At 49.1% G+C, this 57,671-nt stretch carries 58 protein-coding genes and 1 other annotated feature (2 of these 59 cut by a window edge); of the genes, 17 read left to right on the top strand and 41 right to left on the bottom strand.

Annotation, left to right across the window (positions count from 1 at the left end):
- The 4 genes from J2T14_RS27065 to J2T14_RS27050 form a co-directional block, all read right to left on the bottom strand.
- Positions 1–738: the 5' portion of an ABC transporter substrate-binding protein gene (locus J2T14_RS27065; RefSeq protein WP_307206242.1), read on the bottom strand. Its footprint begins 300 nt before the window's first position; 738 of the gene's 1,038 nt are visible here — the first part of the coding sequence; its start codon is at positions 736–738; the stop codon falls past the left edge of the window.
- A 105-nt stretch (positions 739–843) separates the two neighbouring features.
- A complete protein-coding gene (locus tag J2T14_RS27060) occupies positions 844–1,674 on the bottom strand; it encodes a helix-turn-helix transcriptional regulator (RefSeq protein WP_307475955.1) in 831 nt (276 codons plus the stop codon).
- A 142-nt stretch (positions 1,675–1,816) separates the two neighbouring features.
- A complete protein-coding gene (locus J2T14_RS27055; RefSeq protein ID WP_307475954.1) occupies positions 1,817–2,812 on the bottom strand; it encodes a cell wall hydrolase in 996 nt (331 codons plus the stop codon).
- A gap of 270 nt (positions 2,813–3,082) precedes the next feature.
- A complete protein-coding gene (locus J2T14_RS27050) occupies positions 3,083–3,748 on the bottom strand; it encodes a FusB/FusC family EF-G-binding protein (protein WP_307475952.1) in 666 nt (221 codons plus the stop codon).
- A 369-nt stretch (positions 3,749–4,117) separates the two neighbouring features.
- On the opposite strand from J2T14_RS27050, the gene J2T14_RS27045 reads away from it, so the two are divergent.
- Entirely contained in the window at positions 4,118–5,167 is a 1,050-nt protein-coding gene (locus J2T14_RS27045; protein ID WP_307475951.1) for an NAD(P)/FAD-dependent oxidoreductase, read from the top strand.
- 111 nt (positions 5,168–5,278) lie between these two features.
- Here J2T14_RS27045 and J2T14_RS27040 read toward each other — a convergent pair whose 3' ends face one another.
- From J2T14_RS27040 to J2T14_RS26995, 10 genes are all read right to left on the bottom strand, one after another.
- Positions 5,279–5,998 carry an N-acetylmuramoyl-L-alanine amidase family protein gene (locus J2T14_RS27040; RefSeq protein ID WP_307475949.1) on the bottom strand — a complete coding sequence of 240 codons (720 nt, stop codon included), beginning with the start codon at positions 5,996–5,998 and terminating at the stop codon, positions 5,279–5,281.
- 79 nt (positions 5,999–6,077) lie between these two features.
- The gene (locus tag J2T14_RS27035) at positions 6,078–7,319 is read right to left on the bottom strand and encodes a CapA family protein (protein ID WP_307475947.1); all 1,242 of its coding nucleotides are present in this window, start codon (positions 7,317–7,319) and stop codon (positions 6,078–6,080) included.
- Entirely contained in the window at positions 7,316–8,095 is a 780-nt protein-coding gene (locus tag J2T14_RS27030; RefSeq protein ID WP_307475945.1) for a M15 family metallopeptidase, read from the bottom strand. The genes J2T14_RS27035 and J2T14_RS27030 overlap by 4 nt, the downstream gene beginning before the upstream one ends.
- Before the next feature lie 126 nt (positions 8,096–8,221).
- The gene (locus tag J2T14_RS27025; RefSeq protein ID WP_307475943.1) at positions 8,222–9,001 is read right to left on the bottom strand and encodes a hypothetical protein; all 780 of its coding nucleotides are present in this window, start codon (positions 8,999–9,001) and stop codon (positions 8,222–8,224) included.
- Positions 8,998–10,440 (bottom strand): sensor histidine kinase, encoded by a 1,443-nt coding sequence (locus J2T14_RS27020; RefSeq protein WP_307475941.1) that lies wholly within the window; start codon positions 10,438–10,440, stop codon positions 8,998–9,000. Before J2T14_RS27020 ends, J2T14_RS27025 begins: the two co-directional genes overlap by 4 nt.
- A 3-nt stretch (positions 10,441–10,443) precedes the next feature.
- The gene (locus tag J2T14_RS27015) at positions 10,444–11,100 is read right to left on the bottom strand and encodes a response regulator transcription factor (RefSeq protein ID WP_307475939.1); all 657 of its coding nucleotides are present in this window, start codon (positions 11,098–11,100) and stop codon (positions 10,444–10,446) included.
- Positions 11,101–11,254: 154 nt separating this feature from the next.
- On the bottom strand, positions 11,255–12,865 hold the full coding sequence (locus J2T14_RS27010) for a glycosyl hydrolase family 18 protein (RefSeq protein ID WP_307475936.1): 1,611 nt from the start codon (positions 12,863–12,865) through the stop codon (positions 11,255–11,257).
- 59 nt (positions 12,866–12,924) lie between these two features.
- The gene (locus tag J2T14_RS27005; protein WP_307475934.1) at positions 12,925–14,244 is read right to left on the bottom strand and encodes a DEAD/DEAH box helicase; all 1,320 of its coding nucleotides are present in this window, start codon (positions 14,242–14,244) and stop codon (positions 12,925–12,927) included.
- A gap of 217 nt (positions 14,245–14,461) precedes the next feature.
- Entirely contained in the window at positions 14,462–14,806 is a 345-nt protein-coding gene (locus J2T14_RS27000; protein ID WP_307206255.1) for a hypothetical protein, read from the bottom strand.
- A gap of 14 nt (positions 14,807–14,820) precedes the next feature.
- Entirely contained in the window at positions 14,821–15,240 is a 420-nt protein-coding gene (locus tag J2T14_RS26995; protein ID WP_307206256.1) for a hypothetical protein, read from the bottom strand.
- Between the two features lie 775 nt (positions 15,241–16,015).
- Here J2T14_RS26995 and J2T14_RS26990 point away from each other — a divergent pair.
- The 3 genes from J2T14_RS26990 (at position 16,016) to J2T14_RS26980 (ending at position 18,437) form a co-directional block, all read left to right on the top strand.
- Complete coding sequence (locus J2T14_RS26990; RefSeq protein WP_307475931.1) at positions 16,016–16,471, top strand: hypothetical protein; 456 nt, start codon at positions 16,016–16,018, stop codon at positions 16,469–16,471.
- 304 nt (positions 16,472–16,775) lie between these two features.
- The gene (locus J2T14_RS26985; protein ID WP_307475930.1) at positions 16,776–17,420 is read left to right on the top strand and encodes a hypothetical protein; all 645 of its coding nucleotides are present in this window, start codon (positions 16,776–16,778) and stop codon (positions 17,418–17,420) included.
- A gap of 600 nt (positions 17,421–18,020) precedes the next feature.
- Positions 18,021–18,437, top strand: a complete 417-nt coding sequence (locus tag J2T14_RS26980) for a VOC family protein (RefSeq protein ID WP_307475928.1) — start codon at positions 18,021–18,023, stop codon at positions 18,435–18,437.
- Between the two features lie 77 nt (positions 18,438–18,514).
- On the opposite strand, the gene J2T14_RS26975 is transcribed toward J2T14_RS26980, so the two are convergent.
- From J2T14_RS26975 to J2T14_RS26950, 6 genes are all read right to left on the bottom strand, one after another.
- Entirely contained in the window at positions 18,515–18,844 is a 330-nt protein-coding gene (locus J2T14_RS26975) for an SRPBCC domain-containing protein (RefSeq protein WP_307475926.1), read from the bottom strand.
- Positions 18,845–19,049: 205 nt separating this feature from the next.
- Positions 19,050–19,580: a DNA mismatch repair protein gene (locus tag J2T14_RS26970; protein WP_307475924.1), complete on the bottom strand. Its 531-nt coding sequence runs from the start codon at positions 19,578–19,580 to the stop codon at positions 19,050–19,052.
- A 195-nt stretch (positions 19,581–19,775) separates the two neighbouring features.
- Positions 19,776–20,252, bottom strand: coding sequence for a GCN5 family acetyltransferase (locus J2T14_RS26965; protein ID WP_307475922.1), 477 nt, complete (start codon positions 20,250–20,252; stop codon positions 19,776–19,778).
- A 141-nt stretch (positions 20,253–20,393) separates the two neighbouring features.
- Positions 20,394–20,624 carry a DUF2798 domain-containing protein gene (locus J2T14_RS26960; protein WP_307206261.1) on the bottom strand — a complete coding sequence of 77 codons (231 nt, stop codon included), beginning with the start codon at positions 20,622–20,624 and terminating at the stop codon, positions 20,394–20,396.
- Positions 20,611–21,495, bottom strand: coding sequence for a VOC family protein (locus J2T14_RS26955; RefSeq protein WP_307475920.1), 885 nt, complete (start codon positions 21,493–21,495; stop codon positions 20,611–20,613). The genes J2T14_RS26960 and J2T14_RS26955 overlap by 14 nt, the downstream gene beginning before the upstream one ends.
- A gap of 33 nt (positions 21,496–21,528) precedes the next feature.
- Positions 21,529–22,245: an SDR family oxidoreductase gene (locus J2T14_RS26950; protein ID WP_307475918.1), complete on the bottom strand. Its 717-nt coding sequence runs from the start codon at positions 22,243–22,245 to the stop codon at positions 21,529–21,531.
- A gap of 137 nt (positions 22,246–22,382) precedes the next feature.
- Between J2T14_RS26950 and J2T14_RS26945 the strand changes: the two genes are divergently transcribed.
- On the top strand, positions 22,383–22,727 hold the full coding sequence (locus J2T14_RS26945) for a winged helix-turn-helix transcriptional regulator (RefSeq protein WP_307206264.1): 345 nt from the start codon (positions 22,383–22,385) through the stop codon (positions 22,725–22,727).
- A 179-nt stretch (positions 22,728–22,906) separates the two neighbouring features.
- On the opposite strand, the gene J2T14_RS26940 is transcribed toward J2T14_RS26945, so the two are convergent.
- Positions 22,907–23,713, bottom strand: coding sequence for an AraC family transcriptional regulator (locus J2T14_RS26940; protein ID WP_307475916.1), 807 nt, complete (start codon positions 23,711–23,713; stop codon positions 22,907–22,909).
- A 227-nt stretch (positions 23,714–23,940) separates the two neighbouring features.
- On the opposite strand from J2T14_RS26940, the gene J2T14_RS26935 reads away from it, so the two are divergent.
- Entirely contained in the window at positions 23,941–26,481 is a 2,541-nt protein-coding gene (locus tag J2T14_RS26935) for an Ig-like domain-containing protein (protein ID WP_307475914.1), read from the top strand.
- Between the two features lie 75 nt (positions 26,482–26,556).
- Here the strand turns inward: J2T14_RS26935 and J2T14_RS26930 are convergent, their stop codons facing one another.
- From J2T14_RS26930 to J2T14_RS26905, 6 genes are all read right to left on the bottom strand, one after another.
- Positions 26,557–27,471 (bottom strand): ornithine carbamoyltransferase, encoded by a 915-nt coding sequence (locus J2T14_RS26930; protein ID WP_307475912.1) that lies wholly within the window; start codon positions 27,469–27,471, stop codon positions 26,557–26,559.
- A 199-nt stretch (positions 27,472–27,670) separates the two neighbouring features.
- Complete coding sequence (locus J2T14_RS26925; RefSeq protein WP_307475910.1) at positions 27,671–28,507, bottom strand: carbohydrate ABC transporter permease; 837 nt, start codon at positions 28,505–28,507, stop codon at positions 27,671–27,673.
- 13 nt (positions 28,508–28,520) lie between these two features.
- Positions 28,521–29,426 (bottom strand): carbohydrate ABC transporter permease, encoded by a 906-nt coding sequence (locus J2T14_RS26920; RefSeq protein ID WP_307475908.1) that lies wholly within the window; start codon positions 29,424–29,426, stop codon positions 28,521–28,523.
- Positions 29,427–29,454: 28 nt separating this feature from the next.
- The gene (locus tag J2T14_RS26915) at positions 29,455–30,819 is read right to left on the bottom strand and encodes an ABC transporter substrate-binding protein (RefSeq protein ID WP_307475906.1); all 1,365 of its coding nucleotides are present in this window, start codon (positions 30,817–30,819) and stop codon (positions 29,455–29,457) included.
- Between the two features lie 112 nt (positions 30,820–30,931).
- A complete protein-coding gene (locus J2T14_RS26910) occupies positions 30,932–32,734 on the bottom strand; it encodes a cache domain-containing sensor histidine kinase (protein ID WP_307475904.1) in 1,803 nt (600 codons plus the stop codon).
- A gap of 39 nt (positions 32,735–32,773) precedes the next feature.
- Complete coding sequence (locus tag J2T14_RS26905) at positions 32,774–34,408, bottom strand: response regulator (RefSeq protein WP_307475902.1); 1,635 nt, start codon at positions 34,406–34,408, stop codon at positions 32,774–32,776.
- A 191-nt stretch (positions 34,409–34,599) separates the two neighbouring features.
- On the opposite strand from J2T14_RS26905, the gene J2T14_RS26900 reads away from it, so the two are divergent.
- Positions 34,600–35,955, top strand: coding sequence for a dipeptidase (locus J2T14_RS26900; protein ID WP_307475900.1), 1,356 nt, complete (start codon positions 34,600–34,602; stop codon positions 35,953–35,955).
- A gap of 261 nt (positions 35,956–36,216) precedes the next feature.
- Here J2T14_RS26900 and J2T14_RS26895 read toward each other — a convergent pair whose 3' ends face one another.
- The 4 genes from J2T14_RS26895 to J2T14_RS26880 all read right to left on the bottom strand — a co-directional run bounded on the left by J2T14_RS26895 (position 36,217) and on the right by J2T14_RS26880 (position 40,750).
- Complete coding sequence (locus J2T14_RS26895; protein ID WP_307475898.1) at positions 36,217–38,133, bottom strand: ABC-F family ATP-binding cassette domain-containing protein; 1,917 nt, start codon at positions 38,131–38,133, stop codon at positions 36,217–36,219.
- Positions 38,134–38,235: 102 nt separating this feature from the next.
- Positions 38,236–38,379, bottom strand: coding sequence for a hypothetical protein (locus J2T14_RS26890; protein WP_307206274.1), 144 nt, complete (start codon positions 38,377–38,379; stop codon positions 38,236–38,238).
- Positions 38,380–38,471: 92 nt separating this feature from the next.
- On the bottom strand, positions 38,472–39,158 hold the full coding sequence (locus J2T14_RS26885; protein ID WP_307206275.1) for a response regulator: 687 nt from the start codon (positions 39,156–39,158) through the stop codon (positions 38,472–38,474).
- The gene (locus J2T14_RS26880) at positions 39,155–40,750 is read right to left on the bottom strand and encodes an ATP-binding protein (protein ID WP_307475896.1); all 1,596 of its coding nucleotides are present in this window, start codon (positions 40,748–40,750) and stop codon (positions 39,155–39,157) included. The genes J2T14_RS26885 and J2T14_RS26880 overlap by 4 nt, the downstream gene beginning before the upstream one ends.
- 262 nt (positions 40,751–41,012) lie before the next feature.
- On the opposite strand from J2T14_RS26880, the gene J2T14_RS26875 reads away from it, so the two are divergent.
- The 5 genes from J2T14_RS26875 to J2T14_RS26855 all read left to right on the top strand — a co-directional run bounded on the left by J2T14_RS26875 (position 41,013) and on the right by J2T14_RS26855 (position 45,838).
- A complete protein-coding gene (locus tag J2T14_RS26875) occupies positions 41,013–42,035 on the top strand; it encodes a Bug family tripartite tricarboxylate transporter substrate binding protein (RefSeq protein ID WP_307206277.1) in 1,023 nt (340 codons plus the stop codon).
- A gap of 65 nt (positions 42,036–42,100) precedes the next feature.
- The gene (locus J2T14_RS26870) at positions 42,101–42,556 is read left to right on the top strand and encodes a tripartite tricarboxylate transporter TctB family protein (RefSeq protein ID WP_307206278.1); all 456 of its coding nucleotides are present in this window, start codon (positions 42,101–42,103) and stop codon (positions 42,554–42,556) included.
- 18 nt (positions 42,557–42,574) lie between these two features.
- Positions 42,575–44,101, top strand: coding sequence for a tripartite tricarboxylate transporter permease (locus J2T14_RS26865; RefSeq protein ID WP_307475893.1), 1,527 nt, complete (start codon positions 42,575–42,577; stop codon positions 44,099–44,101).
- A gap of 37 nt (positions 44,102–44,138) precedes the next feature.
- Complete coding sequence (locus J2T14_RS26860; protein ID WP_307475891.1) at positions 44,139–45,560, top strand: NAD-dependent malic enzyme; 1,422 nt, start codon at positions 44,139–44,141, stop codon at positions 45,558–45,560.
- A 32-nt stretch (positions 45,561–45,592) separates the two neighbouring features.
- Positions 45,593–45,838 carry an HPr family phosphocarrier protein gene (locus J2T14_RS26855; RefSeq protein ID WP_307206281.1) on the top strand — a complete coding sequence of 82 codons (246 nt, stop codon included), beginning with the start codon at positions 45,593–45,595 and terminating at the stop codon, positions 45,836–45,838.
- A gap of 144 nt (positions 45,839–45,982) precedes the next feature.
- Here J2T14_RS26855 and J2T14_RS26850 read toward each other — a convergent pair whose 3' ends face one another.
- The 5 genes from J2T14_RS26850 to J2T14_RS26830 all read right to left on the bottom strand — a co-directional run bounded on the left by J2T14_RS26850 (position 45,983) and on the right by J2T14_RS26830 (position 51,785).
- Positions 45,983–47,077 (bottom strand): hypothetical protein, encoded by a 1,095-nt coding sequence (locus J2T14_RS26850; RefSeq protein ID WP_307475889.1) that lies wholly within the window; start codon positions 47,075–47,077, stop codon positions 45,983–45,985.
- 233 nt (positions 47,078–47,310) lie between these two features.
- Positions 47,311–48,978 (bottom strand): 2-isopropylmalate synthase, encoded by a 1,668-nt coding sequence (locus J2T14_RS26845; RefSeq protein ID WP_307475887.1) that lies wholly within the window; start codon positions 48,976–48,978, stop codon positions 47,311–47,313.
- Between the two features lie 93 nt (positions 48,979–49,071).
- Positions 49,072–49,337: a binding site (T-box leader), on the bottom strand.
- A gap of 90 nt (positions 49,338–49,427) precedes the next feature.
- Positions 49,428–50,336, bottom strand: a complete 909-nt coding sequence (locus tag J2T14_RS26840) for a copper amine oxidase N-terminal domain-containing protein (protein ID WP_307475885.1) — start codon at positions 50,334–50,336, stop codon at positions 49,428–49,430.
- An 89-nt stretch (positions 50,337–50,425) separates the two neighbouring features.
- The gene (locus J2T14_RS26835; protein ID WP_307476062.1) at positions 50,426–51,211 is read right to left on the bottom strand and encodes a TatD family hydrolase; all 786 of its coding nucleotides are present in this window, start codon (positions 51,209–51,211) and stop codon (positions 50,426–50,428) included.
- The gene (locus J2T14_RS26830; RefSeq protein WP_307475882.1) at positions 51,204–51,785 is read right to left on the bottom strand and encodes an RNA 2'-phosphotransferase; all 582 of its coding nucleotides are present in this window, start codon (positions 51,783–51,785) and stop codon (positions 51,204–51,206) included. The genes J2T14_RS26835 and J2T14_RS26830 overlap by 8 nt, the downstream gene beginning before the upstream one ends.
- 216 nt (positions 51,786–52,001) lie before the next feature.
- Here J2T14_RS26830 and J2T14_RS26825 point away from each other — a divergent pair, with 216 nt between their 5' ends.
- Both J2T14_RS26825 and J2T14_RS26820 read left to right on the top strand, forming a co-directional pair.
- Positions 52,002–52,436, top strand: coding sequence for a VOC family protein (locus tag J2T14_RS26825; RefSeq protein ID WP_307475880.1), 435 nt, complete (start codon positions 52,002–52,004; stop codon positions 52,434–52,436).
- Positions 52,437–52,590: 154 nt separating this feature from the next.
- Positions 52,591–53,430: a copper amine oxidase N-terminal domain-containing protein gene (locus J2T14_RS26820; RefSeq protein ID WP_307475878.1), complete on the top strand. Its 840-nt coding sequence runs from the start codon at positions 52,591–52,593 to the stop codon at positions 53,428–53,430.
- A gap of 55 nt (positions 53,431–53,485) precedes the next feature.
- Here J2T14_RS26820 and J2T14_RS26815 read toward each other — a convergent pair whose 3' ends face one another.
- Positions 53,486–54,193: a DNA alkylation repair protein gene (locus J2T14_RS26815; protein ID WP_307475876.1), complete on the bottom strand. Its 708-nt coding sequence runs from the start codon at positions 54,191–54,193 to the stop codon at positions 53,486–53,488.
- A gap of 283 nt (positions 54,194–54,476) precedes the next feature.
- On the opposite strand from J2T14_RS26815, the gene J2T14_RS26810 reads away from it, so the two are divergent.
- Positions 54,477–54,872: a hypothetical protein gene (locus J2T14_RS26810; RefSeq protein ID WP_307206291.1), complete on the top strand. Its 396-nt coding sequence runs from the start codon at positions 54,477–54,479 to the stop codon at positions 54,870–54,872.
- Positions 54,873–54,927: 55 nt separating this feature from the next.
- Here the strand turns inward: J2T14_RS26810 and J2T14_RS26805 are convergent, their stop codons facing one another.
- The 3 genes from J2T14_RS26805 to J2T14_RS26795 form a co-directional block, all read right to left on the bottom strand.
- Positions 54,928–55,083 (bottom strand): NADAR domain-containing protein, encoded by a 156-nt coding sequence (locus J2T14_RS26805; protein ID WP_373458214.1) that lies wholly within the window; start codon positions 55,081–55,083, stop codon positions 54,928–54,930.
- Positions 55,084–55,173: 90 nt separating this feature from the next.
- Positions 55,174–55,761, bottom strand: coding sequence for a methyltransferase family protein (locus J2T14_RS26800; protein WP_307475873.1), 588 nt, complete (start codon positions 55,759–55,761; stop codon positions 55,174–55,176).
- Positions 55,745–56,380 (bottom strand): N-acyl amino acid synthase FeeM domain-containing protein, encoded by a 636-nt coding sequence (locus J2T14_RS26795; RefSeq protein WP_307476059.1) that lies wholly within the window; start codon positions 56,378–56,380, stop codon positions 55,745–55,747. The genes J2T14_RS26800 and J2T14_RS26795 overlap by 17 nt, the downstream gene beginning before the upstream one ends.
- Before the next feature lie 111 nt (positions 56,381–56,491).
- On the opposite strand from J2T14_RS26795, the gene J2T14_RS26790 reads away from it, so the two are divergent.
- Together J2T14_RS26790 and J2T14_RS26785 are read left to right on the top strand one after the other, a co-directional pair.
- Positions 56,492–56,671, top strand: coding sequence for a hypothetical protein (locus J2T14_RS26790; protein WP_307475872.1), 180 nt, complete (start codon positions 56,492–56,494; stop codon positions 56,669–56,671).
- 217 nt (positions 56,672–56,888) lie between these two features.
- On the top strand, positions 56,889–57,425 hold the full coding sequence (locus tag J2T14_RS26785; protein ID WP_307475870.1) for an ABC transporter permease: 537 nt from the start codon (positions 56,889–56,891) through the stop codon (positions 57,423–57,425).
- 196 nt (positions 57,426–57,621) lie between these two features.
- Here the strand turns inward: J2T14_RS26785 and J2T14_RS26780 are convergent, their stop codons facing one another.
- Positions 57,622–57,671, bottom strand: partial view of a VOC family protein gene (locus tag J2T14_RS26780; RefSeq protein ID WP_307475868.1) — the final stretch only. 463 nt of this gene lie beyond the right edge of the window; only the last 50 of its 513 coding nucleotides appear in the window; the start codon falls outside the window, past its right edge — the gene reads right to left on this strand; it ends in the stop codon at positions 57,622–57,624.

Here is a 57,671-nt window from a genome sequence, read left to right as displayed (position 1 = left end):
GCCCGAATAAGCCGTGCCTTGCAGCCAGATCGACTTATCGCGTACTTGTAGATACGCAACCTTACCTTCTACGCCGCTCAATTGCTGCTTCGCCTGCTCGACTTGAGCGGAAGCCTCGTCAATCTTAGTCTTTACGTTATCCTCCAGACCGAAGATAGCGCCGAACTGCGTCATCACGCCCTGCCAATCGGTCCACACATTCGTCTGCTCTTCATCGATGAAGACCGTCGGAGCAATCTGCTTCAGTTGATCGGCGATGTCCTTATTCGTTGCGCTGCCGGCCAAGATCACATCCGGATCATATTGCAGCAACGCCTCCAGATTCACCTGCGTATTCTCGCCCACGACAACGACGTCATCGTATTGCGCGACATACGGCTTGTATACCTCGGTACCAAGGAACGACTGCTTCTCCGTGAAAGGCAGCGTAATCGCGATCGAGTCCAGATCGAAGTTCATCAGTTCCTGCGTCAAGCCCCAATGGACGAGCGCGACTCTCTTCGGCTGCGCATCGATCGTTACTTTCTCGCCGCCGGCGCTATCGACCGTTCTTGGAAAAGCAGCCTTGTCGGCGTTTCCCGTTCCCTCATTCGATGGGCTGTTCGTCGCTTCGCTCGGCGCATTCGTTGCATTGCCGCCTTCATTGTTCGAATCGGCTGCATTCGAGCATGCGCCGACTACCATCGCGATTAATAAAATCAAACACGCTGTCAGCAGCGGCAAATTTCGTTTCGTCATTTTCAATCTCCCTTTCGGATCTCATCTATCGTTGATAGCGATTCTCATTATCATCGTTAATAATATCATCCCGGTATCGCTTTTCAAATAGACGATTTCCCGAACCTAGGATGGATTATTTCTGCTCTCTTGACGTTTTACCTCCGTCGGAGAAAGACCGTAATGCTTCTTGAACAATCTGCTAAAGTAATAGGCATCGGCATAACCAACGCTTCGTGCTATATCGCGCACAGAGAACGGCTCATTCATCAGAAGCTCGTGGGCAACATTCATCCGGTACTTGATTAAATAATCGATCGGGCCAATGCCCGTGTATTTGCGAAACAGGTACGAGAAGTATTTGGCCTTAAGTCCTTGCTGGCCCGCCAGACTCTCTAACGTGATCGGTTCCATATAATGACGGCGGATATATTCGATCGTACCTTCCATCATCGGCTGGCTGTCGCTGTTTTGCTGGTATCGCTCGAACAGAAGCGCTTTGTTGACCAACCGATAGAAGAGCGTCTTCTTCTCCAGCAGCTCGATATTGCCAAGCCCCGTAGATAGCTTCCGCAGCTGCTCAATCATCTGCAACAGCGCAGCATCCATCTCGATATGAAGCTCGTTCACCTCGAACATCAAAGCTGGGACGGCATGTCCCGGAGCGGCTGGCATATAATGGACGAGAAAATATTCGAACTCCTGCGAATGCACGATAATCTCCATACGCCGATTATACCCGCCCAAGAACGCTTTGCCCGGATGAAGCATATAGCTTATGCCGTCATAAGCGAACTCCGCCTCGCCGCGAAGCGCGACAAGAAGAGCGCATTTCTTCGTAGGCTCGTGCTTATGGCCCCTGTGAGGTCCTTCGCCCAGCATCGTCCGGTATACACCGAACAGATCAATTGGCGTCTGCACGAAATAAGCGGCCAGATCTTCGTATTTGCTGTCCATACAAGCGCCCTCCCGCATCATGAATGATTATGATTCATTTTACTGTAGAACGGTGTATGACTCAACGTCGGTAGCGACTCTTCTACATACGAAAAAAGCCCGCCATGACTCACTCGTCATAACGGGCTTTCCTTCATCCGTATTATTTCGCGAAGCTATGGTGCGCAATCGTTACGACAACGTCGAGACTGGACCAGAACTCGCCCTTGGAAACCTTCGGATTAAAGAAGTATACCGCATTCTTAATGTTGTTCTTCCCGTTCAAGGCGTCCTTCGCTGCACGCAACGAGCTTGCATTAGGCTTGCTCTTGTCAAGCAGGCCATTGTGCGCCGGCGGGAATTGCTTGCCGGAATAGATAACGCCCTTAATCGTGTCCGGGAACCGGCTGTCCTTGACTCGGTTCAAAATAATGTTGGCGATGCCAAGCTGACCTTCATAAGGCTCATAGCCTGCTTCAACCATCGTAATCTTGGCCAGCAGCATCAAGTCCGCTTCCGTATACGGCTTAGCGGGAGTATCCAGAACCGAAGGCACGACCACCTTCAGCTTCGTTCCCGCCTGAAGAGCGGCTTTGGCATCCAGCCCATTGCGCTTCAACAGCTCCGCATTGGTGCCGCCGATTTCCTTGCTAATCTCATCAAGTCCGTACTCTTCCGTCGTGATGGCCGGCTGAACCGTAACCAAGTCCAGAATAGATTCTTCCGCATTCCAGTTCACCTTAGCGTGCATCAACTCGGCAGCATGGCGCAGCGGAACGTAAATTCTGCCTTCCGCCATGAACGGAGCGGCATCCATCAAGTAGCGGCCGCCATTGAAATAAACGACAGGTACGCCTATGCCGAATACGATTTTGTCCTTCAATACTGTATGTATCGTTGCTTCCTCGTTGTCATTGTCCCAGCTTACACTCGCGCCTAGCAAGCCAGCTACACGGGATACAGGAACATAAAGCCTTCCATCCTGCATTCGAACCGGATCGGTCAACTTCATAATCTCGCCATCCAGCTTAATCGTTACGCCTTCCACAACCGTACCAGCTTGCGCGGATACAGAGGATAGCGGCCCGATACAGAGCAGCAGCATCGTCAACACCATGACGACCGTCAGCCTGCTTATCGGCTTTCCTTCTTTGACCATGAGTACCTCCTGCATAATAAGATTTAGGTCGTATTCCGACTTACGTCTACTCGCAAGATTATAGCACGCTTACATGGCCCGTAGGATTAGGGTTTTCACAGAATTAAAATATTTAATTATTATTTTCCGCCTTTTTCTGCTCCTTTTTGGTCGTTTTCGGCGACTCGGAATCGTGAAGCAACGCTTGCCGACAGGGAATCGGATCGCTCCTTTGAACAAAAAGCTGACATGGATGAGCATCCACATCAGCTTTTTTCGTGTTGGAGCATGTTACGATCTATCTTCGCCTACTACGCCTCGGACAAATTTCTCCAGCGCCGCAGTATCCGTTATGCTCCTGTTGCATGCCTCGCTGCTCGCGCATAAATAGTTGCCAATCGCCTTATAGTAGTCTGCCGGAGCGTTAGCCGGCTTCGACTTCGTTACGGCCGTGAATAACGCCACTTCCTCATGCCGATTGCATAGGAAGCATACGCTCTTCTTGTTCGTCGGCGTGAATCTCCCTTCGACGCCAACAAGCTTGCCATCCAGCTCAGATACAAGGTACATACGATTCGAGGCAATATCCGTCCAGCCAAGATACGTCATACGGCGGCGATCGATGGCAGCCAGATCAGGCGCCTTCAGCTTCTTCACCTTCGGATACAGCTTCTTCATTTGCTGATCCGTTACTTGCGAGAAGCTCTCTACATAAGCCTCAAGCTCGTGCAAATAAGACTGGAATTGCTCCGTTCTCTGCATCGCCGACACGCTCTCCAGCATTTGCCGCTGTTGTTCCGTCGCCTCCGGAAACGCCTCGCTTATTTTCATAAGCGTGCCTTGTCTGACCGCTTCAATAACTTTCCGGTCGGCGATGGTAGTGCAGGCATGCTGAAGCTGGCCTACCAGCTTCTTAATCAAGTTATATTGATGGTTTCTAATGAATGGTGTTGTCATTGCTTCTCAGCCCCTTATTATGATTGGATAGCAAATAAGGTGCAAAGCCCATTATTAGAAACGATATAAGCAATCTCGGGCGATCTGTTCAAACGCTAGCGAATCACCCCATACAAAGTATCGCCCCTAAGTCAGGCTTTGCATGAGTCGCTACTTTTTCCGGCAAAGTGTTTTGCCATCTCTACCGACCTCCTTTGGTCAATCATTATTTATTATAATACGCCCCGCTTCCAGCTTCAATATGTGCCAATTTAGCGACGAATAACCGCTCATAGTTGACGATGATAATCGTTATCAATATAATGGAAATAGCTGCTTACTGCCTTTCAGTCGCCTAGGCGAATTATATACAGGAAGAGGGACTTACGAATGAGTGAACAATTGGAGCTATTCGATGTTACGATTATTGGCGGCGGGCCGGCCGGCCTGTATACCGCTTTCTATAGCGGGATGCGCGATTTGAAGACGAAATTGATCGAGGCCCGAGAGGAGCTTGGCGGCAGAATCCTGATCTATCCGGAGAAAATGATCTGGGACGTCGGCGGCATGACGCCTACCCTCGGCGAGAAGCTTATCGAGCAGCTCGTCCAACAAGCCAAAACATTCGACCCGACCATTGTGCTCGGTCAACCTATTACCTCCTTCGAACGCCAGGCGGACGGAACGATCGTTTTGATATCGGGGACTGGGGAGCGCCATTGGACGAAGACCGTTATTCTCGCTATCGGCTACGGTATCCTTCAGATGGCCAAGTTGGAGATTGAAGGCGCTGACCGCTTTGAAGTAAGCAATCTGCATTATACGGTGCAGGAGTTGGAGATTTTCCGCGGCAAGCGGGTGCTCATCTCCGGCGGCGGCGACTCCGCGGTAGACTGGGCGAACGCTATCGAGCCGATCGCAGCAAGCTTAACTGTCGTGCATCGCAGAGATAAGTTCGGCGGGCATGAGCGCAACGTAAGGCAGATGAAGTCTTCATCCGCCAACGTCCTTACGCCTTATGCGGTTGATTCCTTGCAAAGCTCCAATGGCAAAGACATCAACCAGGTCGTTATCAGTCATGTGGAGACAGGCCAGCAGCAACGTCTTGATGTCGATGCGGTTATCGTCAACCACGGACTGCGGTACAATTTTGGCCCCATTAAAGAATGGGGTCTCGATATGGGCGACTGGAACGTTAACGTGTCGAACCGCATGGAAACGAACATACCCGGCGTCTTCGCAGCGGGCGACTTCGTCAAACACGACAGCAAAGTTCATCTGATCGCCGGCACGTTCACCGATGCCGTCAACGCACTCAACAGCGCCAAAGTTTATATCGACCCGCAAGCCGATAAAGTCGCTTACGTCTCCTCGCACAATGCGAAGTTCAAGGAGAAGAACCGCCAGCTTGGCGTTCTGGTTGAAGATGACGAGCATTAATAATGACCTTTTTTTAAAAAAACAAACGGCCTCGCACTCAAAGCGCGAAGCCGTTTTTCTTGTATTTAAGAAATCCTATAATAACGATTGTCGAACCCTTGTCATTCATTTTCAAGGTATCTCGTCGCTGAGACCGTCACCCCTATTATTTTCGGAAAAGTACTCCTTCAACCCCTCCACGATCGCCCCAGCGACGCGGTCTTGCCAAGCTTCATCCAGCATTCGAGCTTCTTCCTCCGGATTGGTCATAAAGCCAAGCTCCATAAGGATCGCCGGACTCTCGTTTCCCTCAAGCACCTTCCATTGTTCCTGCTTGACTCCCCGATCGGGGAAGCCGGTTGCCCCGGCAAGTTTACGATGAATGCTGTTCGCAAGCGGAAAGCTGCTTGCTGCATCGTAGTACGTCTCCGTCCCCGAGACGCTCGAATCCTGAAACGTATTGCCGTGAATCGACAGAAAAGCATCTGCGCCTAACTCATTCGAGTATCCGGAGCGTTCCTCCAATTCGATGAACGTATCGTCCGTGCGCGTCATATACGGATTGTACAGCGGATCCTGTTCAAGCAGCGCGTACACCTTCCGTGCCAGGGACAGCGTAAAGTCCTTCTCCTCTTCGCCGCTCGCTCCGCCAGCTCCCGGATCTTTCCCGCCGTGACCGGCGTCAATCAGGATCGTGTAGCCCGGCAACCCATTGTCCGAAGCTTCGCCTGCGCTCCCGTTCCCCTCTGCATCCGCAGCTCCCGATAGAGCCGTATCGCCATACGTATGAACGGGCGGCTGCTGATCATAAGGCGGCCAGAGAATAATAGCCAAGGCTATAATACCCGTCAAAAGCAGGAGACCCCGAAGCCGCAATCGTCTGCGTTTCCGTCCTGTTACTCTCCTATCCGCACTCCCAAAAGGCCTTGAATTAACTTGCATTTGCGTTCACATCCATCTGCGACATCGTATCTTTATAAGAGCGTTCCATTCGTGCTTTGAAAGCGTCCGAAACCGACTTGTTATCCTTGTAGCCTTCCGCTGGCAGAACCCTATACGTGTACGCCTGCCCGCCGGGCTCCTTGTCTCTGTACACCCATGTCGGAACATAATCGACTTTGCTAATTGTCGTTTCGTTCGTCGCCATGTCCTTGCGAATCTCGAAGCGAACAATAACGCCGTCTTCCGTATACGCATTGTCGAGCGTTTCGGCCCGTTGATTGGATATAAAATTGCCCATCGAATAAATGACAAACGTTTTGTCTTTCGCTTCGCCATTTGCATCCAGCCACTCGGACCGTTGGATGACATGGGGATGACTGCCGAGGATGATATCCACGCCGGAGTCGGCCAGCATCCGCGCCAGCCCTTCCTGCGAGCTGGACGGCTCGCGCTCGTATTCGTTGCCCCAGTGGACGGAAGCGACGACGAGATCGGCTCCCTGCGCCTTGGCGTAAGCGATGTCCTCCTTCATCTTCTGCTCGTCCGCCACATTGATCATCGCATCCAGTTCATCCGCCGTAAGCATGCTTTCGAGTCCATTGACATGCTCCGTATAGGATAGAAAAGCAAGCCTAATGCCTTTGACCTCCTTCATCAGCACCCTCGATTCCGTTTGGTTCGCATATGTGCCAACGGTGTCTATTCCGCGATTCCGAATCGTGTCCAGCGTTCGAATGATCCCGCTTTTCCCCGTATCCAGACTATGGTTGTTAGCAGTAGTCAATACATCGAAGCCCGCTGCTTGGAGCGCATCCACCGCTTCATCGGGCGAATTAAAGCGCGGATAACCGGAGTAAGCATACTTATCCTTGCCGGCCGTTGTCGTCTCGAAGTTCGCGATCGCGACATCCGCTCCGCCTATGATCGGCTTCACCTCTTCGAATACCGGTTTAAAATCATAGCTGCCGGAGTCGTTCCGAGCGCTCTCTAACTGCGAGTTATGGAACATGATATCGCCGACGGCCGCAAGCTGAATCGTTACGTAGGATTGCTCTAGCTCCGGATCAATGAGGGATACCGCCGGGGGTTTCTGATTTCCGCCTGAATTTGCGGCAGCACCGCTCCCGCTCCCCTGCAACCATAAAGCCGTGCCAACCGCTGCGCCGATGACCGCCAGACCCAGCAATCCCGCCACTAGCTTCTTCCTCCATCCTCCTGTTCTTCGTCTCATGACTTTTGCTCCTTCTCTTCCACGTATTCTTCGTAAGTCAATCCGCTCTTGAATACATCGGTTGCCAGCTCTACCCCAAGATAACGAATATGCCATGGCTCATAAATGTACCCGGTAACGTCTTCCTTGCCCTTCGGATATCTGATAATAAACCCGTATTTGTGAGCATTGGCAGCTAACCATATCCCTTCTTCCGTCTCGCCGAAATCTTCCGTGAGCTTGAGCGATACGCTCTCGCTCGTCACGTCCACCGCAAGTCCCGTCTGATGCTCGCTTTGCCCCGCCCTTGCGCTATAGCGATTCGCCGCATCTTCTCCCGCCTTCTCGGCATAACCCGCGAAGAGCGCTTCTTGCGTCTTGAAGGATCGATAGCCTGAACGGGCATACAGCTTGAACCCTTCCTCCCCCGCTCCGGCAAACAACAGCTTGAGCGCCGTCGCCGGCTCTTCTCTCAGTTGATTCACTTCCGGATTCTCGAGCACGGTAGGCACGTCTACTTTCACCAAATCTTCCGGTATCTCGGTTTCTGCGAGAGGATGCTCTCGATTGACCAAAGCCTCGATCGTTCGATCGGCGGCCGCTTTGTCCGCTTCTATCCCATCGCCCATTGTCTCTTTCTGCGGCGTCTTCGTCTGAGGCAAGCTTCCTGCTTTCATCCCGCTCGCGCCTTGCGCCTGGACCTCCGCGTCTTGTCCGTCACATCCGGTTGTCACGCACAACGCAATCGCCGCTAAGGCCGTTAAGCTAACGAGCGTCGTCCATCTGTTTCTTGTCATTGCCTTTTCTCCTTATCTTCGTTGGTGGCTTGCTGCTAGTGTAACGGAGCGGCATATTAGAATTGCGATAGACTTGTAATGAAGTTGTAAAATATCAAAAAAAAACGCAAAAAAAAGAGACTGGCTTCAGTCTCTTTTTTGAACGGATGTGCTATACATACGTTTGCCGATCCATAATTGCAGAACGGTCATAATATCTTTGTAAAACCCGACTACTTCGCCCGAGCCTATGTTAATCAGCAAGCTTAGCGCAACCTCGTCCGTTTCTTTATTTTTAAAATACAATTCCGTCATATAGCCGTTCAGGTAGTAGCTGTCGTCCCATTCTAGCGCGTCCTGTTCATAATCGCCCATAGTCTCTATGAATTGCTCCGCAAGACCAACAACTTCAGTAAGCTTATATTTCTTACTCTCCGTTGGCGACGACGTTCGTTTCTCTATGTTCACCTTCGATAGGCCGATGACCTCGCCGTCCTTCGCATTCATGACGACGCCGTACATATCCTCGGAATCGTACTTGTTAATGATGGTGGACATGTAGATGCCGCCGGCTACCTTGATTAATTGCTCCTTATACTCGACCAGAAATCCTTGCTTCATGTCCATTTCGCTCGTGGCATCGGCCAGCACCGCTTTGATCTGCTGTTGGTCCAAGGAGCTCGTATCGATCATGGCATCATCGAGCGACAGATTATGGCCGAAGTACTTATTAACCGCGTTTACGCTAAGCGTCTTGACGGTATCTTCCGAGAGCAGGCCGCCATATTCCACTTCTGCGTCCGGCTTTTCTTGATTCGTTTTTTTGACCATGACCGTATTTTTCGAAATACCCGTATAGAAGCTGCCGCATCCGGCAAGCAGCGAACTAAATAACGAAACAACGAGCAGCGTTGCAATGGTTCTCATGATCCGCTCACCTCGATTACACGGTTTTGTTGCCAGAAAACGACCCGTATCGTCGTTCCTTGCCCGATAACGCTAACGACTTCGATCGCGGCTTGATGAAGTTCCGCAATGCTTCGGCATATCGATAGGCCTAAGCCCGCCCCGTTATTGTTCCTCGTTCTAGCTTTGTCCGCCATATAGAAAGGCTCGAATATGTTATCGATATGCTCCTCCGCAATGCCGCTGCCCTCGTCCGCGACTTCCAGCACGCAAGCTTCCCCTTGCATCGCTGTTCGGACCGCGATGCGTCCCTTCTCGCCTGAAGCTTTGACCGCGTTGTCTACCAGATTGAAAATAACGACCTTGATCAAATCCTTCTCCGCCGACAAGGGGCTATCCCCGCACTGCAGCTCAAGCTCGATCTGCTTCGCGCTGGCAATCAGCCTCAGTGAAGACTCCATCTCGGCTACGATGTCCTTCAAGTTATCCGGCTTCATCAGAGGCTGCCTGTCCGTCAGCAGGATCAAATCCATCAGCTTGGAGGACAGCGCCTCCAACCTCTTGCCCTCATTATAAATGACGTTAACCCCTTCGAGAAAAGCCGTTTCGTCGTATTTGGTCGTCCGCAAATAATTGGCATAGCCGATAATGGACGTTAACGGCGTCTTCAGCTCATGGGTGATGTTGTTGATAAAACGCTGCTGCGCGCTATTGTTGCGCTCCAGCTCGATGATTTTATCCTCGACGACCGATGCCATTTCGTTGAAGTTGGTCGCTAATACCCCGATTTCGTCACGCGATTTCAATTGAACCCGCTCCGAGAATTGGCCTTGGGCGATTTCTTTGGCGGTCCGAACCATTCTGTCGATCGGCCTCGTCAGTCCTTTACTGATGAGAAACATGACAATAATATAGAGCAAGCACGCGGCGATATCGATTTTGACGAAAAAGTTGTATTGCTCCACCCGTTCCGTATAAAGCGGGGTTACATCCTTGATATAAGTAAATCGATAGCTTTTATGATTAATGTCGGTTACGTTCGTCGTGAAGAGCAGGGTACGGCTGCCGATATCTCTCAAAATATACCGGATCTCGTCCGGCTGAAGCCCCTCCAGTTCCTCGCGATCCGTCGGCATGTCGAAGTCAAGATTGCTGTATATCGTTTTGTTCTGATCGCCCGCGATCTCCAGGTAATTGCCCTGGCCGCTGTTTTTCTCCACGAACTCTTGGGCGATATTCGTAAGCACGGTTTTCTCGTAATCGATGGAATCGTAAATGCGCAGAATCGGCACGATCGCGTTTACGCTCGAGTTGATGCTCATATTCGCGCTCAGCGTGTTGTTCATTTCCTGCTGCAGCATTTTGCTATGATTCCGCTCGATGACCATGATGGAAGCCGCATTGAATATGACGATGAACGTAATAATGGAGAACAGGCAAATCTTCTGCCAAAATTTCATCGGCTAATCCTCCAGCCTGTAGCCGATCTTGTAGATCGTCTTGATATGATCCTGCAAGCCGAGCTTCTTCCTGAGCGACTTGATATGCATATCGACGGTTCTCGTCTCGCCGTAGAAATCCCCGCCCCACACCTTCTCGATGAACTGTTCCCTCGACAGGGCGATATTTTTGTTTTTGAGCAGGGCAACGAGCAAGTCATGCTCTTTGGGCGTCAGCTCGGCGACTGCTCCGCGAACCGTCACTTCCCGCTTGTCCAAATAAACCTGGATATCGTGAAAAGAAATGACGGATTCTTCCTTGCCGTAGCGTCTCAGTACCGTTTCTATCCGCGCAAGCAGCTCGATTGCCTCGAACGGCTTGACCATATAGTCGTCCGCCCCCAGCTTCAGGCCGCTCACCTTGTCAAAGACGGATTCCCTTGCCGTTAAGAAGATAACCGGGATCTCGAGGGGACGAATCTTCTCCATGAGCTCGAAACCGTCCATGCGCGGAATCATCACATCGAGCAGGATCAGGTCGAACTTGCCGCTTCGGATCGTCTCCAGCGCCTCGATTCCATCATGCGCCTGCACGGTCTCATACCCTACGATCGTCAGATTCATCTTAATAATATTCGAAATCGAGGTATCGTCCTCGACGATGAGTATTCGCTTATTCATGTTCGGTCTCTGCCTTTCGTTCGTATCCGACTGCGTTACATTTCATTGTATATCAGCGGCCATCATGCTTGCAGCAGCAAAATTTGTAAAGGAAATGCTCGGTTAATAAAGAACACTCAAATCCATACACGGATTTGAGTGTCCCAATCGTAAGCTATAGGCTAGCCTGCTTGCCGACAAGCTCCCAGTCCGATGCGGTATAATTCCCCATATGCCATAAGGATACGCCCTTAAGCCCGTAGTACTTAGCGAGCCATATCTTCTTCGCTATGCTTTGCGTATCCTCATAAAAGAGTGCATGACTGCCGCGTGCGTCCACAAAATCGGCTTTTGTCACAAAATAAGGCATCGGCCATGAGCTCATCACACCCGACATCGCCAGCCGCTTCTCTACTTCCGGGATGGCCGGGCTGAGCGCGGGTCCGGTTACGCCATTTGCCGTAATCCACTGATTCGCCTGCTTGGAGATTCCCAGCACGAGCTTCTCTTTCGGAATCGACTGCAGCGCCGTTACGACCGTGTCATTAACGAGCGGCAACGGGGCCGAAGGCAGCTTGCTCACGTCATGCGTGAAGTCGTACGCCATCAGAATAACCGTATCGGCCAGCTTGCCGATCTCCTTCAGATCGTATCCTTTGTAATAGTGGATCGGAGGCACGGAAACGGACAACGTAAGCGAGCCTAGCCGATCCTTCAGAGCTTGCAGGAATCGAACGTATTCGGCCGCGCTTGCCGCATCCTTCAAGCCCTCGAAATCGATGCTTACCCCGGTGAACGAGTAGGCCGGATCTTTCAAGGTCGTTAGCAACGATTCGATAAAGGCCTCCTGCGCCGGCAGATCCTTCAGAAATTCCGTCAGCTTGCTGCTGTCGCCGAATACCATCAGCTCCTTCGCGAGCTTGGCAGCGTCGGCAGCGGCAATGACCTCCCCGTAGCCGCTCGGAATCCGGTTGACCGTCGCACTCGTATTCAGCTTAGCTGTTCCAGCGCTGCTATATTCCAGGTGGGACCAGCCGAATACGACATTTGCGAGCTTATCCATCTTGTTAATGGCCGGATAGGATTCGATCGCATAATACCCGGTAAAATCCGTCTTTTGCTCGGAAATCCGCTTATCCAATATCCGGTAAATAACGGCTGCCGCCTGCTTGCGAATAAGCGGCTCGCCGGGCTTGAAGCCTCCTAAATCGCCCTCCATAATGCCCCGGAACGATGCGTAGTAGACATAGGGTTTCATTGCGGCATTTATAGCCGAGTCATCCTTGAACGCCCTCGCATCCCGCTCCTTCATCCAATCCATAGTCAACCATTGCGTTTTTGTCTCTTCCGACTCCGATTCCAGCAGCGATAACCCTACAAGCATCGCAACCTCTTGTCTCGTAATCGTCTTCGCCGGGTGGAACGATCCTTCCTTATCTAGCAAACTATCGATCCAACCTCGCTCATAGGCAACCGAAATAAACGGCGCGGACCAACGATTCTGCGCGACGTCGCCAAGCGTCCGCGATACGGTTGCATTCGTATCCAATTGAGCTGCCATGACCAGCAATTTAATGAAAGCCTCCCTGGACAGGTCAACCTCCGGACGGAAGGTCCGATCCTCGTAGCCGCTAATAATGCCAAGCGCCGATAGCGTATAAATGGATTCTCGCGAATAATCGTTTTTCTCGTCTTTGAAAGGCTGCAGCTGAACGCTGTACGCGAAAGCGTTATTTGCGAATAGCAGAACAAATAGGAATACCAGCAAGCTCGCTCTTTTTAACATGGTAATCTCCTCCCCTTGAGTACGACCAAGTTATAGACGGCCTGAGGAAGAGAATAGTTTCAGCTTCTTTTTGCAAACCACTCGGATTTAGGCTTGCGCGCCGGCTTCGCCTTAGAGCCGTCGTACTTGGCTGCCGCGGGTTTGGCATAGGTCGATTGGGACGCTGCCGGTCTGGCGCTGGCCGGTTTCGAAGCTTTTGGTTTGGCATTGGTTGCCACCGCAACTTTTGCAACGGGTTTATTCCTCATCGGATAAGGATGCTCTTTAATTTCGCGAATGTTTTTGCCGATCAACTTCTCGATATCTTTAAGATTCGAAAGTTCCTCCACCTCGCAGAAGGAGATGGCGATCCCGCTATTTCCCGCTCTGCCCGTACGGCCGATCCGGTGAACGTAGGTTTCCGGAATTTCGGGGAGGTTGAAGTTGAACACATGGGAAAGCTCATCCACGTCGATGCCTCTTGCCGCGATATCCGTTGCCACCAATACTCGCGTTGCGCCGTTTTTGAAATTCCTTAAGGCATGCTGCCGATCGTTTTGCGATTTATTGCCATGAATGGCCTGAGCGGTAATTCCCGCTTTGGTCAGATCTCGCGTAACGCGATCGGCGCCGCGCTTCGTACGCGTAAACACCAACGCCGAAGCTATGGTTTTATCTTGCAGCAAGTCGTTCAATAGCGCTTGTTTCTTCCCGTTTTCCAACAAATAAATAGATTGCTCGATTCGATCGACCGTAGAAGATACCGGAGTAATTTCGACTTTCACGGGGTTAACGAGTATCGATTTAATCATTTTCGATATTTCCGGCGGCATCGTTGCCGAGAAGAATAGGGTTTGTCTTTTACTAGGCATCTTGGCGATGATTCTCTTCACGTCATGAATAAAGCCCATATCCAACATTCTGTCGGCTTCATCCAGCACTAAAATTTGGACATGCTGCAGGTCAATCCGTTTTTGATTGATCAAATCAATGAGTCGGCCGGGTGTCGCGATAATAATATCCGCGCCTTGATTAAGCGCCCGCTCCTGCACTTTTTGCGATACGCCGCCAACGATGGCGGAACACCGAATATCGGAATATTGACTATACGCCTTAATGTTGTCGGCAATCTGAATAGCAAGTTCTCTTGTCGGCGTCAAAATCAAGGAGCGAATGCGGCGACCCGTATTCGGGATCGTTTTCTGCTCGCTTAACAGCTGAATAATCGGCAAGGAAAATGCCGCTGTCTTCCCTGTACCCGTCTGAGCGCAACCAAGTAAATCTCTGCCTGCCAGTACGGCGGGAATCGATTGTTCTTGAATCGGCGTAGGCGCCGTATAGTTCTCTTTGCTTAAAGCTTTTAAAATCGTGGGTGAAAGGTTCAAATCGTTAAATGTCATATTGTCTCCTTAGTTATACCTTCATATATTAGTCACGCAACTATAAATATCCATTATAGCGGTCTCCACTAACCGTTTCTTTACGTCATAACATACAAGTATAACACAGAACGGAACCATATCCCATTCTCCGGCGCAAAACAAAAAAACCGCGCAGCATCAAAGCTTCGCGGTTGTGTCGCAATATATTTTTATAATGGCTGAATTTTAAAAATCGTTACCAGCTCGTGCGCGGCCCTTGAATGGAATCCGTTGCCCGGTCGATGTCGTTCATCATGTCTTTGATGCGATTCAATCCTTGTTCCAGCTGCTTTTGATGGGAATCGAGGCGGTGGGCAAGCGATCTGATCTGCACCTGCGTCGGTGCTTGCGGCGCATTCGACAGCTCGATCAGCTCTTTCTCTATCGCGTCGATACCGAGCAAACCCGTACCGAGCATTTCGATGCCGAACTTCGCTTTGTCGGCGATGTGATCGATTTTCGAAGCCGTTTCTTTCGCTTGATTGTTGCCCCATCCAGAAATGTAGTTGTTTTGACCTACGGGCGGTGTGTAATCACTCATATGGACAAACCTCCTTATTTCTGATATTTATCCGTGATTTCATCGATTTTGTTGGTTAACTTATCGATTTCGTCCGTCAAGGTATCGATTTCGTTCGTCAGTTTGTCAACGTCCTTGATATTGCGTTGAACTTCGTCGATATTGCTAGTCGAAGCGATAACTTTGGACATAACCTCTTGCGCAATGGACGTTACAAGAACCTGCACATGATCGGGAGCGTTCTGTCCGACTTGCCCAACCAATCGGTCGATAAGAGGTTTGATTTGCGACAATGTCGTTGCGGCATTCGTTAATTCACGGCCGCAAGAGTTAAGCTCGGAGTCGATTTTATCGGCAACCCGGTCAATTTTGGATTGTGTGATCTGATCGATTTCTCTTATTACTTTATCGATATCGTTCGCCATCTCGCGTACTGCGCCTTTTCCTACTAACATGGACTACTCCTCCAGTTTGTTTACAAATTCTTGAATCACCTCTAATTATAAGGGAGAAGCCCCTGCTCTTCAATCCAAATAAGGGAAATTCACCAATTTATTTATGAGGTTAACAAAAGCCGTAAACGATAAATGTTACTTTGAAAATCATGGAGGCCGGCGAAATGTTTGGCTGCGAGGGCATTACACCTTTTTTGGTTTATGAAGCGATCGGCGGAAGAGGTGGGTCCCAGCAGGAAGTTGGCGCACCGTACGCTCCGATCTGAAAGTACTGGCTGCAAAGTCGCAATCCGGATCGCATTCGATACGTTGCAGCCGCAATCGAATTTGGCAATCATTTATCCTTTTAATCCGCTCCTGCACATCGCTGTAGATTTGGTATGCATCCTGCCGCTGCAGAAATCAATCCAAACAGAACACGAAAGCCGTAGTGCTATTCGATGGCCCTTGGACCGTCGGTTTTGAGCATCTGGAATTTGCTAGGCTTGGTCCGCTATTTAGACAGCAAGGAATACGAGAATACAGCGGCGAATAAGAAATAAATGCTGTTTACTGTGACGGACACGAACCCCAACTACGACGAACATCCTTTTCTTCCTGACGGGCTGGATAGCTGAAACTTCGATTTAAGGAGAGGAAATCACTATAAACCAGAAAAATTCTTGTAAGTGACGAACAATATGTTTGGACTGTTTCCCCTAGGAGTGGATAATTAAAATTCAACATCGTCATTCATTAAGATAAAACGTTTTTTCTATTATGGAGGGACTGAAATATGTTAGTTAAAGTGATGTCAGTTTTCAACTGCGATTCAGAAAAATTATTTCATGAAGTAAAAAAATCAAAGTCTCTTGTTTATATAGGAAAGCCACTTGTAAAATTTGTACAATTACCAAAACATCCCTTACCAGAAGTGTGGGAAGATGGTAAGTATCCTATCAAGATGTATATTTTGGGGTTTATACCAATGGGTAAACAATGGATAGTCATATCTGTCCATAATGACAATAAACGTATTAGAGACAATGGTTATAGTAATTTAATAAAAAAATGGGACCACAATATACACTTAACAGATATTGGTGACAACAAAACTCTTTATGTTGATACAATAGATATAAATGCAGGTATATTAACATATTTTATTGTGTTGTTTGCTAATGTATTTTACAGGTGGAGACAAAAAAGATGGAGCAAACTTATTAATAATAAATTTAATTATAACGTTTAACAGTCCTCACAAACAAAGGGAGGGATCTTTTTGTCGTATCAAGCGCAGTTAACAAATTTAGAAGTTTACCTGCTACACGTGAGGATGCACGGATTAAAAGCATGATGGTAATTGAGGTCCCCGTTGTTGATACGCGACGGGCCATCGAGTTATATGTTGGACTGCTTGGGTTCTATATCGATTTGGAGAAAAATCCTCCGTCCATTTGAAATACCGAAACAGAATTCTTTATTTCTCCTACGACCGGTATAAAAATCATGCTTCAGAAAACAGACGGAAGTCATATAGAATTAGGGGGAATACAATGAAATTTGCTTATATGTTAGTAGTCTTATTTATTCTGAGTTCATGTGCATCGGTAGTCTCGGAAGAAAGCAGCGAAGATAGTGCTATAAACAATGAAATTACGTCCAGCACTGAACCGAATGTATTACAAGATTCCCCCGGATATTTAGTTGAAAATGAAGGGGAACTATCTATTCAGGATTCTGAACCGGCTTTTGAAATGTGTGTGAGAGCGCTGACTGACTATTATAAAGCGATCTGGAACGGTACGGATATTGAATTGGATACATTTATAGAAAATAAAAACCTTAAACAGTATACGCAAAAGAAAATTCAATCCCAATATGATGTGTATGCCCAATTTGATGATAAGGTGCAAGATATTAAGATTGGCGCTTGGGAAGTGGAGTATACAGATGATGTTGATGGAGGTTTTCTTTATTTAAAATTACCTGTGCAAGTTAATATGACTGTGGGTAGTCGTGGAGAAGTTACTGAGTTTCTTGTACGTAATGTAAACGGCAAGTTAGTCATTGTTGATTGGTATACGGGTACAAAAGATGGTTATGATTTCACGGTTCGCGGAGAAAATCTAACGATTAACAACCCCGATATTTGGAATGATAGTGAATGGGTAAAGAAGTTAGAAAGTATTACAGATTGAATTTTTTGCTTAATAAGGGATAATGGCTTAGCGTTGTAAATACGCTTTTACAACGCTAAGCCCTTTTTCAAGACGATTCTCCCGGCTGCTCGAGCTGACCGGCGGCGGCGTGCCAGTCTAACTTTATTTTCTCCGAAACGAACCGTTCCCTTGAAAGAAGATGGACGAACGGATAAATTAATTTTTTTAATCCAGAAAGATCCCGATTTGATCCGTCGTTGTTGGAACGGCAGATGCGTTCTGCCTCTGATGTCTATAGCCTTGATAACTTCCTCAGTCGTCAACGGCTTGGAATTCGCTTTCGCACTTCGGTTTTATCATTAATTTCCATACCGTTCCCTCATTCCGTCACTCGATACCCACCCTTTAATTTTCATATATTCAGACGAATTCCTTTTTAGAGAGGTTCAATCTTTATCCCTGCACAATAAGAATAAGCAACCTTACGGGAATGGCGGGTATCCGAACTCAATACCAAGTTATTTTTCAAAATTTACGCTTCCGAATCCATGAGACCGATGAATTCCCGGATCGGCTGTCGTCTATATAAACGAAGGCATAAATGAACACAAACTAATTTGACGAAGAGGTGTTTTGAAAATGGCATTAACGTCCGCATTCACGAGCTTCAACCTGCCTGTAAAAAACGTAGAACAATCGAAAGCGTTCTTCACCGGACTCGGATTCGAGCTCAACCCGCAATTCCCCGAGAACGAGAATTCGGTAGCCATCGTGATCGGCGACAACCTGCAGGTCATGCTGATCAAACAAGCATTCTTTAATACGCTCACGGAGAAGGAATCCGTCGATACGAGCAAGTATGCGCAGATGACGATCGCCTTGGCCTTCGAGAGCCGGGAAAAGGTCGATGAAATCGTGAATACCGCGGTCTCCTTGGGCGGGAAATTGCACGCTGAACCTGAAGATCATGGGTTCATGTATCATTGGGGCTTCGTGGACTTGGACGGCCATCTGTGGGCCATTAACTACATGAACATGGATCCGGCACAAGGTTGAGGCTAACGGAGAGCACGCTCGTACTAGGGTTCAAAAAGAAAGACGCCGGGCATCTTCCCCGGCGTCTTCTTCGATGATTAGTTTTGTTCGGTATAGGCTTTGAAATTGTCCATGATCGCTTGCCAGCCTGCTTGCTGGAACTCGACGGGATTGGAGCTTTCCGCATCGAACGTTTCAATGACCTCATGCCGATTCACGACATCGTAGGCGCCGCCAAAATCAAAGCCCATGCTGCCATCCTTCGCTTCCATCCGTGTCAGTAACTTGCCGCCGACCCGCAGATCGTTTTCGGCTCTCGGCGTATGCCAGTCCTCGGACGCTTGATTCCACTTCGTGATGTGATCCGGCTCGGTCCAATAGCGCCATACCTTCTCTCCTTGCGAAGCTGGGCTTCGGTCCGTCGGCACAGTTCCGCCGTTTCGGTATCCGGCAGTACAGGGCCGCGGTCGACCCAAACCACAAAAAACAGCACACCTGTGGTTTCCCAGTGAATGTGCTGTAAAATGAAATCATTCGAACGTGCGTTAGCCTCTTATCGATCCACCTATTCGTTGATACATACCCTATTTTTACCTATCCGCCTCGCCTAATACAATGCACGACCCGTCAGCGCTACTTCATACCGTTTTGTCGATAGTTGTACAGCTCATTATGAAAACGATGAAAGGGAATCGATAACACTTTTATTTTTCGTTTTATTTTTGTTTTCTTTTTCGAAGGAAGTCGAGAATTGTCTAGTTGGTCGATATATTTGTCCATTTTTTCACGAAGCTTCAGGATGAACCCAATCGCTATGCGAGATTTGGACAACTCTTGGAGATCCGCTGCAAGAGCCACGCTCAGACTGCGAATATCCGGAAGGTGCAACGGCTTATTCACGAAAAATAACTCGGGCGTAAAATCCTCGCGATATTCCTGTCCGGGTACTTGCTTCCAAAAGTCATTCCATTCCTCTAATAGTCCCGTTTCATACAAGAAGTACTTCAAAAACCCGCATAACCAAGCCGTACAGCTTGTATTCCTTTGTTGGCATCCTAAACCTGTTGCAAGATGCCGGCACCCTTGACAGCAGGAGCCTCCATTAGAGATGCAAACTTTACAAATGGAATCGGAACCGATCTCGTCTAACGCATGGATACCCATGGTAATGACATTCTGTCTGCTAACCTGTATGAAAGGCTCGTCCGACTCGTGAAGGGATGGCGAATCTTGATGCAATGAATCCTTATCCGTAAAGCCTGGCACTCGCATCCACTCCTTATACTCAGTAGTATAACCATGAAGGAGAGCGTGAGCTATGAAACAAAATACTTGCCGGTATTTTTTATGATTGCTGTTTTAATTATAGGACATCCATACCGTATTCCCCAAAACCTCAAAGCCTTGTTTAAACCAAAAGTTGCGCGATTTATCCAATGTATAGACATACATTTTTTTATTAGGGTATTTCGCTTTAAGCCAATTCACAAAGAAAGCCGCATACCCACTGCCTTCATATTCCTTCAAAACATCCAACGCTTCAATAAAGATAAAATCGGTTTTGTTTTTAATATCAATATAGAAGTCCTTTTCCAAGTACTTCTCATCGTCGCTGAAATAATCCTTTTCCGCCTTGTGAATCAACTGTTTCCCTTTATCGTATTCCCAAATCACGCCGTACCCGACCATATTTGCGCCTGCTTCAATGATATGGATCTCTTTCGGAATTTCCGAGCTATCCTTCTTGCTCAATTCCCCCGCGTGATAACCGGACTTCAATTCGCTTAATAAGGTCTGCATGTCTTGATCAAATGGTTTTGAAATAATTGCTGGCATTTTCTATCTCCTCTTCTCTTTCCCCTATTGTATCAAATCATTAGTGATGGAACCAAATATTCGATCTCTTGGCAGAGTGAGTAAAGCAAAAGGAGCTGTCCCGCAGCTCCTTTTGCAATTCAGAAGTTAAACATTGCATTTTCAGTCTATAAACGAAATCTTCCTCATGATCTTGACTATCTGTTTAGGCAAGAAGCAAGCTGCAGGAAACGCGATGAAGAAGGCCATTCCCCACGTCGTCAGCCATGTTCCAATAAACCCGAATCGGAATCCCTCATTGACCGATACCATGAAAAATGAAATAATCGCAGACATGCTTAGTGCCATGAGAAAAGCGAAGGTGATTCGTTCGTATTTTTTATTGATTTTCAATGGAATTACTCCTCTCTACAATGATTTGATCCCTTTCAAGCAGTTCCCCGGGGGGAATGGTCGCATGCGGACTCACGACAATCCCATTCCCCGCAGGATCGCGCATAAAACGAAAGTCGCGAGTAGATTCATCCTTAGATGCGATTATCGTAAAATAACGAAGTCCGATTGCGGATTGATCGGGCTGCGGACCGCCGCTGCTTTCCCAAACATGAAATCCGAGATGATGATGATAATTACCGGAAGAGACGAATACGGCGCCCGGGATTCGCATCGATACGTGGAAACTAAGATCTCGCACATAAAATTGCTCGGCTTGGCTAAGGTCTGAAACCCGAAGAAGAATATGTCCGATTTTCCTATCCGTTGCAATTTCGGGCGAGTCGGATTGTAATTGACGGCTCGTTTCCAAAAGCTTTTGTGCCAGCTCCTGAGAACTAAGCGGCATGTGCCGAACAAGCTCCTCCTGCGTAAAATCGCGGGTAATTTCAATAAGAATGCCATCAGGATCGTTTACATATATCGATTCGTTTACTCCATGATCAGAGATCATTCGAATAGAATAATCCCTATCGAGTATTCGCTTCAGATGCCGAGCAAGCTCAATCCGATTCGGAGCAAGTATGGCCAGATGATCGATTCCGGTTTCATTGGATTTTCTTTGTACCGCTTCTTCTTCATTCAAAATAATTAACGGCTGCCCGGCAATCGTACCCAATACAGCGGACCGTTTGGTTTTCATTAATACATGGAGTCCGATAATCGAATGATAAAAATCGAGCGATTTTCCCAAATTGGCGATGTTTAAAGACACATAACCTACTGGAAAAGAAGCAGCCAATTTTATCTTTTTATCTGAGATTCGTTCCATTTTATCCTACCGCCTTTCGTTTAGTTTGGCGTATCAACCACCGCGCTGGACCATGTAATGCAATGGTTTCTGTGAAGCTTCCGTATCGCCTTGAATGAGTTCGGACATAAACTCTCCGAGATCCTCCGGATCATACCAGTTGGATCGAGCTATTCCTCTTGTCACACGTTCGCGCGTTCGAATGGGACCAATCATTAATTCGTATATTCTAGGTCCGATAGACCCTTGTTCGGCAGCCATTGTCAGTACAAGCGATTTTTTGGCGGCATTGGTTAACCCGATGATTCCTGCTCCCGGATAAGGCGTATCGGCGCTTAGACCGCTTAAATGAATCAGGGCTCCGTCCTTCTTAAGCAACGGAACAAGCGTCCGCAACGTGCGAAAGTGGCTTGTAAGATTATCCTGAACAGCCTGCTCCCAAAGCTCGTCGCTCACGTCGATCAGGCTTCTATTGGCAGCTCCCCAGTTTCCAATGGTGACGATTGCTCCGTCAAAGTGGCCAAATTGCTCTTTCAATCTGTCGGAAACCTCGCGGCTCCCAGCCAGATCCTGATCAAGATTTTCTTGCAAGGTGATTAAATTGCCGGTATCAACGCCGGAGAGATAGGCTCGTAATTGTTCAAGCTTTTCCTCATTCCGGCTAAGCGCGACTACCTTCGCTCCATGCTGGAGGAGAAGCTTGGTGACACCCTCGCCAATACCTCCGGTTGCTCCTGCTACCACGATCGTTTTTCCAAAAAGCTTATTCATATCGATTCTCCTTTCAAACTGGGTTGTTGATGATGCCCTATGAATGCTATTATAAATACAAGTATCCAAACATATAAGTACGCACTTTAATGTGACATACTGTCTTTAACGATACTATTGAGAATGGAGCGGTTTGCATGGAAATTAAACAGCCTGAAACCTGCCGAAGTGGCGTGGAAACTTCTCTGGAGATTATAGTGGGGAAATGGAAGCCGATCATTTTGCTGCATCTACTTCACGGTGGAACCAAGCGATTCGGGGAATTGAAACGGCTTCTCCCCGATATCACGCAAAAGATGCTTACTACGCAGCTTCGTGAGCTTGAGGAACAAGATATAATTACGCGGAAGGTTTATCCTGAGGTACCCCCGAGGGTTGAATATTCGGTTACGGAATATGGGCGCGGCCTATACGGCATCTTGCAGCAAATGTATGAATGGGGCTTGGCCCATCTAGAACATATGGCTAAAAAAAAATCTTGATGGGGCCGTTTGGACTGACATTCCTAATGATTCCTAAAAACACGTCTGCTTATGCGCAGATTTTAATGAACAAGATTGATCCGGTGGCGCTAAACCGCACAGAAAAGTCCCGAAAAATATTTTTCGGGACTTTTCTGTGCGTATGAGGATGGATGATGGATTTAATGGTTACATGCCGCTTACAACACTTCCGATTCATTTTCCGTGGCGATTCTGCGGTATTCATTTGGTGTAATCCCATATTCCTTTCTAAAGGCGCGATAAAACGAACGCAAACTGTTGAATCCCGAGTCGAACGCAATCTCCGTGACCGGATTCGTGGTAGACAGCAGCAGCATCTGGGCAAGGGCTACCCTCCGGCCGTTCACGTAATCCCGAAACGAGGTGTGGAGCTGGTCGGAGAAGATTCGCGAGATAAGAAATTTGCTGACCCCCAATTCTTTGGAAAGCATATCGAGAGTCACAGGCTCCAGGAATTGAAGGTCCACATAGGCAAGAATCCTTTGAATACTGTCCAGATCTTGGGCGTATTCTATTTTTTTCAGGGATAACAACGGAAGGACATGCCCTAATATGACAGAGGTGTAAGCCTTAAGCAAACGGCTATCGCAATTTGCCGTATATCGCTCGTATAATGCTTTCAACAGATTCGAGACGTTATAAACCAAGTGCTCCTTGGGAACCATCGGATTACCTGGAATATGCTTCGTTAAATCTCCCGTAAAATCCCCTGGAAAAGCAGCATCGAAAAAAAACAGCAAGATCCGACTGCTCTCTGTTGTTTTGTAGCTATGGGGCTGATTGGGAAAAATAACTGCCATGTCCCCTTCGGACAGAACATATTCCTTCTGATTGATGGCAATATGGATCTTGCCGGATAGGACTATCGTGATTTCAACGTGTTTATGCAGGTGAAGGGGATAAGTATTATCGGTTGATATAAAGGCATGAAACGGTTGATGACGATGCTGATATTTGATTTTCACTTATAAGCCCCCAAGGTAATCGGATTTCCCTATAAGCAGTGAAGTGTTGCTCCTCTCTTGAAAAAAAACCTTAATTCTATACTACCTCACATTGGTACAAGTACAAGAATTGGCGCAAAAAAAGTTTTTTTTGGCAGGTGCGAAATCCGTACAAGCTATAAAATGATGGGAGGTAAGCAGCGTGGGGCTTACTAGATCTTCCAATAGGGAAAGGAGCAATAAAAAAGATGAAAAGTAAAGGTAACCAATTCAGAAGAATCACGTCCGTCCTCTTAAGCATTGCGATTGTATTTTCATTGGCTTGGGTACTTCCCGGCGGCACGGGTTCGGCTCAATCAATTGAAAGCGCTTTCTACGGTGCATCCATCGCCGCGTTTCCCGGCGCGGAAGGCGGCGGCGCTTATACCAGCGGCGGTCGCGGAGGCGACGTATACATCGTAACCAACCTTAACGATTATATCGATGACGATGAACCTATCGAAGGGTCCCTTCGTCAGGGGATTATGTCTACCCCGGAAGAGGGTCGTACGATTGTTTTTAACGTATCGGGTACGATCGAACTGAAGAGCTCCTTAAGGTTCAAGAACATCAAAAACCTGACCATCGCCGGGCAAACCGCACCGGGTAACGGCATTACCATCGCAGGATGGGAAACCAATATCAGCAATTCGGAGAACATCATTATCCGGTACATCTCCTTCCGTCCAGGCGCATCGAATGTATTTAACGGCAGCGATTCCATGGATGCCCTTTGGGGAAGAGACAACAACTACTTCATCCTTGATCATTGTTCCTTTAGTTGGAACACGGATGAGACCCTTTCCACCTACAGGGGCGAGAACGGTACCATTCAGTGGTCTATTATTTCGGAAAGCTTGACGCTCTCCGGACATTCGAAAGGCAGACATGGCTATGGCGGTATTGCGGGCGGAGATAAAACCACCTTCCATCACAATCTTTATTTGAACCATACCTCGCGCAATCCAAGACTCGGCGGCGGGTATGCCGGCGCTGCAAACGCAGACCATGTAGCCGTACTTCAATTCTCCAACAACGTGATCTATAACTGGGGCTTCAATGGGGTTTATGGCGGCGGCTATACGTTTACTAATTTCATGAACAATATCGAGATTGCGGGACCGGGTACAAGAGACACTGTGGTCAATCGGGTTATTGAAGCAGGGGAAGCCAAGAAGCTTGGCGGTTTCTACATCTCCGGGAATAGGATCAACGGCGAGAATACAGGCTTGTTGGATGGATCTTCGGAGTACGTCAAAAATTCCGGCGACGCCGGCGGCGACAATATAACCACCTTTGCGACGGAACCGTATCTTTCCGCGGACAGCACGGGGGTCAATCACGGGATTGCCAATCCGGCGTTTGACGATTATGTTCGAAACGGTGTCGTGGAAGCGAATGACCAATTGCTGAACGCCGTCTTGCAGCAGGCAGGCGCAACCTATCCGCGCCGTGATGCCATTGATGCAAGAATCGTTGCGGAAGTGGAACAGGGACTCGGAAGATATATCAATACCGAACACGAAGTTGGCGGATACATCACGGACTTTGGTGTCGTTGAAGAACAACGTGCCGCGGATTTTGATACGAATCTAAACGGCATTGCCGATGAATGGGAACAGGAAAAAGGAATTTGGGGAGCCGAGGATGCCTATAAAACCATTACAGACAACGGCTATACCTGGCTGGAGCTTTATATCAACGGACTTGTAGATATGGGGCATGCAGCTGAAAACCCCGATGCGGAAATGACGACGCCGGCGAACAATGCGCAGTTTGCATTAGGCGAAGCGATACCCGTGAAGATTAAAGCTTCTTCCGAATTCGGACACCGCATCGATAAGGTCGCGGTATACAATGGTTCCGAGTATCTGGGTGACGCTGTGTTAAAAGGCAACAAGTATGAATATACCATCAAGGGTCTTCAGGATGCTTCTCACTATATTTCCGCAAGAATAACGGACTCAGAAGGAAACGCGACTCAAACGACCGCAGCCAACATTCATATCAACACGGATGACCGTGCATTAGCTGACGGAGATTGGTCGTCGATCGATATCGGCAAGCCGGACATCCAAGGCTCTGCAAGCCTAACAGAGGATACGATTACCGTCAAAGGGAACGGAAAGCTTGGCATGAGCGAGGGCAGCACGGAACAATCGGAAGAATCGGATGCTGCCAAAGACGATTTTCATTTCGTCTATAAGAAAGTGACCGGAGATATGGAGATCACGGCTAAGCTAGAGGAAATTGGATCCGTTGACAACCATGCATTCACAGGCTTGATGGTTCGCGATGACCTGAAAGACGATAGCGTAACCGCAGCCCTGGGGCTTTCCTGGGTAAAGCTCTCCAAAACTTACAGCTGGTCAACCTATTTGGCAGGACGCGAAACAAAAGGCGGAGATTTTAATGAAATGACCGAAACGCTGGACAGCGCTTCGAAAGCCGAAGAGGCGGGCATTCAGCTTGTGCCGGACATTCCATTTAAGATCAACGGCGTCGAACAGGGTTATTGGCTCAAGCTTGTCCGCAAGGGCGATACCTTTTATGCTTACGGCTCCGCCGACGGCAAAGAATGGACACCGATCGGCGAGAAAACGGTAGCGATGAAGGGCTCGGTATATGTTGGTTTTGCCGTAGACAGCAATGATGTTGCAAATGATATCGAGCAGTTGAACTATGCGAAGTTCTCGAATGTTAGCTTTATGGGTAGTTTTAAACCTAAAAGCAATGATGATTTGGAATAGTTGATTTTATAACAAATATAACCCTGATTACACCCGTATGGGTTGATCAGGGTTATTGTTAGTGTCTTGATGATTTTATTTATTAAGCAAGTATAGCAACAATGACTTTTGAACATGCATCCTGTTCTCGGCCTGTTGATAGATAACCGATCTGTCCGTTTCGATTAGTTCTTCTTCAATTTCGTATCCGGGATGAATAGGCATATCATGCATGATATAAGGCGAGTACCCTTTAAGGTTTTCCCTGTTCAACTGAAATGGCAGCATTTGCTCCGTTCTTCGATTCTTCTCATCTTGGTAATGGCTCTCGTGAAAAAACTCCATATCGATCCATGTATCCGTATAAACAAAATTAGACCTGGAGACAGCCTCAGACAGATTTTTCAAGTTTTCCACATAGCCGCTTTGGTAAGCATCCTGCATCAGTTCTTCATCCCATGAAGGGGTGTTGATAATAGGGGTTACCAGCAGAAGCCTGATACCTAATGAAACACAGCCTGCTACCAATGAATTTGCTACATTGTTATGTATACCGACATAAGTAATCGTAATTCCCGAAAATGTTCCCGAAATCTCATAAACGGTCATCAAGTCTGCTAACGCTTGACATGGATGATATTTATCGCAACAACCATTGATTACTGGAACTTTGGAGTACTTGGCTAATTCAAGTAAATCGGAATGTTTCTTTAACCTCGCCATGATCACATCGCAGTTCCTTGATGCATACTGAACCTCATATTGTATGGGAGAAATGCTGAAGTTACTTGAGTCCCAATCCATCGTAACGGAGTATCCACCCAATTGATTAATTCCGGACTGAAACGATAAGTTCGTTCTCGTCGATGTCTTTTGAAATAGCATTAGGAGACCTTTTCTTTTGCAAGCACGATCATATTTTTCGGGGTTCTTCTTTATCTCAATCCCCATTTGGATGATGGACTGTAGGGTTTCTTTATTCCATTCTTTTAATGATAGTAAATGATTCACGGGTCACCTCTTCTGTATTTTTATGCATAATAATGAATATAAATTCATCATATTGTAATAGGCAATATGTGTCAACCGTCTGCTTCCAACCCTAAAACTTTTGGCAATCAATTACGATTGCGGTATCCATGAAGCAGCATTGAACGGATAAAGGCAGCCAAGCGTCGCATACCCGTGCGACGCTCGTCTGCCTCTTTTATTATTTAATGCCCGAGAAGGTTATGCCTTGAATAAACGATCTTTGAACCAGAAAGTAGAGAACGATGATCGGAGAAGTGACCAGGACGGAGGCGGCCATCAGCATCTGCCATTCGGCCCCGTGCTGGGTTTTGAATGCCTGGAGCCCTAGCATGATCGTGTACTTGCTCTCATCCGACAAATAAATGAGCGGTCCCTGGTAGTCCGTCCAGCTCCCCATAAACTGGAACAGAGCGATCGTGAGCAAAGCGGGCTTGCATAACGGAAGCATGATTCCCCAGTAAATGCGCAGCTCCGACGCCCCGTCGATCCGTGCCGCATCCTCCAATTCCTTCGGCAGCCCCATGAAAAACTGCCGCAGCAGGAAGATATAGAACGGCGCGCCGAAGAATGCAGGCAGCCACAGCGGGATGGACGTTCCCACCCAACCGAAATTTTTGAATAAAATAAAGATCGGAATCATTGTTACTTGATAGGGCACCATCATGACGACCAAGGTCAGCGCGAAGAGCGGCTTCGAGCCTTTCCAGGGAATACGGGCGATCCCGTAGGCAACCAAAGGACAGGCGAACAAAACGCCGAGCGTCGCGAGCCCCGAGATGGTCAGCGTATTGCCCAAGTACTGGAAGAACGGCACGTAGTTGACCGAATCGGGATAGTTGCTCCATACCAGCATGCCGGGAATCCATTTCGGCGGCCAAAGGAACAGTTCGTCATCCGGTTTCAAAGAGGTGGAAAGCATCCACACGAACGGCATCAAGAAGAACAACCCGACTATGATCAGAAAAGCATGCGCGCCTGCGTGCCGGATGCGTTTAATGGATAACTGTGATTTCATAGGGCGATGCCTCCTAATCTTTCCCTTGATAATAGACCCAGCGTTTCTGAGAAACAAAGATCAACGCAGTCAGAATTACTACGATCAGGAAAAGGACCCACGCCATGGCGGACGCATAGCCCATCTTCAAATAGCCGAACCCGTTCGTGTACAGATACATGACGTAGAACATCATCGAGTTGGCCGGCGTACCCTGACCGTTCGACAGCGTATAGGGAAGCACGAAATTTTGCAAGGCTCCGATCGTTCCCATAATGAGATTGAAGAAGATGACCGGAGTCAGCAGAGGCAGCGTAATATGCCTTAACCTCTGGATCAAGCTCGATCCGTCCACCTCCGCCGCATCGTAATAATCCTGGGGGATGTCCTGCAAGCCCGCAAGGTAAATGACGATGGACTGCCCGACTCCCCATAAGCTCATCAGAATGAGCGACGGTTTCGACCAATGTTCGCTCCCCAGCCAGGCAGGACCCGGAATCCCGATCTGTTCCAGCCAATGGTTGACGAGTCCGAACTGCGGATTGAGCAGCCACAGCCAAATAATCGTCGTCGCGATGGGCGGCACCAGGCTCGGGATAAAAAACAACGTCCGGTAAATGCCTTGCCCGCGGATTTTCGCGTTCAAGACGAGCGCCAGCGCGATACCGAAAACCATGCTGACCGGGACGAAGAAGACCGTAAAATAAAGCGTATTATAAATGCTTACCCAAAAGACGGGGTCTTCGAACAACGTTTGATAGTTCTCGAAACCAACCCATTCTCCGGCGTCAAGGATGCTGTACGAGGTGAAACTGTAATAGATCGACATAATGAGCGGATAGGCATGGAATAACAGCAGCCCCAGTATCCAAGGCGATGTAAAAATAACGCCGTATAACACCATTTTTCGCTCGAATCTCGTTTTCTTGGCTTTGATCAATCGCCTCTCCTCCTCCTTTAGCCGGCTTTTATTTGATCTTGGCCAATTCGGCGTCCACGTTTTTCTTGACTTCATCCAGCAGCTGCTGCGCCTCGCCTTTGCCGTTTATGGCCAAATCCTGCACCCGCATCGCTTCGTTCCATAAGAACGAGCCAACCGGCGTGACCGGTCTTGTAAACGCATTCGGCATCATATCCAAAAAGATTTTGAGGTTCGGGTTATCCGCCAATTTCAGCTCATCGTTAACCGAAGGCATCACGGTAATATCGTTGCCTGCAGTCGGACGTTTGCTCCACAGCAGCGTACCTTCCTTATGGGCGACGAATTTCACGAATTCCCAAGCTTCGTTCGTATGTTTCGCTCCCTTCGGAATCACGTACGACCAGCCGCCGGCCCATGTAATCGAAGGATAGCCGTCCGCCGCCGGCATTGGCGCTACGCCCCATTCGAATTCCGGCTTATATTTGCTTAGATCGTTCAATACCCAGTTGCCGTCGAACACAAAGCCCACTTTCCCCGTCCAGAAAGGGTTCATCCCCGTCTGGCCGATCGCGGTCGAGAAGCTGGTCAAATTTTCGATATTGTATTTTTTCGCGTAGCCGGCCATCCAATCCAACGCCTTTACGTTTTGCGGATGATTCGGAGTCAGCTCGCCATTCTGCTCCCAGGCGCCGCCCCAATTCCATGCTTGCGTATAGAGGAAGCCTTGATTCATCCATGGGATAAATCCGATCTCGTCATATTTGCCGTTCTTGCCTTCGACGAAGATGGCTTCCGCCATTTCATCTAATTCGGCTATCGTCTTCGGAGGGTTATTGGGGTCCAAGCCCGCTTTTTCCATCAGCGTTTTGTTGTAATACATAGCCCGGTTATCGGTACCCCACGGCAAAGCGTAAACCTTTTTCTCATAAACGCTTTCGTCCCACACGCTCTTGTAGTAATCATCCGGGGATACCCCGCCGTTCTCGACGAATTCGGTCAGATCGGTAAGGGACCCCTTGGCCGCCCAGGAACCGATCAAGAAACGGTCGAACAAGGCGACATCCGGCGGATTTCCCCCGGCGATCGCGGTCAGCAGCTTATCCGACGATTGCGTCTGTCCCGACGATTCCACGAACGTCATCTTTACTTTAATGTTCGGGTGCTTTTTCTCGAATTCGTCGACGACGTACTGTTTGAATTCCTTCTGATAATCCCCGCCCCAAGGGAACCAGAAATCGATCGTTACCTGATCGCCGGGAGCAGCGTCCGGTTCTCCGTTGTCATCGATGACGGATGTGCCTGATTTACCGCTGCATCCCGCCAGTGCGAGAATGATCGCCAAGCCGATTCCAAGCAAGGCAGATATCCGTTTCTTTCCCTTCCAACCGGTTGTGCGCGCGTTACTTTCCATTGTTTAGCCTCCCTATTCTCAAATGATTGCGTTTGTCGTTTTCTTGGGGGTGACTAAATTGTATCCGCTTTCATAACTGCCGCATAAGGCGTATACTTTTGTTTTTGGTGTGTTATTTTGGTTCATTCCGAAACGGGAACATCAAAGTGACCTTCGTGCCGCCCGCTGGCCCGCTATCCAAATCCAAGCCATAGGGCTCCCCGTACGCAAGCTTGATTTGGCTATTAATATTTTTGAGCGCAAAATGCTCCTCCTGCGTAAAATCGTTGTCTTCCAGCGCTTTTTTGATTTGCTTCAGCTTCTCGGGAGCGATCCCGACGCCATCGTCGATGACCTCGAAGTAAAGAAGATCGTCTTTCCGCGTCCAGCGAATAGCAAGGCGTCCCTTTCCCCTCTTGTTCTCGATGCCATGGTAAATCGCGTTCTCTACCAGCGGCTGATAGACAAATTTCAATACCTGCTTATCCAGCAATTCGTTATCCACCTCCAAACTCACTTCGAACTTGTCCTGGTAGCGCACCTTTTGAACCGATAAGTAGCTCTCTACCAGAGATACCGCCTCTCTTACCGTAACCATATCCCTTCCGTCGCTTAAACTGATCCGCAAATAATTGGACAGCCCGAATATCATCGTACTGATGTCATCCACCTTGTAAATGCGGGAAATCCAATGAATCGAATCGAGCGTGTTATAAATAAAATGGGCATTGATTTGGGAGCCCAGCATTTTCAGCTGGTTTTCCTTTTTCAGAAGCCGCTGGATGTAGAGCTCGTTAATCAGGCTCTTGATCCGCGATACCATAAGATTGAAGCTGTCGAACAAAATACCGAATTCATCTCGTCGATGATGCACGATCTGCGTTTCGAAATCCCCTTCCTTCGCTTTGCGCATCGACTGAAGCAGAACCCGAACGGGTCGATGCATCAGCCGGGAGATGATCCAAGACAGAAGGACGGCCACGACCGTGAAGCAGGCGGCGAGATAGAGCGTATATAACCGGATTTCATTGGAATCCTTCACCAATTCCCGTGCCGAAGCCATTCCGATGAGCTTCCAGCCGCTCGTTGCCATTTGATCATACACGACGACCGTTTCTTCGCCTGCAACCGTCTCGTTTCTAATCCCGCTTCTCTCCGTTTCCGCGGCCAGCTCCAGATCCAAAGGATGCATGATGCTTCCGCCGTCGGCGTCCGCCATAACGTTGTTCGCCCGATCGACAATGATTGACCTGCCCTCTGCATTAAAATCAATTTCGGCTAATATGCGTTGAATTTCACCCGGGTCAATCTCGATCAGCAGGATGCCGATAATATCCCCATTGCCCCAAATATCTTTCAAAGCCCGGCCGTAACAGAAAACGGGCTTAGCCTCCTCCGATGGCTTTTTGTTCGGTATAAAGGAGGGCCGGATGCCAAACCATACCACGTGGCCGTCAGCCTCTATTATTTTTTTATACCAATCTTGCTCCCGTTGACCGTTCCGGGCGGGGGACATCGTAGTGAACGTGGGATCGCTGGTCAAGGAATAGGTATAGGAGGCCGTATGTTCTCCGAGTACGAATACATTCGCCGTATCGTTCCTCAAATTGGCGAAGCTGGATAAAAACTTATTAATATGTTCGGTATTCTGCATTCGCTCGTAATTGTCCCGAAATCCGCCTAAAATCCCTTTCTGCAAATCCCTGTAACCGAAAACGTAGTAAGATCGGTTTTCATATTCCTCCAAGATCATTTCCAGTCTCTTATTTGCCTGCTGAACCGTTTGGAGGGCAACCTTGCCCGCATTCTGCTGGATAATTTCTTGCGCTTTGTGGAAGGACAGATAGCCCATGACCATAATCGAGACCGTCATGCTGACAAAATAAACAATGAACATTTTGAATCCGACGAACCGCCACTTCGATGCTCTATTCATCTTGGTTCCACCTCCAGAGATAAGTCGAATGCCGGTCGATCAGATGCCAAGATCGCGGTACTGGCCAGGCGTCACGCCTTCGATTTCTTTAAACGTTTTGGAGAAATGGCGGAAATCCGCGTACCCTACTTGGTCGGCGATTTCATAGATTTTGAGCGAAGAGGTCTTCAGCAGCTGCTTCGCTTTGTTCATGCGCAGGCGGGCCAGATATTTACTGTACGTTTCCCCGGCCTCCTCGTGAAACACCTTGCTGAAATAAGAAGGATTCAGGAAAAGATGCTCGGCCGCATCGTTCATCGTGATGCCTTTCATATAATGCTGGTGGGAAAACTGCATGCCGAGCTCGACAATTCTCGTGCGATGGCCGGACCCTCGCGATTCGGAAGCGCAATGCAGGAGAGCGTGCCGCAAGGCATCCCCAAGCTGCGCCAACGGAAGGTCTGCGTTTACGATGGTTTCGTTGAACCTATCGATCCCCGGCGCCGTCCTATACGGATGCGCCGCCTCCCACTTCTGCCCTAAGCTTTGAAGCAGAAGCCTTATCCCGCGGGAAACATGGAGCGGCGAAATGCGTTCGCGTGCCGATTGCGCATGCTCGATCAATAGGTCGACCCCTTCATGAATAGCCCCGTCGTCCCCCAGCTTCATGGCCTGATGCACTCTCGTTTCCCAAGAGCCGTCCGGCCCGACATAAGCGTGAGGCTTGTATGCCTGTACGGATAGCTGACCCGAATCGTACACTTTCCCGAAACCGTCATAGAACGCATTAGAACAGGCATGCAGCGCTTCCTCGTAGCATTGCGCCAGTTCGGTCATGCTCCCCGGACCGCTAATTCCGATGCTTATGGTGAGGCCCAAATAGCGCTTTGCCGCATCGATTATCGCCTTCATTTCATCCGGGAAGGCATACTTCCTCCGCTTCTTCTTGCCGTCGTAGGAGCTATCCCCCGAGAACAATACGACCATTTCCGCGTCGGCGTTATGGTCGATCGGACAGGCAACGGCTTGTCCCCGTCCCGCGGCGATCTCTTCGGCAATATTGGCTAGGGCCATACGAATCCATGAACGGTCCTTCTCTCCGGAGGCCTTTGGCCCCCAAAGATGGATCTTCACCGCGAGTACCGTTAGCGCATGCGGGTTCAATGTCATATTCAAGGCTTGCCACTTTGCTTCCAACTCGCTTGGAGGATCGACGATGCCGCCAAGCAGCAGCATCTCCAAGAAGTGCTGCCGGGCAAGAGGCAGGCTTTCGCGGATGCGCCCCGACATCTCCGTTAGATGATGCCGGCGTTCGTTCTCTCGATCCAGATCGCTGACGCATCTCCGCACAACTTCCAAAAGCGCCGTTTCCTCGATCGGCTTCAACACATAATCGTAGGCGCCGTATTTCAGAGCTTTCTGGGCATATTCAAAATCGCTGTATCCGCTAATAATAATGACATAGACTTTCTTTGGCCGATTCCTTAGCGCCTCCATTAAATCCAATCCGTCCATCCTTGGCATCTTGATATCCGTAATAATAATGTCCGGCGATTCGTTCCGGATCCGCGTAAGCGCTTCTTCTCCATCCTCCGCTTCCCCGATCAGCTCGATGCCTTCCGAGAGCCAATCAATCGTTAAAGAAAGGCCTTGCCGAACCCATTTTTCGTCATCCACGACAAGCAGCGTATACATGCCATCTCTCCTTTTGACACCCGGATATTTGGTCCCAGCACCTTGATATATTTCGTGCCGGTATTTGGTTATCCTGTTCGAAGAACATCCCCTCCCGGTACAAAATTCCGATTAGCGGGATTTCCGGCAAGTTTTACTCATCTGTATAAAAATGTATACTAAAGTCATAACGGATTAGGAGGTAAAGCCCTGTGAGCTATGAGACCTATTTTCAGAACAAAAGAGAGCAACATCTGGATGAGCTGAAGCAATTTCTAACGATACCGAGCGTCTCGGCTTTGTCCGAACATAAGAAGGACATGATCGACGCCGCGAAATGGGTAGCCGCCAAATTGGAGACGGCCGGCCTTGAGAAGGTCGAGATCATTCCCACCGGAGGGCATCCGATCGTATATGCCGAGCATATTCAGGCGCCAGGCAAGCCGACGGTGCTCGTCTACGGTCATTACGACGTGCAGCCCGTCGATCCGCTTCATCTCTGGGAGACGCCTCCCTTCGAGCCGTCCATCCGCGACGGCAAGTTGTACGCTCGCGGCGCAACGGATGATAAAGGACAGCTTTTCTTGCATGTAAAGGCTATTGAAGCGCTATTGGATCAAGAAAATAAGCTTCCGGTAAACGTGAAATTTTGCATAGAAGGGGAAGAAGAGATCTCAAGCCCGAATCTGCCGGCCTTCATGAAGGACAATGCAGACAAGCTGGCTGCAGACGTCGTACTTATATCGGACACCTCGCTTCTTGCCAAAGGAAAGCCGGCTATTTCCACGGGCTTGCGCGGGCTATGCTCGCTTGAAGTAACGATTGCGACCGCCAATACGGATCTGCATTCCGGCACATTCGGCGGCGGCGTTCCGAACGCGCTGCACGCGCTGGTATCCCTGCTCGCTTCTCTGCACGATGGCCAAGGACGAGTCGCGATCGACGGCTTCTACGAAGGCGTCCCGGAGCTTTCCTCTGACATGAGAGAAGAATTTCTCAAGCAAGATCACGATGACGAACAATTAAGAGCCAATCTCGGTCTCGAAGCTTTGTACGGAGAAGAAGGCTATTCGTTTGTCGAGCGGACCGGCGTAAGACCGACGCTCGAGCTAAACGGCGTGTATGGCGGATTTCAAGGCGAAGGCACGAAGACCGTCATCCCGAAGGAAGCTCATGCCAAGATTACTTGCCGTCTTGTCGGCGATCAGGATCCGGCGCGCATATTGGATAGAATTGCGGCTCATCTGGAATCCCATGTCATGCCTGGTGCGAGGCTCGTTATTAAACGCGGCGAACAAGCCCGCGCATTCAACATGGATCCCTCGCATCCCATGCTTCAGAAGGCGGCGGATGCCTATGAACAAGTGTACGGCACCCGCGCCCTGTTCACGAAGGACGGCGGGTCGATTCCGATTGTCGAAACGTTCTCCCGTATCTTGCAGGCACCCGTCGTCATGATGGGCTTCGGCCTCCCGGACGAAAACCTGCATGCGCCGAACGAGCATTTCAATCTGGACAACTTCGACAAGGGCTTGCTCACGATCGTAGCATTCTTGAAACAACTTTAAACTTATAAGAGGCTGTTTTTACCCGATGAGGGCGGTGGAAGGTGCGAAGTTGCTATACTGGATCATTGCAGCAACTTTAGGCTGTTTCGCGCCATATCGAGAGCTACATTGGATATTCGCAATAGACCTCTGTTTTGTGCCCAAAATGCCGTCAAACGCTCAAAGTTACCGCGAAAATCCAACATAGCAGCCAGAGTTTAGCTGCATACGCACACAGGGGCTGTCCCTAAGCCATTGGCTTTTGGGACAGCCCCAAGATCATTAAACAGAATCCGACAGCTCCATCCACAACGCCAGAAGCGCATCGAGCTTGGATTGCCCCTCTTCCCTCTCACGCCACCACGCTTCAAGCTCGGCGGCATCGCCGATGCGATCGAGACGCATCAGCTCTTCATCGGTACGAGCCAGCTCCGCTTCCATTGCGGCAATCTCAAGCTCCAGCTGCTCGCGCCTCCGCTCGATTTTGCGTGCCGGGCCGCTGCTGCTTTGGGCCGCTTTCGCTTCCGTCTGCAGCCGATCGGACGCCGGCGTCGACGCCGACGATGGCTCTTCTCCGCGCTTCTCCTTGAAATCATCGTAATTGCCGAGATACGCGGTAATCCTGCCTTGCTTCAGCTCCCATACGCGCTTTGCAAGTCGATTAATAAAATACCGGTCATGGGAAATCGCCAATATCGTTCCCGGAAAATCTTCCAACGCCTCCTCCAGCGCTTCGCGCGAGGCCATATCGAGATGATTCGTCGGCTCATCCAGCAAAAGCAGATTCGGCTTGCGCCTCACAAGCAGGGCTAGCCGCAGACGCGACCATTCGCCGCCGGAGAGCATTTGCAGCGGCTTGAACACGTCGGCGCCATAGAACAAATATTTCGCCAGCGTGCTTCGCGCTTCGCCTTCCTCCAAGCCTCCCTCGGTGCGGAAATAGTCCAATACCGTCAACTTATGATCCCTCGCCGGCTCCTGCTGTGCCAAATAACCGATTTCCACGTGCGCCCCCCGCTCCAGCTTGCCGGCATCCGGCTCAATCGCGCCCAGAAGCAGCTTGAAAAGCGTCGTTTTCCCCGATCCGTTATCTCCGAGCAGCATGACCTTCTCGCCATACGTCAGGCTTCCCTCTGCACCGTTTAATATGGCGTTTTCACCGAATCGTTTCGTCACGCCTTCGAATGAGACGACCCTGCGACCGGAACGATCCAGAGGAGATATCTCGAAATCCGCCGTTTTCCGCTCCAGGACGGGGCGTTTGACCGTCTCCATCCTCTCCAAAGCTTTGCGAATCGAGGCTGCCCGTTTGAAAAATTTCCCGTTATCTCCGATGCGTCCCCATTCCTCCAGCTGGCGAATCGTTTCTTTCATTTTTTTGATCGCCTTCTGCTGCTCCTGGAACTGGGCGAACTGTTGCAAAAGACGCTCTTCTTTCTCCTTCATATATCCGCTGTAGTTGGTGAGATACGTATATGCCTCCCCATCCTCCAGTTCGATCATTTTCGTGCCTACGGCATCGAGAAAATAACGGTCATGCGACACGATAACGCATGCGCCTTCATAACGCTGAAGAAACTGCTCCAGCCACTCGATCCCTTTGAGATCCAGGTGATTCGTCGGTTCATCCAGCAGCAGCAAAGCCGGACGGACGACCAACTGGGAAGCCAGAACGACACGCGTCTTCTCGCCCCCGGACAAACTGCCAAATTTCCGCCGGTCATTGCGTCGGTCGATTTGCAAGCCGCTCGCCACTTGAGCGATAGCCGTATCCATCTCATAGCCTCCGCCTTGTTCGAACCGCTCTTGCGCAAGGGCATACGCCCCTAGCAGCCGCTCCATCGCTTCGGGATCGGCGGACGCCTCGGAGCCGGACATCCGCTGCTCGATGTCCGACATTTCCCGCTTGACGGCCATCAGTTCCCGATAACCGTAGGCGAGCACCTCATAGACGGTAAGCTCCTCGAACTCCGCAGGGATTTGCGGCAAATAGCCGATCGGCAAATCCTTCTTGACGGTCAGCATGCCCTCGTCTATTTGCTCATGGCCCGAAATGAGCCGGAGCAGCGTCGATTTTCCGCTTCCGTTGCGACCGATCAAGCCGACCTTTTCGCCTTCTTGAAGCTGAAGCGTCACCCCGTCCAAAACAAGGTTCGCCGCATGGTATTTTTTGATCTGTTGAACGTTGACGATTATCATTTTAAAGAGCCTCCTGTTGGATGAAGACCCTACTTGATGCACAAAAAAAGAGCCGCGGCAACAAGCCCGCGACCCTCTGGATAATAAAGCGATCCGTTGTGGTTAAGGTAGGCGTCTTCTCGCGAATGGTTCAAACGTATGATCGTAATTGGACAGACTGATCCCGTTCGCGGAAAATGCATGAACAATGCCAGCCGTAGCAATCGGCAGCTGGCTAATACGGTTGTTGGCCATTTCGTGATTCACCTTCCTCACCCCCTTCACATTTGTATATCTACGTTAACATAAACCAAGTTATCATAGCAACATTAATTGGCATCGTACTATAGAAGCCCAGCCTACGTCCTTTTGTATACTCTCTCCGGTCTTCCGACAGTGCCGTAGGAGATGTCGGCGACCAGTTCGCCCTTGGCCACGAAATACTCCAAGTACCGCCGGGCGGTCGTGCGGCTGAAGCCGGCCATCCTCCCAAGCTCCTCCGCGGTGAGCACTTCCGGACCGCCAAGAATGAAAGCGAGGATTTTCTCGCTCGTAATCTTATCGATGCCTTTAGGTAGATAGGTATCCCTGTCCGCCCTATCGCCCGCTCCCCATAACAATTGATCGATTCCCTCTTGGTCCACCTGCTTGTTCGAACCGCCGAGCAGCGTCATTTGCTGATGATATTTCTGATAAGATTTCAGCTTCTCCTGAAAGCGTTCGAATACGACCGGCTTGATCATGAAATCATATACGCCGCCGCGAATGGCTTCCCGTACCGTATCGAATTCCTTAGCCGCCGTAATGATGATGACATCCGTGAGCGGATTTTTTTTCTGAATATAATGCAGAAGATCAAGGCCGTTCATATCGGGAAAATATAAATCGAGCAGCACCAGATCCGGGGCCAGAATGTCCAAATGCTCGTGCGCCTGCTGTTCGTCGGTTGCAATGCCGACCACTTCGAATCCCTCCAGCTTCTCCACAAACCGGCGGTTGATCTGCGCGATTCGAAGATCGTCCTCCACAATGACCACCCGGATCATAGCTCTCTCCCCATTTCTTTAGGAATCTTAACGGTAAAAACTGTCCCTCCCTGCGAACGGGAATGGTAGCTGATCGTTCCCCTTGCCTGCTGAACGGCCTGATTCACGATCGCAAGGCCAAACCCCCGATTGCCGCCCTCCTGCTTCGTGGAGAAACCGACTTCATACAAACGATCGGCCGTTTCATCCGCGATGCCGACTCCGTTGTCTTCGATTTCGATGAGCAAGTCATCGCCCGCATCGGACAAAAAAGCCTTTACCGTTTTCGGGTCGCGGTCCGCGGCAAGCACGGCCTCCAGCGCATTATCCAATAAGTTGCCGATAATGGTTACGAGATGATTCCGGCCGATATCGCCCGGAATGTCTTTAAACGAACTGTTTTTATCGATCTCCAAACTCACCTTAAGCTCGTTGGCGCGGTTGAACTTCCCGATTAAGATCCCCCCCAGCATGGGATCCGGAATCTCCCGCAACAGAAATTGAATAAGGTTTTGATGCACGTCCGTTTCGTGCGTAATGAGATCCATCGCTTCCTGATACGATTCCAGCTGGATGAGCCCGTAGATCGTATACAGCTTATTTGAATACTCATGCGTCTGCGAACGCAGCGCTTCGGTATAACGTTTCACCTGCGTAAGCTCCTCCGTTAAACGAAGCAGCTCGGATTTGTTGCGGAAGCTCGATACGGCCCCGACCACTTGATGCTGACGATCGAAAATCGGCAGACGATTGACCACGACCATGCTTTCGTTAATGACCAAATCTTGATCGAACTGGGCATCTCCGGATTTGATCACCTCGAGCAAACGGGATTCCGGTATGACGTCCCGAATATGCTTGCCGGTAATCTCCTCTTTCTCAAGCGGATCGATTAGCCTTATAGCCGTTTGATTGGCGAGCGTAATGATTCCTTCCGTATTAATCGCGATAATCCCTTCGTGGATCGTTTCCAGAATGGCTCTTTTCTCCTGGTACAACAAGCCGATTTCCTTAGGCTCGAGGCCGTGGATAGACCGCTTCACCCCGTTGGAGATTGCAATCGCCCCGCCGCAGCCGATCGTGAGCGCGATGGCCGCAAAAAAAATCATCGCGTTTCGATAAGTCGCGGCCGATTCATGAATGTCTTTCAATAAAATGCCTACCGACACAATGCCGATGATTTGATTATGATCGTCGTAGATGGGCGTTTTGCCCCGCAAGGAAGGCCCCATGGAACCGACCGCTTCCGATATAATCGATTCGCCGTTCAGTACGGGCCCGTTATCCCCGCCGACCATTTCTTTCCCGATTCGATCCGGCAAGGGGTGGGCATAGCGGATTCCTTCCCGGTTTCCAATGACGATGAACTCGGCATCCGTCTCCAATCGAACCTTTTCCACGATCGGCTGAATGATGGCTGCCGGGTTATCCTCGTCGAAAGCATCCTTTATTACGTCCATCAACGCTACCGTCTTCGCTATTTTAAGGGCAGAGGCGCCAACATTCTTCTGCAGCGTGTTGACCAGCATTCTCTCGAAACTAAACGTTAACGCAATAATGATGACGAATAAGAGCGTCCCGATTAACAAAATAAGTCTGGTTTGTAACCGCATTCAATTCCCTCCTTGCCTTTCTGTCCGGCGGGCGGCATTGCCTCTATTGTATTCTACATGCTTCCCCGAACATAGTCCCTTGAGCCGGTTCCGCCCGTAATTTTTATGAACAAAATAGCCAAAATGATTATTTTTCAACTTATGTCGTTATTCTGTTCAGCGCCAAAAAGCGATGTTAGTGTAATGGATATAAGTCGAGTAAGCGCTTACAACAAGATTTGAAACGCTTGCTTGATCGATGATCTAAGGGGGAATCGTTAAAATGAAACCTATAACGAATCATTGGAAAACCATAGTGGCGGCAGCTTTAGTCGCGGTTAGCCTTACGGCATGCAGCACGGGATCGAACGGCGGAAGCTCGAATGCGGCCGATTATCCGGAGAAACCGTTTATCGTCACGGCTCCATCTGGAGCCGGCGGCGGTTGGGATAAGACGGCAAGGTCATTGGCCAAGGTGCTCGGCGAAACGAAGCTGGTCGATCAGACGATGACCGTCGAGAACAAGCCCGGCGGCGGCGGCACCGTATTTATGGCGGAATACGTGACGAAAGACAAGGATGATCCTTACAAGCTGTTCGTCAGCTCGCCGCCTATTCTCATCAACAACCTGAAGAAAGAAGGAAACAGCCCGTACGGGTACAAGGATGTTACCCCGCTCGCGCAATTAACGAAGGATTACGGCGCGATCGCGGTTGCCGCCGATTCCAAGTACAACGATCTTCAAGCGTTAATCGACGATATTAAAGCGGATGCTTCCAAAGTGACGCTTGCGGGCGGTTCCGCTCCCGGTTCCATGGATCATTTGATCAGCGTGCTGCCGGCCTTCAAGTCGGGCGTCGATCCGAAAACGGTCAAATACTTGTCTTATGACGGCGGAGGCGAAGCCATTGCCGCTCTGCTCGGCAATAACGCGGATGCGATCGGAACCGACATCTCTTCCCTCGGCAGTTATTTGAAAGCCGGCAAAATCAAAATTCTCGCGGTCACTTCCAATGAACGGCTCGGCGGGGACTTTAAGGATGTGCCTACTTTAAAAGAACTGGGTCTCGATGCGGAATTCACGATCTGGCGCGGCGTATTCGGCCCGAAAGGCATGACTGCGGACCAAATCGCGTTTTGGGACAAAACGTTAAAGGCGCTATCCGAGAACGAAACGTGGACGAAAGAATTGCAAGCGAATGATTGGGCGAGCGAATACCGAAATTCCGCCGATTTCGCGGCCTTCCTCGGCGAACAAGAAGCCGTCGTGCAGGAGATGTTAACGGCGCTCGGCATGCAGAAGTAACGCGAGGGACCAGGGAGGGAGCGCCAGTCTCCCCTCCTTTCTTTATTCAATGGAGGTGAAGAGCATTGAACAAAACATTCGACCGATACGCCAGCATCGTATTTTTGCTGCTTGGCATAGGATTCATGTGGCAGAGTACGACGATTAGCTCCTCGGCTTACGGGAGTACCGTAGGCCCCAATATTGCCCCTTTCGGTCTCGGGGCGCTGCTCGTTCTGTTAAGCCTGCGTTTGTTCTATGAAGTCTTGAAGTCTAAGGGCCATAGCAGCAAAGCGGAGAAGCTCGATTACAAAAGGTTTCTCATCATCTTCGCCGCAGCGTTTCTATATGCGTTCTTCCTGGAAACGATCGGTTATATTATCGGAACCTTCCTCTTCCTCCTCGTCAGCTTTCAAGTGCTGGAAAGAGGAAAATGGCTGAAGTCGATATTGATCTCCGGGTTATTCTCAGCTGGCGTTTACGTCATCTTCGTCGTCATTTTGGAAGGTTCGATGCCGGGCTTTCCGTCCTGGCTATCGTAATGGAAAGGAGGCACATGAATGGATACCTTGCAATTTCTCGCAGACGGTTTTGCAACCGCCTTCCAATGGCATAATCTGCTGTTCGCCTTCATCGGCGTGTTAATCGGCACCGCCGTAGGCGTACTGCCCGGCATAGGTCCCATGAGCGGCGTCGCGCTGCTTATCCCTATAACGGCTTCCATGACCGGCGGATTGCCGCCGGAAGCGGCCGCAACCAGCTCCATTATTCTGCTGGCCGGCGTTTATTACGGAGCGATGTACGGCGGGTCCACGACGTCCATCCTGCTCAATACGCCGGGGGAATCCTCTTCCGTCGTGACCACCTTGGACGGCTATCAGATGGCCAAGCAAGGAAGAGCCGGAGCCGCTTTGTCGATATCCGCGATCGGATCCTTCGCGGCGGGACTTTTTGCCGTCGTCGCGCTCATCGTTTTAGCCGAACCGCTGTCGGAGGTCGCGATTAAATTCGGACCCGCGGATTACTTTTCCTTGATGCTCCTCGGACTATGCGCGGTCAGCGGCTTGGCCGGCAAATCCATTACGAAGGCGCTTATTATGACCGTGCTCGGCTTGCTGCTGGCTACCATCGGCATGGATACGGTGTCCGGCGTCGCGCGGTTTACGTTCGGCATCCCGCTGCTCTATTCCGGACTCGAGTTTTTGACCGTCGCGGTCGGCCTGTTTGCTTTAGGCGAAGTATTCAAAACGATACTCGAAAAGGATTACACCGCAGGCAAAACGGCAAAGATCGAACGGATCCTTCCGACCAAACAAGATTTGAAGGATAGCGCGGGGCCGATTGCCCGCGGCTCGTTATTGGGCTTTTTCATTGGCATTCTGCCCGGCGCAGGCGCCACGCTGGCTTCTTTCTTTAGTTATATTTTGGAGAAAAAGATGAGCAAAAATCCCGAATCGTTCGGCAAAGGCAATATCGCCGGCGTAGCCGCCCCTGAATCCGCGAATAATGCGGCATCCGGCGGAGCCATGATTCCGCTCCTTACTCTCGGCATTCCGGGGTCGGGTACAACCGCGATCCTAATGGGCGCTTTGATCATGTATAACATCCAGCCGGGTCCTTTGTTATTCGAGGAGCATCCTGAAGTGGCCTGGGGTCTAATTGCCAGCATGCTAATCGGAAATCTCATTTTGCTTGTTCTCAATATGCCGCTGGTGAAGGTGTTTGCCAAGATCATTCAAACGCCGCCGAAATACTTGATTCCGATCATTATCGCGATATCGATCTTTGGCGTTTACGCCGTTCAAGTGCAAATCTTTGATTTAATGCTGCTGCTTGCCTGCGGGGTTGCGGGATTCCTGCTTGCACGGAACGATTACCCTCTGGCTCCCCTTGTGCTTGGCCTAGTGCTGGGACCGATGATTGAAAATAACATGCGAAGAGCGCTAACGACGTCCAACGGCGATTTTATGATTTTCCTGCAAAAACCGCTATCGCTCGTTTTCTTGGTAATCGCGGCGCTCTGGATCATCGTTCCCTTCTTGTTAAAGAAGAGAGGGAAAGAGGTTGTCGTCAACGAGGAAGGTTAAGGAAGTACCCTAATTAACGATCAGACGGAGGCAGCTTATGGATAACAATAAACTCGGCGGAAAAAGCGTTATTCTCAGGCTCGAAATGAATACGAACGAGGTGCATTTCGGCCAGGTCGCATCCTCCATATTCGAAGCCGGCGGCGATATCGTCGCCATCGACGTCATTCAGACCAGCCAAAACAGCACAGTGCGCGATATTACGATAACCGTGACCGATACGGTCGACATAGGCATTATTACGGAAGCGGTTAAGAGCTTGAACGGCGTTCGGCTCGTCAATATTTCGGATAGAACGTTCCTGCTGCATCTCGGCGGGAAAATCGAAACGAAGCTGAAAGCGCCGATTCAGAACCGCGACGATCTCTCGCGCGTCTATACGCCCGATGTCGCGCGCGTATGCTTGGCCATTCACGAAGAACAGCGAAAAGCGTTCACCTTAACGATCAAGAGGAACACCGTTGCCGTCATTTCGGACGGAAGCGCCGTCTTGGGGCTTGGCAATATCGGTCCTTATGCGGCGATGCCCGTTATGGAAGGCAAGTCGATGCTGTTCAAGCAGCTGGCCGACGTCGATTCCTTCCCGCTCTGCCTGAACACGCAGGATACCGAGCAAATCATTGCCACGATCAAAGCGATCGCTCCCGGGTTCGGCGGGATCAATCTGGAGGATATTTCATCGCCCCGATGCTTCGAAATCGAAGAACGGCTGCGCGAGGAATTGGATATTCCCGTGTTCCACGATGACCAGCACGGCACGGCGGTCGTCTTGTATGCGGCTTTAATCAATGCTTTGAAAATCGTAAACAAACCGATCCATGAAATCAAAGTTGTCGTTTGCGGCATAGGAGCGGCGGGCGTAGCCTGCAGTAAAATTCTTTTGTCCGCGGGGGTTACGAACCTCATTGGCGTGGATCGGCACGGAGCGCTTATTGCCGGAACCGCTTATGACAATGCGATGTGGCAGTGGTATGCGGAGAATACCAATCCGAACCGCGAGGAGGGCTCTTTGCGGGACGTTATTCAAGGGGCTGACGTATTTATCGGTCTCTCCGCGGGGGGACTGCTGCGCCGGGAAGATGTCATGACCATGGCGGACAACCCGATCGTATTTGCAATGGCCAATCCCACGCCGGAGATTAGACCCGAGGAAGTGGAGGATATCGTCGGCGTCATGGCCACCGGCCGTTCGGACTATCCGAACCAGATTAACAATGTGTTATGCTTCCCCGGCATCTTCCGCGGCGCATTGGATTGCAGGGCTTCGACCATTAATGAGGAAATGAAGCTTGCGGCCTCAGAGGCTATAGCCTCCGCCATCTCCGATGAAGAAAGAAGCCGGCATTATATTATTCCGAGCGTGTTCAACCAAGCCGTCGTGAAAGCCATTCGCGATCTCGTCATCAAAGCCGCCATAAGGACGGGCGTTGCCCGCCGAATACCTCGAGAGTACAGATGAGGCTAAGCTAAATAATGAACGGGGGTTGTCCGATGAAAGCTGAAATTCGAGGCATCGTTGACATTAACCAAACGGCAGCCGATTATAAATCGAGCATCGTCCTGCGCGTCAGCGATACGAAGTTCGTCGATGTCAAAAGCATCCTTGGCCTGAGTATCTCCCTATACAAAAACCTCGCCTATAAACTTGAAATCCATGGCCCCGACGAGGAAGAAGCCAAATCCGCCATGATCGAGGTTTTCAACAAATATCATATTCATGTCGAGGTAAACCGATGAATCGTCGCCCCCGTGTCGAGAGACACGGGGGCTTCTTACGATTGTACGGCGTCTCCTTTATTCCCTTTGATAGGAAGGCTAATTTTGTGTTGCCTCATTTGCTGCTGTTCTGACCAGCGATTCGTTGGCCTCGCTGGTTGATTTCTACTCATATTGGTCGCTTATGGCGCTTTCACACGTTCTGCATTCCCGAGGGTAGTTATCCCAGACGACCTTACCCGTTTCTTGATCGATCAGTTTCGCTTTGTCCATGGTACTCGCATCCTTGATGCCTTCTGCCTTCGAATCATAGCTCCTAACGAACGTGTCGTCTACAAACAGATAAACCGCTATGTTACTCCATAAGAACGTATTGGGTACGAACACCTCCGCATGATCGAACTGCTTGGCGTAGTCAACCGCCTCCTCTTGCGTGAAAAAGGATGCCTGATATTTATCCCGCACAATGACGCTGAATTCCGGCAATTCAAATCCTACTGATTTCCGCCAATCCTCCGTCAGATCGACTATCTTAAAATCAATGAAACCCTGATTTTCAGCGTATTCCTGAGCCTCATCTAAATTATTAAAATCAGCGATTCGCTTATCTCCTACGTATACACTGATTATTCGAAAATCATCGTCGCCATCCTCTTCGAAATCAGTGCTTGCTTCCGTGTGAGCCTCCGTGTATTTTTCTTTGACCTGTATGCTGTTAGAGGCGTTTGGGTCGTCTGGAGAGGCATCCTCCCTAATACCCGTACTTTCCGTATCCGCTGCGAGCCCCTGCTCCTCTTGGAGCTCTTGTTGTTGCGACTTACTAGCAGGAAGCTCACTCGAATCAACATAATCACTGCTATGCACATAGACATCTACGTCATGATACTTTGCCTCGCCATCATACTGTACTTTTCCACGGACGTGATAGGATAGCGGCAGTAATTTGTAGTAGTCTACATACACTGTATAATTAGAGCTTCCTGCCAATTGGAGGTAGTCTAGCGCAACATCCGAAGAATCGGATACCACGCCCGCCTTCACGAGATTTTCAGTAAATTGCTTCAAATACTCGTGCGTAGGCGGTATCGGCATCTCCGCTTGCAACTTATAGGCAATCTGCTCCGCGACAGGAATCATCTTGTATTTGGAGTAGAGCGGCTCAACAACATATCCGGCGAGCTTAACCATTAGGAAGAACCCAATTAAGAGCGTGAGGACGAATAGGACTACATTTTTGATGAAACGCAATACAGTGAACATAAGGATTCCTCCAAACTGAACTTAGATGTCTATATTTATATCGGCATTCCAGAATGATCGTGAAGGTAAAGGCTTCTTCTTCTCGGCAGCTTACTTACTCTAACGCCGTGACCCAAATATAAAAAGCCGGCCATCGCGGCCGGCTCTTGTCATGCTATCGTTTCCCGTTCAGCGTAAAATTTCAAATCCATTGTTTCTTCTGTATTCCGGTTAATATCTACTAGCGTTTTCCGTTAGCGCAATAACCGGCTCATTTGATTCACTGCACTAAAGAGAGCTTTTACAGATGAGGTCATAATATCGACATCAATCCCGCAGCCCCAATATACGTTGCCATCCAAAGCTGTGATGCCGATATAAGAGACCGCTTGCGATTTCGAGCCTGTTCCCAGAGCGTGCTCCTTATAGACCAAATCGATGTATTCCATCCCGAGATCGGTCTGCAGCGCATTGCTGATCGCATCGAGTCTTCCGTTTCCCGTACCTGTAATTTCCTTGACTTCATTATCGGTCCGTATGGTGACGACGGTTTGAAATGCTTCATCGTCCGTAAAGCGGTATTTGATCAACTCGACAGGGGTTTTTATATTCACATATTCTTTCGAGAATATGTCGTATATATCATCTGGCATTAGCTCCTTTTGCAGCTGATCGGAGACGTTTTTGACGCAGTATCCGAAGTTTTCGCGCATTTTCGCCGGAAGATCGAGTCCGTACTTTTGCTGCAGCACGAACCCAATCCCGCCTTTGCCGGACTGGCTGTTAATGCGGATAATATCCCCTTCATACTCCCTGCCGATATCCTTGGGATCGATCAGCAGATAGGGGACCGACCAGTGCCGGCGTTCCTCTTCCTCACGCCATTTCATGCCCTTGGCAATCGCGTCCTGATGCGAGCCGGAGAAAGCGGTAAAAACAAGCTCGCCGGCGTAAGGGTGTCTTTCGCTTACCCTCATTTTGGTCAGCCGCTCATAAACGGAAATGATGGCAGGGACGCTCTCGAATTTCAGCTTTGGGTCCACCCCGTGCGAGTACATGTTCAGGGCAAGCGTGACAATATCAACGTTCCCCGTTCGTTCCCCGTTTCCGAACAGTGTACCTTCAACCCGCTGGGCTCCGGCCAGCATCCCCAGTTCCGCATCCGCCACGCCCGTTCCTCTGTCGTTATGCGGGTGGAGCGACAAAATGACATGCTCCCGGTAATTCAGGTGCTCGCTCATATACTCGATCTGGCTGGCATAGACATGCGGCATTGACATGGACACCGTTGCAGGAAGATTAATGATGACCGGGTTCTCCGACGTCGGCTGCCATATATCGAGCACGCGGTTGCAAATATCCAGCGCAAAATCCACTTCCGTACCCGTAAAGCTTTCAGGTGAATATTGGAACTGAAAGTTCCCCTCCGTTTCCTCCGCGCACTGCTTCAACAGCTTGGCGCCGCCCAAGGCGATATCGATTATTTCTTCTTTGGATTTGCGGAATACCTGCTCCCGCTGCGCTACGGAGGTCGAGTTGTACAAATGCACAACGGCTTTTTTCGCGCCTTGCAGCGATTCGAACGTTTTGCGGATAATGTGCTCTCTCGATTGGGTAAGCACTTGGATAGTCACGCCATCCGGGATCAAATCCTGCTCGATCAACGTGCGCAAAAAGGCGAATTCCGTTTCCGACGCTGCGGGAAAACCGACTTCGATCTCCTTGAACCCGATGTCCACGAGCAATTTGAAGTATTCCAGCTTTTCCTCCAAATTCATCGGAACGACCAATGCCTGATTTCCGTCGCGAAGGTCGACGCTGCACCAAATCGGTGCCTCCGTCATGTATTCCTTCCGGGTCCAATTCAAACTTGTCTCCGGTGGCATAAAATATCCTCTGGCGTATTTTTCAACATTTTTCATGGGTTATCCTTCCTTTCGTCCATATCCTAAAGTTGATCGCTCATGATCCGGCGGAATGCAAAAAAAGCCCTTCATCTCCGTTACGTTTACGTTAACAGAGACGAAAGACTGTGAAATCTTACGCGGTACCACTCTGAATTCGCGCCTTGGACGGCACGCACTCTGGCAGATGCGGGTTTGCAAGCACGGACAAACCTTATATCCTCCTGATGATAACGGTCAGGTTCCGGCTCCACCTACTTTGTCGGTTCAGCGAGCAACTCCAAGGCGAGTTCGGATTTCCTCCAAGGCTGTTTCGCACCTTCCAACAGCTCTCTGATCGAGTTGAAAACCTTACTATTCCTCTTCAACGTATTGAAATATTTAATTGTAGTTTATAACACTCAAACAATGTTATCAAGTGCCTGCCCGGTTTTATTGCTGCCGTAATTTTTTACTGAACTTTTATATCATTGTTCCATGTCATTTATTTGTACATCAGTCCGGGTTTCTCCCTCGATTGGCATGAGCTCGATACCCTTGAAATTGGCGTGAATGGTGTAGTATACAATGCCAACCTCGTCATACACACCCTTGCTGTCGATCGTTCCGTAAGTGAGCATTTCCGCCATAAAGTTATCTAAGAAATAGACGGATTCCTTAAAATCCTCAGGTTTTTTGCCGGCTTCCCCATTTGTACCTACAGTATCCTTCTGCCACTTCACAATGGCGATACCATCCGAATTAATTTCGATATACTTGATTAGTCCCCTGTATTGCACCTGATAGCGGAGTGCCTCTCCTTTTGGAAAAGTATAACTGGTATGAAAACCTTCTCCATTTGTTACGATTTCTTTATCCACAAGCGTGGTTGGAGTATGAATCGCAATTGTCCGCGCATCTTCTAATTTTCCGCTCATAAGTGTTTTGAAGCGTTCTTGGCCAGATGGCGTCCGCACGATCAAAGTCTTATTCGTACTGTTGTATTTCAATGTTCCCCCTAGTGTCTCTGAGAGAAAACGCAGAGGCAGATAGGTTCTACCTTCTTTAATCGTCACAGGAGCATCCAGCTTGACGATTTTACCGTTAACCAGGGCTGTTGTGGATCCACCATTAAGGCGTACGGTCGTTTTCATTTCTTTATTCGTTACTATTATCGTTTTCGTAGCCTGCTCATAGGAATACACTAGATTTGCAGGATCCTTAAAAGCTATTAGCTGTACCATTGTCCTGCCGTTCACGGTTAGCACATTGTCCTGCAGCGCGCCATCAATATAAACCACTATCGGTTTTTGGGGCGCAGCGGAGATTGAAGATCCTGAGACCAGCATTCCGACAATGGAAAAAAAAGCAACGGTTGCGATCATCCATTTTTTCATAAGCAAGTAAAACCTCCTCCATATTTGGATCCTAATACAACAAACGCCATTTTCGATAAAAGGTTGCAACCCTAATCGAAACATGATGATCAAATTCGGAAAAACGCAGTCGCCGTCTTCGTCGTTGACTCTGCTACCTCGTCTTCCGGTTTCCCGATGCATTGCGCAACCGTGTGCAAAATGTGCCGCAGGAATGCAGGTTCATTACGGCCGTCGGCCGGCTTTTCCTTCAAATCCCGCGGAGTCAGGAACGGCGCATCCGTCTCGATCATCAGCCGATCCAGCGGAATCTGACGGACAAGTTCCCTCAAATGCTTGCCTCTTCGTTCATCGCATATCCAGCCGGTAATCCCTATATGGAAGCCCATTTCGAGGTATGCCTTGAGCTCAGTCTGTGTTCCTGTAAAACAGTGAACTACCGCATGCTTGACCTCGTTTTCCTTAAGAATCGCGGCAAAATCCGAAAAGGCTTCCCGTTCATGCAGAAACAACGGCATATCAAGCTCGAACGCCAATCGAATCTGCTCGGCGAACCACTTTCTCTGCACATCGCGCGGCGAGAAATCACGGTTATAATCGAGACCGCATTCCCCGATGGCCACCACTTGGGGGAGTGCCGCCAATTGCCTAAGCTTAGCCATCGTTTGCCCGTCGCAGCTCTTTGCGTCATGGGGATGGATCCCCGCAGTAGCGAACAGCTTCCCCGGGTAACGGCTTGCATAACGGGCTGCATCTGTACTGTTCCTCAGGCTCGTGCCCGTAAGGATGAGGGGCTCAACCTGGTTTGCCACCGCCCTCTCTACGACCTGCTCGCGATCCTGATGGAACGAGCGATGCATCAGGTTGACTCCGATATCAATAATTGGGTTATTCATCATTCAGGTGCTCCTTTTCCTCCGAACTCCATATCGAATAGCATGCCGACGGCACGCCATCCGCTAACCACACTTCATTCCCTGCATAATAGAAGGTCACGCCAAGCTGCTTCGCGATGGTCGTATCCACCTTAAGAATAACAAGCTCACCTCTTCGGCTACCTGCCAAAGCAGCGAAATGAGTACCTTCCGATAAATGCACGTACTGCCGGCTCATCGGAACGATCCCTTCCTTCATAATCGACGGGAGAGCTTTCTCGTTCGTGCCATGGTACAGACGGGCCGGCGGGTCCCCCGGAACATATGACACTTTATCGTGACTATGGCCGTATCTCGCCCTGATGCGTCCGCCCTCGATCTCGAAACGCTGCTTGTCCGAGTTGCGAACCACCTGCTCTATATCATCCTGCTTTATTCCCGACCACTTGGGCAACGCTTTAATCGCTTCCAACAGCGAATTTACGGTGCATGATCCATCCTCGGGATTCAAAGCAACGCCAAACTCCCCAGGCGCATGCCGAAGCAGCTTGGTCATTAATTTGCTTAGCGTTTTTTCCATTGCTTGATCTAACATTTTTAACACCTTACTTTCGAATCATTCATTTTTCTCGATGTATCCCTTGCTATGATTATAACCAATTCGATCCGAGATGGGACGGGAAATAATGGTTTAAAATCAAATGGTATCGTTCTGGTTGTGCATGTTTAATTCTTTAAAACACTGACACACTGTTGTCAGACATAGTTGCTTACAATAGAGAAAACAACAAACCTTAGGAGGAGATTCAATATGAACACAAAACAAACATTACGGGGCTTTGCGACGATCAGCTACTGGGCGGAGGATATGGAAGCCGCGAAGGCGTGGTACGCGGAGCTGCTGGGCATTGCGCCTTACTTCGAACGCTCAGGACCGGATGGCCGCCCCGTCTATGCCGAGTTTCGCATTGGTGACTATCAGCACGAGCTGGGGTTGATCGATCGCAGGTTTGCTCCTGCCCAAGCAGCAGTTGCTTCAGGCGGTGCCATCATGTACTGGCATGTGGATGATATCGAAACGACATTCAACCGTTTGAAGGCTATGGGAGCGGAAGAGTACGAACCGATTCAACACCGCGGGGAGGGTTTCATTACAGCTTCGGTCCTAGATCCTTTTGGTAACGTACTTGGTATTATGTACAATCAACACTATTTGGACATGTTGACACGACTAATCCTTTCTTAAGCTACGTGGATTTCGTTGAAGAAGCGTTGTGTTTCGGCTGGATTGACAGTGTAAGAATCTGACGAAGCGCTCCTGCCAAGCCCAAGGTCGTTCCATCATTTACATATGGACAGGCATGACCATCTTGCCTCAATATATCTCTGAGGTGAATATAATGAGAATAGTTAAATTACTTATGCTAGCGGCATTGCTTGCGTTAACTTTATCCCCCAAAGCGGCATACGCAGCAGAAAACCCCATTGCCGTGTATATCCAGGATGAAGAGTTGTCTTTCGATCAGCCTCCTGTCATTACCAGCGGAAGAGTGCTTGTCCCGTTCCGCCCAATCGCAGAAGGATTAGGTGTCGATGTGTCTTGGGATTCGAAGACAAAACGAGTGACCGCCCAGTATGAAAGCCCGTTCAAAAGCAAAATCGTCACGATTCCAGTGAACGGAAAAACCGCTACAGTCGATGGGGCCATCGTCTCGCTAGACGTTCCCGCCAAAATCATTAACGGCAGAATCATGGTTCCCATTCGTTTCTTGACCCAATCCTTCGGGGCGAAAGTGAACTGGAACAGCAAAAGCCGTGAAATCGACATTACGATTTGGGAGTTGAAAGACACCGTCTTCAATCAATTCGAAAAGGACGGCAGCGTGGTCAATACCTATACAGAGTCCGGCTTTAATCAAAAGCTTAGCAACATGTACGACAATGAAGAGCTTGTTGCAACCTCCAAATGGACAAATCTGATGGATCCAGGCAAAATCGGCGTGGTTGCGCAGCATTATGGCTTCTTCCTCATAAACGGAAAATACCACGAGATCTCTCTCGTATTGGACGGAGAGCTTAATAAACAGGGGAATTTTGACGGAGATGTCATTTTCGAGCTGTATGACGACCAGACAGGGGAATTCGTCGACTCGTACTACACCTATATTGAAGACGTCGCTTATAACAAAGTGGTTAAATACAACGTCTACAACGCTGTACAAGCGGCGGGATGGGAGTAGAGCAAATTAATACAAGAAGGGCTGCCGTTCAAACCCAACGGCAGCCTTTTATCATTTAACACCTTACATAATTGCGTTTGAAACCGATTTGCCCTTTATCTACGGCCTTTTGAATATTTTCGGAAGCTTGCAGGAACTTGCTTTTTTTCTTATTCCGATTGACTTCTACCGGACCTACTTCCTTCGCGGTTTCGACCGCCTTATCATGGAGCGGCGTATAGGATACCGCGACGGTGTAAATGAAATTACTCATAGCGAATTTCGTTCGTTCGGGAGAATCGTGAATCGTATTTTTCACAAGTTCAAGCATTTGGGCGATTTTGCTTTCGGCAAATTCACCGTCCGGTCGACTGCCAAGCAGCCAGCAGTAGCAGCTCCAGCCCGCCGACATTCTCAGCTCTTCGCCGCTTGCACTCCATTTATCGGCTACTTCTTGCGCAATATCGGTTTCCGCCAAGGTTACTGCAACCACATAATCGGACAGCATATAGAAATAGGCCGTATCCATCCAACGATCGAAATCCGCTTCCGTCATTGCTTTCGGGTCTGCAATGATGCCGGCAAAGTACATGGCGTCGTAGTTCCCCGTGTTGTATAGCTGCTCGGCCAAAGGTTGATTCATTTTGATTTTCTTAGCGATGGGCTTCATAGCGCCTGTAGCCACGCCAAAAAGCGGTTCGTGCGCGCCATTGGACTCGTACATTTTCTTAAGCCGTTCCTTGCCGAGAGCTTCAAGCTCCTGCATAACCATTTCTGCATTCATTGTTCAACACTCCCTCTTACCATTTCAGGAGGACTTAATAGGCCCTCGCCTTTATATAAAGCAGTTTTCATCCGTCATGCTAATTGATTGGTTGTCTCCAAAAATTATTATACATCAATGCCTTAGCATGAAGAAGTAAGGGCTTTATCCTACTCATCCACTATTTACTCCTCTACATAGTTGGTATATATTAGTATTGTCATAAATGTAAAGTATTACCACTAGGCGAAAGGGGGGCAGGATGCGATCCGTTTTGAATCCATATTGAGAGGATGGACGATTCATGACCAAACTGAGCACAAAGCTATTCGTACTTGTTGCGGCAATCTCTCTTATCTTCTGCGTAACCGCATCGGCTAACCCTGCCATCGTAAGCTACGGAGGCTCCTACTCCAATACCCTCACCGCCGGTCAAGGATACGCTTACATTCTTCCTAATGCCAAAACAACCGGCACAAGCGTCAAGATTACGGCATCCTCGGCAAATACGCTCCGTCTTCATTATTACTGGAGCTACAACAATACGACGATCGACCTGGGCACAGCCATCGTAAACAGCACCAATTACAACGGCGGTTCGGGCTACTACAGCCCCGGCACGCTGATCACTGTAGTGGAACGCGTACCAGGATCTACAACGGCGTATCCTTCCGTATCCTACACGATTAGTTTCAATTAAAAGGAACATAAACCACTCCCGTTGAAATGCGATAGGGAGTGGTTTTGTTTTTTGATTACAATCGCAGCTTATCTTCTACGCCGTCTCTGATCTCCATTAGCAATGTGCCCAACCTATTTTGACCATGACCGTTACCGCCGTCTCCCCAGTAAGCATCATTGGTAGTATGTTCGACTATTGTACAGTCGCCCGTAGATAGAAGAATAGACATCTTTTCGAAGAGGCTTATTTCCCGCCCAATTTTGCCTCCATAGGCGTGCCCCTATATCTATGTAATTTCACTATCATGAAAGCGCCCGGATTATAATAGATAAGGAAAGAGCTTCCACGTGCGCTTCATGTAATTCTTATAGGCTTCCCCGAAGTAATTCGTTAACGCTCTTTCTTCGATCCTGATACGGTATAAGTACGCGCCTGCGATTAGGAGTACGTTAACGATTAGAGCAAGCCAATTATTAATGGACAACGCAATGCCCATGAAAATCAATATACCTCCCGTATAGGAAGGATGTCTGACCCATCTATATATTCCCCTGCTAATTAATTCGTGATCATCCTGGATTTGCACTCTTCCCGTAAAGTATCGTCCCAGAAACCAAATGGAGCCCCATCTTAAAATCATGCCTATCAGAAGGATAACGATACCTGCCCATGTGAATATCCACTTAAACTGCAAATGGTCCGCGTCCTGTAGCAGCAGCGCATAGTCGATGGATAGTACAGCAACAAAACAAACATTTAATACAACCACGGAGCCGTTGTCAACGTTCTTCGCATTTTTCCCCGATTTTACTAGAACCCAAATTTCGGAGGCGATTAAGATTCCGAATAATAAGATGAATACATTAGCGCTAACCGCCGATGAGAACAGATTAGACAGACTGCTCAATGCTCTTCTCCTCCTCCATTGCCCATATAAGAGGCCGTAAACGTGTATAAAAGTCTTTTTGCTCTTCAAAATCAAAAATCATAATATAATCTTCCGCGCCTAATAAATACTTGCGGTTGATCGGAATAGGAGAAAGCAATCTGAACCCGACTTTGTCGTATAAACGAATCAGGTGCGGCGAACATGTTAATAGCACTCCATCCGCTGACACTTTCGTTGCGAGCTTCAATGCTTGAAAATACAAGCGTACGGAGACCACGCCATTGCGAATGTCCTTCGCGGTCATCAATCTTCCAATTTCTAAATACCGTTTGTCAGGGTCTATTAAATCGACGATATCCGGATACGTTTCCACGATTTCTAATGGACTTGCAAAGGGATCCATACATCTAATCGTGCCTACGATTCGATTGCCTAAGTAAGCATTGTACAAGACCGCTTTCGCATCAAATTCATCAATAATATGTTCCAGGGCAATACGCCCAAGCTCATGATAATAAACTTGATTGCGCAATGCTCTTACATCGTTCCAGTCGGAGGCCGAGCGAACAACCCTTATTTCAAGCTTTGAATCAGCGATTCGCAATAATTTGCGCAGCGCGGAGATCTCTATAGTCATAACTTTCACCGCCACCCACTTCCCAATAAAATACCGGGTTAGATATAGCCCGAACTCTTTCATTTCAATCTCATACTAGTAGTATATCAGAAATGATAGGAGGGATTTTCCATGCTTGTTCATAAAATTTTGAAACATTCTCGCGGGAAAGCTGTTGTGCTTAAAACGGTTTCAGGGGAAGAAATAATAGGCGTCGTTATTAGAGTGAAAGGCGGAGTCGTCCAATTAAAAAATCAAACAAGAAGAAATATATTTGTAGTCATCAATAAAATCGTCGCTGTCGTAAAATAAAAAACGTTAAAAAGCGACCTCTGAGCGTGGCGCGGAATGTGCGAAGTGGCTATACTGAATCATTGCAGTAACTTTAGGCTGTTTCGCGCCATATCGAGAGCTAGTCTTTTTAAACTTGTCCAGGCAGATACCGTTTCTATTACTATTAATCTTTCATAACATAAAGTATTGCTAAGTGATTCTAGCAATACAATCAGAATACAAGGGGGTGAAAAGAATGGTAATTAAAAGAACAAGGATAGGAAAGTCAGCCTGCAAGAATACGGTCTACAAAAAAACGGTATTAAAAAAGACGATTTGCAGACAGTCGTTCGGTAAGAAGTGTATCAACAAAAGGTCTAGAAGAATAAATTCCGCGTTCAGAGCAGTCGCCGGCTTCAATCAAGAACTCCTTAACGGAGTTGTTACCAACGTTCGGTATCAAGTAGAAGAATTGGACCTTAACAATGAATATAATCCGGCGACATCGACATTTCGCCCAAAACAAAATGGTGTGTACAGCCTTTTTGCAAGCGTAAGCTTTGCAGCTCCTACTTTGATTCCGGCTTCCATAGGTTTAGAGATAAGAGTAAACGGCGTGCCGAGAATTTTAGACCAAGAAGATTTTATTTCTACTCGCGGCATGATTGATGCCGGCGGTATCATAAATTTAGAAGCTCGCGATAGAGTGCAGGTGTTTGCGAGGGTTGTTGATAAAAGCGTCGAAATTCAAAGCGGAGTAGCGACCCGTTTTGAAGGAGCTAGAATATCATAGAGAGATTCCATCTCGGACAGTTGCCCGGCGGCACATCATCGGCCAGCCGCGTTTCGTTGTCGACCTTTATCGTTGTAGCCAACTCGTATGATGACGGATTTTGAACGCGTGGGCATGCTGCATGTCTACGCAAGAAAAAGCCTGAATCCGCAGCCGGATTCAGGCTAACATGCGAGGAGGGGAAACGCCCTCGCTCTTATAAGTTCTTGCTCCATTCGGCTACTCTGCGATAGCTCTCTTCCTCGG

It is taken from the genome of Paenibacillus harenae (assembly GCF_030812415.1).
Classification (GTDB): domain Bacteria; phylum Bacillota; class Bacilli; order Paenibacillales; family Paenibacillaceae; genus Pristimantibacillus; species Pristimantibacillus harenae_A.
Note: the sequence above shows the minus strand (reverse complement) of the source record. Positions and strands in the feature narration are given on the sequence as shown.

Bases quoted from the DNA above. Each gene is read 5' to 3' on its own strand.
- J2T14_RS26790 (WP_307475872.1), top strand. From the start codon at position 56,492: ATGCTTGTTCATAAAATTTTGAAACATTCTCGCGGGAAAGCTGTTGTG.
- J2T14_RS26980 (WP_307475928.1), top strand. From the start codon at position 18,021: ATGGCATTAACGTCCGCATTCACGAGCTTCAACCTGCCTGTAAAAAAC.
- J2T14_RS26785 (WP_307475870.1), top strand. From the start codon at position 56,889: ATGGTAATTAAAAGAACAAGGATAGGAAAGTCAGCCTGCAAGAATACG.
- J2T14_RS26850 (WP_307475889.1), bottom strand. From the start codon at position 47,077: ATGTTCACTGTATTGCGTTTCATCAAAAATGTAGTCCTATTCGTCCTC.
- J2T14_RS26985 (WP_307475930.1), top strand. From the start codon at position 16,776: ATGAAATTTGCTTATATGTTAGTAGTCTTATTTATTCTGAGTTCATGT.
- J2T14_RS26995 (WP_307206256.1), bottom strand. From the start codon at position 15,240: ATGTTAGTAGGAAAAGGCGCAGTACGCGAGATGGCGAACGATATCGAT.
- J2T14_RS26825 (WP_307475880.1), top strand. From the start codon at position 52,002: ATGAACACAAAACAAACATTACGGGGCTTTGCGACGATCAGCTACTGG.
- J2T14_RS26965 (WP_307475922.1), bottom strand. From the start codon at position 20,252: ATGCCAGCAATTATTTCAAAACCATTTGATCAAGACATGCAGACCTTA.
- J2T14_RS26895 (WP_307475898.1), bottom strand. From the start codon at position 38,133: ATGATAATCGTCAACGTTCAACAGATCAAAAAATACCATGCGGCGAAC.
- J2T14_RS27050 (WP_307475952.1), bottom strand. From the start codon at position 3,748: ATGACAACACCATTCATTAGAAACCATCAATATAACTTGATTAAGAAG.
- J2T14_RS26970 (WP_307475924.1), bottom strand. From the start codon at position 19,580: ATGGGTATCCATGCGTTAGACGAGATCGGTTCCGATTCCATTTGTAAA.
- J2T14_RS26855 (WP_307206281.1), top strand. From the start codon at position 45,593: ATGAAAGCTGAAATTCGAGGCATCGTTGACATTAACCAAACGGCAGCC.
- J2T14_RS27015 (WP_307475939.1), bottom strand. From the start codon at position 11,100: ATGAATAAGCGAATACTCATCGTCGAGGACGATACCTCGATTTCGAAT.
- J2T14_RS26845 (WP_307475887.1), bottom strand. From the start codon at position 48,978: ATGAAAAATGTTGAAAAATACGCCAGAGGATATTTTATGCCACCGGAG.
- J2T14_RS26820 (WP_307475878.1), top strand. From the start codon at position 52,591: ATGAGAATAGTTAAATTACTTATGCTAGCGGCATTGCTTGCGTTAACT.
- J2T14_RS27025 (WP_307475943.1), bottom strand. From the start codon at position 9,001: ATGAGAACCATTGCAACGCTGCTCGTTGTTTCGTTATTTAGTTCGCTG.
- J2T14_RS26810 (WP_307206291.1), top strand. From the start codon at position 54,477: ATGACCAAACTGAGCACAAAGCTATTCGTACTTGTTGCGGCAATCTCT.
- J2T14_RS26925 (WP_307475910.1), bottom strand. From the start codon at position 28,507: ATGAAATCACAGTTATCCATTAAACGCATCCGGCACGCAGGCGCGCAT.
- J2T14_RS27060 (WP_307475955.1), bottom strand. From the start codon at position 1,674: ATGGACAGCAAATACGAAGATCTGGCCGCTTATTTCGTGCAGACGCCA.
- J2T14_RS27055 (WP_307475954.1), bottom strand. From the start codon at position 2,812: ATGGTCAAAGAAGGAAAGCCGATAAGCAGGCTGACGGTCGTCATGGTG.
- J2T14_RS26815 (WP_307475876.1), bottom strand. From the start codon at position 54,193: ATGAATGCAGAAATGGTTATGCAGGAGCTTGAAGCTCTCGGCAAGGAA.
- J2T14_RS27045 (WP_307475951.1), top strand. From the start codon at position 4,118: ATGAGTGAACAATTGGAGCTATTCGATGTTACGATTATTGGCGGCGGG.
- J2T14_RS26955 (WP_307475920.1), bottom strand. From the start codon at position 21,495: ATGGAACGAATCTCAGATAAAAAGATAAAATTGGCTGCTTCTTTTCCA.
- J2T14_RS27010 (WP_307475936.1), bottom strand. From the start codon at position 12,865: ATGTTAAAAAGAGCGAGCTTGCTGGTATTCCTATTTGTTCTGCTATTC.
- J2T14_RS26830 (WP_307475882.1), bottom strand. From the start codon at position 51,785: ATGTTAGATCAAGCAATGGAAAAAACGCTAAGCAAATTAATGACCAAG.
- J2T14_RS27020 (WP_307475941.1), bottom strand. From the start codon at position 10,440: ATGAAATTTTGGCAGAAGATTTGCCTGTTCTCCATTATTACGTTCATC.
- J2T14_RS26840 (WP_307475885.1), bottom strand. From the start codon at position 50,336: ATGAAAAAATGGATGATCGCAACCGTTGCTTTTTTTTCCATTGTCGGA.
- J2T14_RS26805 (WP_373458214.1), bottom strand. From the start codon at position 55,083: ATGTCTATTCTTCTATCTACGGGCGACTGTACAATAGTCGAACATACT.
- J2T14_RS27030 (WP_307475945.1), bottom strand. From the start codon at position 8,095: ATGACAAGAAACAGATGGACGACGCTCGTTAGCTTAACGGCCTTAGCG.
- J2T14_RS26835 (WP_307476062.1), bottom strand. From the start codon at position 51,211: ATGAATAACCCAATTATTGATATCGGAGTCAACCTGATGCATCGCTCG.
- J2T14_RS26945 (WP_307206264.1), top strand. From the start codon at position 22,383: ATGGAAATTAAACAGCCTGAAACCTGCCGAAGTGGCGTGGAAACTTCT.
- J2T14_RS26950 (WP_307475918.1), bottom strand. From the start codon at position 22,245: ATGAATAAGCTTTTTGGAAAAACGATCGTGGTAGCAGGAGCAACCGGA.
- J2T14_RS26885 (WP_307206275.1), bottom strand. From the start codon at position 39,158: ATGATCCGGGTGGTCATTGTGGAGGACGATCTTCGAATCGCGCAGATC.
- J2T14_RS26905 (WP_307475902.1), bottom strand. From the start codon at position 34,408: ATGTATACGCTGCTTGTCGTGGATGACGAAAAATGGGTTCGGCAAGGC.
- J2T14_RS26915 (WP_307475906.1), bottom strand. From the start codon at position 30,819: ATGGAAAGTAACGCGCGCACAACCGGTTGGAAGGGAAAGAAACGGATA.
- J2T14_RS27000 (WP_307206255.1), bottom strand. From the start codon at position 14,806: ATGAGTGATTACACACCGCCCGTAGGTCAAAACAACTACATTTCTGGA.
- J2T14_RS26990 (WP_307475931.1), top strand. From the start codon at position 16,016: ATGTTAGTTAAAGTGATGTCAGTTTTCAACTGCGATTCAGAAAAATTA.
- J2T14_RS27035 (WP_307475947.1), bottom strand. From the start codon at position 7,319: ATGAGACGAAGAACAGGAGGATGGAGGAAGAAGCTAGTGGCGGGATTG.
- J2T14_RS26910 (WP_307475904.1), bottom strand. From the start codon at position 32,734: ATGAATAGAGCATCGAAGTGGCGGTTCGTCGGATTCAAAATGTTCATT.
- J2T14_RS26875 (WP_307206277.1), top strand. From the start codon at position 41,013: ATGAAACCTATAACGAATCATTGGAAAACCATAGTGGCGGCAGCTTTA.
- J2T14_RS26935 (WP_307475914.1), top strand. From the start codon at position 23,941: ATGAAAAGTAAAGGTAACCAATTCAGAAGAATCACGTCCGTCCTCTTA.
- J2T14_RS26865 (WP_307475893.1), top strand. From the start codon at position 42,575: ATGGATACCTTGCAATTTCTCGCAGACGGTTTTGCAACCGCCTTCCAA.
- J2T14_RS26860 (WP_307475891.1), top strand. From the start codon at position 44,139: ATGGATAACAATAAACTCGGCGGAAAAAGCGTTATTCTCAGGCTCGAA.
- J2T14_RS26795 (WP_307476059.1), bottom strand. From the start codon at position 56,380: ATGACTATAGAGATCTCCGCGCTGCGCAAATTATTGCGAATCGCTGAT.
- J2T14_RS26880 (WP_307475896.1), bottom strand. From the start codon at position 40,750: ATGCGGTTACAAACCAGACTTATTTTGTTAATCGGGACGCTCTTATTC.
- J2T14_RS27005 (WP_307475934.1), bottom strand. From the start codon at position 14,244: ATGACATTTAACGATTTGAACCTTTCACCCACGATTTTAAAAGCTTTA.